The sequence below is a fragment of the Arthrobacter sp. UYEF21 genome, from assembly GCF_040546085.1.
In the GTDB taxonomy this organism is placed as follows: domain Bacteria; phylum Actinomycetota; class Actinomycetes; order Actinomycetales; family Micrococcaceae; genus Arthrobacter.
In genome coordinates this window covers 1-49,212 of the sequence record NZ_JBEPNF010000021.1, presented here as the reverse complement: position 1 = coordinate 49,212, position 49,212 = coordinate 1, and the positions used below count along the sequence as shown (strand labels likewise).

The following is a 49,212-nucleotide window of genomic DNA, read 5'->3' as shown; positions in this document are numbered from 1 at the left end:
TCTCGGCAAGCTCATCCGGTTTCATGCCTCGAAAATTAACAGGATCGGTCAGGGATTAAAAGCCGCCACGCCGACCTAACTAAGTACTACTAGGCCGTTGGCGGAGCGGAAGGCGAGAGCCGAGCGGTACAGCTCCAGGGTGGAACCGGCGACGCCGTCCTGCCGGTCCGCAGCAAGGTCCCTGAAGGACTCTGGCTGGGGCAGCCACGGCGCGGCCGGACCGACGGCGTCACGCCCGCCTTCACGAGTGAAAGCCCCCGCGAACCCATAACCGATTTCCTCTGAGTTCCAGGGAAGAGGAACCCGGCAGCCGTCGCGGCCGACTTCCACGCCGTTGGTACGGAAGAAAAGTGGGATCCTGCCGGGCTTCGTCGGGCAGCGAGGTGTGCTCAGGGAGGCCCAGCTCCTCGCCTTAGTAGATGTAGGCGGAACCCGGCAACGCAAGGGAAACCAGCGTAGCCGCGCGGGCGCGTGCCAGTCCTAAGACCGCGTCCGGCTGCTCATCCGCGGCGGCAATGCCCTTCGGGAAGGTGGTGGGATCCTTCAGGCCGAACCGGGTGCTGTGGCGGACGGTGTCGTGGTTACTCAGCACCCAGGTGGAGGGCGCTCCGACAGAGGCGTCGGCACGGAGGGAATCTTCGATTGCTTCGGCCATGCGTTCCGCGTCCCACCCGGCGAGGAGGAAATCGAAGTTGAAGGCCTGCTGCATTTTGTCCTTGCGGACATACCGGGCCAACCGTTCCGCCGGTTCCACCCATGCCTCGGCAACCATCATCCGATCGCCGTCATAGGCGGCCAGTACACGGTTCCAGTCGCGGTATATGTCATGCACCCCGTCCTGGTCGAAGAACGGTGAGGGAGGGTACTGCGGCGACACGGCGCGGTGGGGTTCCTGAGCTTCTGTATGCCCGCCCGGGGCGTCGCCCGGCGGCATATGTCGCTTGTCTGAGGCCTCCCCGGCGCCTTCCACCATGGCGGCTATGCCGTCCCAGTCCGGTAATCCAGCGTCCTTAACCAGTCCATGGGCAACATCCACACGGAAGCTGGCCACACCACGATCCAGCCAGAAACGCAGCACAGAACGCATCTCTTCCTTGACCTCGGTGTTGTCCCAATTCAGATCCGGTTGCCTGGTATCAAAAAGGTGCAGGTACCATTCGCCCGGGCCGCCGTTGGCTTCGGTAATCCTGGTCCATGCGGGTCCGCCAAAGATTGATCTCCAGTTGTTCGGGGCCAGGTTTCCGTCGCCGGCGCCCAGGACTTCATCGCGACCCTTCCGAAACATGTACCGGTCCCGCTCGTCGGATCCGGGAGGTGCGGCGAGTGCTTCGCGGAACCACTCGTGTTCGTCGGACGTGTGATTGGGCACCAGGTCAACGATGACTTTCAAGTCCAAGTTGGCTGCTGCCCGGAGCATTGCGTCGAAGTCGGCCAGCGTCCCGAAGAGCGGGTCCACCTGGCGGTAGTCCGCGACGTCGTAGCCGGCATCCGCTTGGGGAGACTTGTAGAACGGTGACAGCCAGATGGCATCTACACCGAGCCGTTGGAGATACGGCAGTCGAGTCGTCACCCCCCTGAGGTCACCCATTCCATCGCCGTTCGCGTCGGCGAAAGAGCGGGGGTAAATCTGGTAGATGACGGCGCTCGTCCACCAAGTCATAGGGGACGAGCCTGCATGGGAGGCGGAACTATTTGCCAAGATATCCTTTCCGTAAACATTGTGTGTAAACGCTTGCATTTCTCACAGTAACCTTACTAGTGTGATGCACACCACTTCAATTGCACCACCGATTTGCTCGAAACTCAGCGAGGAGTCTCCTACATGAAATCCCCTAAGTTCCTTCTGCCCGCCGCAGCGGCCGGCATCCTGGCATTAACCCTCTCCGCCTGTGGCGGGGGCGGTGGCACCGGCGGTGGAGGCGGCGGCGGCGCCGCCGAGCAGGGCCTCGACGGCCGCGGCCCCATCACCTACGTACAAGGCAAGGACAACAGCAACGTGGTCCGCCCCTTGGTCGAAAAGTGGAACGCCGCGCACCCGAACGAGAAGGTCACCTTCAAAGAGCAGACCGACCAGGCCGACCAGCAGCATGACGACATCGTGCAGCACTTCCAGGCGAAAGACGCTGGCTATGACGTCGTCGATGTCGACGTGGTCTGGACAGCCGAGTTCGCTGCCAAGGGGTGGCTGCAGCCCCTCAAGGACAAGATGGCGATCGACACCAGTGCCATGCTCAAACCGACAGTCGAGAGCGCGACCTATAAGGGAACGCTGTATGCGGCCCCACAGACCTCCGACGGAGCCATTCTCTACTACCGCAAGGATCTGGTTCCCACCCCACCGAAAACCTGGGACGAAATGATGGGCATGTGCTCCATCGCCAAGGCAAACAACATTGGCTGCTTTGCGGGCCAGTTCAGCAAGTACGAGGGTCTGACAGTCAACGCTTCGGAAGCCATCAACTCCTCGGGTGGCTCCGTGCTGGACAAGGACGGCAAACCCAGCCTGAACACCAGTGAAGCCAAGACGGGGTTGGAAAACCTTGCTAAGGCATATGCCGACGGCAACATACCGAAGGAAGCCATCACCTACAAGGAAGAGGAGAGCCGGCAGGCATTCCAGGACGGCAAGCTCCTGTTCCTGCGCAACTGGCCCTACGTCTACAACCTGGCCGTCACCGAAGGATCCTCCAAGGTGAAGGACGTCCTGGGCATGGCTGCTCTCCCGGGCAAGAACGGTCCGGGTGCCTCGTCGCTCGGCGGCCACAACATGGCTGTCAGCGTCTACTCGAAGAACAAGGCCACCGCCCTCGACTTCCTGAAGTTCATGACCTCCGAAGAAACTGAAAAGTTCTACGCCACCCAGGGCTCGCTGGCCCCCGTTCTGGGTTCGCTGTACGACGACCAGGCCCTCGTCGCCAAGCTTCCGTACCTTCCAGTATTGAAGACTTCCATCGAGAATGCCGTGCCGCGTCCGGTGACGCCTTTCTACCCGGCGGTCACCAAGGCCATCCAGGAAAATGCCTACTCTGCCATCAAGGGGGAGAAATCCGTGGAAACTGCTTTGTCAGACATGCAAAAGTCCATCGAATCCGCTAGCGCGGGACAGTAGTCAGTCATGGCAACCGAATTGGGCCCGACGCCGGTAAAGTCACCGGCGTCGGGCGGTACCCCCGTCCATCGCGGACCTAAAGGGGTTGGGGAGGACAACAAGATCCTGAGCCAGGGAAAGTGGGCTACCTGGCTTCTTGCTCCGACCATCATCGCCTTGGCCGTCGTGATTGTTTACCCGATCATCAGCGCAATTGTGATGTCCTTCCAAAACGATGCCGGGCTCGATCCGGTTACTGGACTGTTCACCGCCGGCGGCCCGGCAGGTTTCCAAAACTACGTCAACTGGCTTGCCCAGCAGTGCGCGGCTCCCGGTGGCGGAACAGTTGCATGCCCGCCTGGAACCCTCGGTGGCCAGTTCTGGTCGGCCACGGCCACAACGTTCTTCTTCACGATTGTGACCGTAACGCTTGAGACGATACTCGGTTTCTGGATGGCTCTCATCATGGCGAGGACATTCCGTGGCCGCAGCCTGGTCCGGGCAGCAGTCCTGGTTCCTTGGGCGATTCCCACTGCGGTTACTGCCAAGCTGTGGCTGTTCATCTTTGCTTTCGAAGGCATCGCCAACAAGCTGTTCAACACCACCATCCTTTGGACAGGCAGTGAATGGCCAGCCAAATGGGCTGTAGTCATCGCAGACGTCTGGAAGACCACGCCCTTCATGGCGCTGCTCATCCTTGCCGGCCTGCAAATGATTCCCGCCGATGTTTATGAAGCCGCCAAGGTTGATGGTGCCACCACCTGGCAGAGGTTCCGGATGATCACTCTTCCGCTGGTAAAACCGGCGCTCATGGTTGCTGTCCTCTTCCGCACACTGGATGCTTTGCGGATGTTCGACCTTCCGTACATCCTTACGGGAGGAGCCAACAACACCACCACGCTGTCCATCCTGGTCATTAACCAGATCAGGCAAGGGTTCAACGCGGCGGCAGCATTGTCCACGATCACCTTCATCATCATTTTCCTGGTTGCGTTCATCTTTGTGCGCTTCCTGGGGGCGAACGTCGTGGAACAAAGCGGCGCCACGGGTAAGGGGAAGAAATGAGCGCCGCGACAGCCGCGACCGACCTCCGGGCGCAGCAGGACAGAGGCCGGAAGGCTGCCCAGAACAAGGAAAAGTGGGCACAGGGCCGCACATACATCAGCGCCGTCGTCGTCCTGATCTGGTGCCTGGCGCCGGCATATTGGATGGTGGTCACGGCCTTCCGCGACGTGGGCTTCACCTACGACACCTCGATCCTGCCGACCCATGTCACGCTGGACAACTTCAACACCGCTTTCGACACGTCCTTCGGCAACCACTTCGGGCAGGCACTGCTCAACAGCGTCTTCATTGGCGGCGTGGTCACGGTGGTGTCCCTGCTGATCGGTGTATTCGCCGCCTACGCATTGGCCCGCCTGAACTTCCGGTTCAAGTTCCTGGTGCTCGGCTTTATCCTGGGTGCGTCCATGTTCCCGGGCGTCGCCCTCATCACCCCGCTGTTCCAGCTCTTCACCAACATCGGCTGGATGGGCACCTACCAGGCGCTGATCATCCCGAACATTTCCTTCGTTCTGCCTCTGACCGTCTACACCATGACCTCCTTCTTCCGCGAAATGCCGTGGGAGCTCGAGGAGTCCGCACGAGTGGACGGCTGCACCCAGGGCCAGGCGTTCCGGAAGGTGATCCTGCCCTTGGCCGCGCCGGCTATCTTCACCACGGCAATCCTGGCGTTCATTTCCTCCTGGAATGAATTCCTGATCGCCAGCCAGTTGTCCAGTGATGCCACCCAGCCGGTAACGGTTGCCATCGCAAGCTTCGCTGGCGCCCAACCGAACCAGATCCCTTACACGGCCATCATGGCCGCGGGAACGATCGTTACTATTCCGTTGGTGATTCTGGTGCTGGTCTTTCAGCGCAAGATCGTTGCCGGCCTCACCGCGGGTGCCGTCAAATGAAAGGTGCGGCTGCGGACGGCGAGCAGAATCACGGGCTTGTTCGCAGCGAACACCGGCGGGCCCGTTCCGGAGAGGATTTCGACATCATTATCGGATTCCTGGGCTTCTGGGCGGTGGTCTTGCTGGTGGTAACCGTCTGGATGGAGGTCACCGCCCAGCCGGCCCTCGGCTGGGCGTTGGGCCTGCTGGCTTTGCTGGTGGCACTTTATGGAATGGTCCGGCTCCGCCGACGCCTGCCCTCGAGAACCGCCACGCGTAAGAAATAAGGGCTGATCGAGGGCTCAGGGCTGGACAGAATAAACTGTCTTGCTGCAGGCGTAACAGCAGGCAGCAAGGATCTGGCAACGCTGGCGAGGGGGGTACCGTGGCACGCATTACGGAGAGGGCGCAACGTGGCGGCCACAGCGGCGTTAGCATCGAGGACGTAGCAGCAGCCGCCGGGGTATCCACGGCCACAGTGTCCCGGGCCGTGCGCGGGCTGCCAAGGGTCTCGCCCGCCACCCGGGAAAAGATCCTCGACGTGGCGGAGGCCCTGGGCTACGTGGCGTCCTCGTCGGCGTCCGGATTGGCCACCGGCCGCACTAGGACCATGGGCGTCCTGGCTCCTTTTGTGAGCCGGTGGTTCTTTTCCAAAGCCATTGAAGGTGCGGACCGCGAACTTCACGCCAGGCAGTACAACCTGTCGCTCTTCAACCTGGGCGGGCACGGCAGCAACCGAGAGCGTCTTTTCAGCAAGACCATGGTCTACAAACAGATCGACGCCCTGCTGGTCCTCTGTATGGCCCTCACGCCCGATGAGTTGGACCACCTGCAGAAAATCGACATCCCGCTGATTGTGGTGGGCGGCCACGTGGAGGAGTGCGCGTATATAGGGATCGACGACTATGCTGCGTCGTCCACGGCCGTGCGGCACCTGATCGACCTCGGCCACCGGGACATTGCGTTGCTGCACGGTGACGACGAAACGGATCTCAACTTCGACGCACCCCGTGTGCGGATCCTGGCCTTCAAGGAAGTGATGGCCGCCGCGGGGCTCCCCGTCCGGCCCGAGTGGGATGAGTGGGGAGACTTCACACTCCGCAGCGGCCAGGAGGCATTCCGGCGCCTGTGGACCCGGCCCGGCCCCAAACCCACCGCCATCTTCTGCGCCTCCGACGAGATGGCCATGGGCGTCATCTTTGAAGCCGCCCGCGCAGGAGTCCGGGTGCCCGAGGACCTTTCGGTGGTGGGAATCGATGATCACGATTTCGCCGAGGCGATGGGCCTGACCACCGTGGGGCAGCGGCCCGACGAACAGGCCGAGCTGGCCACTAAAATGCTCCTCGACGAACTGAACGGTACGCCCGGCGCGGTACGCTCCGCCGTCGCACCCCACAAGCTCATCGTCAGGCGCACGACGGCGCCGCCCCCTTCCTGAGGAAGCTCACCCCGGCCGCGTTGAGGAAAGTTGTGGTCAGGAGGCGCGGGCGAGTTGCCGGATGGGAATCCAGCGGGAAGCCAGCCGCCGGTAAGCTGCGGCGGCACCGGTCATGTCGCCCTCGGCGAGGCATTCGATGCCCAGCCGGATGTCCATCGGTGACTCGTCCGGGTAGACCTTGTCCGCGACGGCGCCGTAGTCGAGTTCAACCATGGAATTGACGTGGAACAACTCGAGCCACTCGGTCAGTTGGGCGAGATCGTCCAGCATGTCCAGGTCAGGTGCGGCCAGGGCCAGGTTGGCCACAGCGTAGCGTGCCCGCTCCATGGCATCCGTGATGGAGGCCCACACCCTGACGGTGAGAATACGGCCCCCGGATTCCACCACATCCTTATGGTCACCCTCGGCGAAAAGCGAGAACCAGCTGAACGGAATGCCCCATGTGGAGGCGCGGCTATGGACCCGGACACTGCCGTCGCGGGCCTTGACCTGGTCGATCCGTTCCTGGTGTTTGTCCCGCTGCTCCTCAGGAATCAGCATTTCAGCCAGGGGCCCGTGGATGCCCTCCATCAGCGCGTTGGCGGCGAGTCCGGCGCGCAGGACCAGCTGGCTGGGGCAGTAGAGCAAAACACGCCCCGGGCCAGCACCTGCGCCGGCGGCGGCAGCACCGGCGTCGGACGCTCCAGCCTGCGCGGCGCCGCGGGGCGGGATGCCGGGAGCGCTGGTGACGCGGACCAGGTCAGTCCGCCCGGTCGGAAACGGGTCCCCGCCCGCGCGGGTGATCCGCCCAAGCGAAGCCAGCAGCTCGGCGTTTTCGACGGCGGCCCGTGAGGAAGGGCGCGCGCCGGCCGCCCGGATGGCCTCCCGATGTCCCTCGGGGAAGGCAGTCAGTGGCTCGTAGACCCGGAGCGTGGAGGAAAATGGCAGGCCGGCCTGGCCCCGGTAGAGGTTTCCCGTCATGACAGTCTCCCTTCCGGGGCCCCGGCGGCGGCCATCAGTCAGCCAGCTCCACCAAAACGGGCGCGTGGTCCGAAGCGCCCTTCCCCTTGCGCTCCTCACGGTCGATGGAGGCTCCGGTGACCCGGGCGGCCAGGGCGGGGGAGCCCAGCACGAAGTCGATGCGCATGCCCTCCTTCTTGGGGAACCGCAGCTGCGTGTAGTCCCAGTACGTGTAGACGCCAGGCCCGGGCGTGTACTGGCGCGCCAAGTCCGTAAACCCGGCGTCGGCGAACGCGTGGAAGGCCTCGCGCTCCGGCGGGCTGACGTGGGTGTAGCCCTGGGAGAGGAACAGGTCGATGTCCCACACGTCCTCATCCAGCGGGGCGATGTTCCAGTCGCCCATCAGGGCAACCTGCGCATTCGGGTCTGCTGAAACCACGCCCTGGGCATGGGTTTTCAGGGATTCAAGCCACTTGAGCTTGTAGGGCATGTGTTCGTCGTCCAACGAACGGCCATTGGGCACGTAGAGGCTCCAGACGCGGACGCCGCCGCACGTGGCAGCCATCGCGCGGGCCTCCTGCACGGGGTCCTTGCCTGCCTTGCCGAACGCGGGTTGGTCCAGGAATGTGCGCTCCACGTCCGCCAGGCCAACCCGGGACGCGATGGCTACGCCGTTCCACTGGCTGACGCCGAAATGGGCCACCTCGTAGCCCATGCGTTCGAACAGCTCCCACGGAAAGTTCTCGTCCTTGCATTTGGTTTCCTGGATGGCCAGGACGTCGCAGTCGCTGCGTTGCAGCCAGGCCTCGACACGGTCGGCGCGGGCACGGAGGGAGTTCACATTCCAGGTAGCAATCTTCACAGTCCCTAACTTACCTTGGCTCTGCCGGTGCGGGGAAAGCCCAGGTGCACGGTCCGCGCGGCCGAACGTCAGTCCTTCAGTCCGGGGAAATCAGCCTCGGAATACTCGATTCCGAAGCCGGTGGCAGGCTTTCCTGCAGCCGCCTTGACGCCGGTGCCGTGCCTGGCTTCCTCGCGGTGCCGCAGTTCCACGCGGCGGATCTTGCCCGAGATGGTCTTGGGCAGCGCCGCGAACTCCAGTCTGCGGATGCGCTTGAACGGTGCCAGGTGTTCACGGCAGTACCGCAGGATGTCCTCGGCCAGCTCCGGCCCCGGCTCAAGCCCGGCCACCAGGACCACATAGGCCTTCGGTAGGGAGAGTTTGAGCGCGTCCGGTGAGGGTACTACGGCCGCCTCGGCCACCGCCGGGTGCTCCAGGAGCACGCTCTCCAGCTCGAACGGTGAGAGCCGGTAGTCCGAGGATTTGAAGACGTCATCGTCCCGGCCCACGTAGGTGATGATTCCCCGCTTGTCCCGGCTGGCCATGTCACCCGTGTGGTAGTAGCCGCCACGGAACGCTTCGGCGGTCCTCTTTGCGTCCCCGTAGTAGGACTTCATTAGCCCCACGGGCCGGTGGTCCAGGCGCAGGCACAGCTCGCCGTCGTCCGCTTCCTCCCCGGTATTCGGATCCACCAGCACCACGTCGTAGCCGGGAAGCGGCTGCCCCATGGCGCCGATGGTGACGGGCTGGCCCGGCGTGTTGGCCACCTGGACAGTGCTTTCGGTCTGCCCGAAGCCGTCACGGATGGTCTGGCCCCAGGCGCGCTTCACCTGGTCGATCACCTCGGCGTTCAGCGGCTCACCGGCCGAGACCACTTTGGTAGGCGGGGTCTTCAGCAGCTTCAGGTCCGCCTGGATCAGCATCCGCCAAACCGTGGGCGGGGCGCAGAAGCTGGTGACGGCCTCGCGGTCCATCTGCTCCATCAGGGCGCGGGCGTCGAACCGTTCATAGTTGTAGACAAAGACGCACGCCTCCGCGATCCAGGGGGCAAAGAAGTTGGACCACGCGTGTTTGCCCCAGCCTGGCGAGGCGACATTCAGGTGCACGTCGCCGGGTTCCAGCCCAATCCAGTACATCGTGGACAGGTGCCCCACCGGGTAGGACGTGTGCGTGTGCTCCACGAGTTTGGCCTTGGACGTGGTCCCGGACGTGAAGTACAGCAGGAGGGTCTCGTCCGCCCTGGTGGGGGCGCCGGGCGTGAAGGTCACCGGCGCCGTTGTCGAATCCGCGTACTGGAGGGCTACAGTGCTACGGCTTGGTGCGGCGGCGGCGCGACCGCCGCCGATTTCAATCAGGCGGTAGGCGCCGGGTACGTCGGCAAACTTCCCGATGTTGGAATGCCCGACGGCGGCCCAGCCCGCCTCGCCGCGCTCCACCCGTTCGGCCAGGTCTGCGGGCCCCATCAGGGTGGTGGTGGGGATTAGGACGATGCCGAGCTTGATGCCGGCAAGCATCAGTTCCCAGAGTTCCACCTGATTGCCCAGCATGACGATCATGCGGTCGCCGCGGCGCACGCCCTGGCTCTGCAGCCAGTTGGCAACCTGGTTGGAACGCGAGGCGAGGTCGGCGAAACTCCTGCGGGTGTCCGAGCCGTCCTGCTCCACGATCAGCAGCGCCGGGTTGTTGGCTTTCGAGGGGTCGGCGGCGATCTGGTCAAACCAGTCGAGGGCGAAGTTGAACTCCGTGAATCGCGGCCACTGGAATTCGCGGCGGGCCCGGTGGTAGTCGGAGCGGAGGGCGAGCAGGTGGTCCCGCGCCGCCCGGAAATCATCGGTCACTGACATGAGGGACACCTTTCACCGCGTGATGCACATCACTGATAGCCAGCCATGTGCAATATACTAGGACATCCAAGGGTTTGGAAGACTGAAGGGACGCAGACTGTGCAGTCGCAAGGACGTGAGCATGACGTGACAGGCCCCCCGCCATTTCCCGATGCCGATCTGATGTACATCGTGGACCTCCTTCCGGCCGTCGAACGCGAGCGGTACCTGGACATCCGGTCGTTCCTGCAGTCTATGGTGCGGCCGGCGTCCATCGACTACTGGAACCGCGAGGAATTCCCTTTTGGGCTGCTGGCGGAGATGGGCAAGCGTGGGCTCGGGATTTTGCAGACCGATGGCACGTCGAAGCTCTTCAAGGGCTTGATGTATGTCGAAGTGGCCAGAGCCGATGTATCGCTGTCCGCCCTCGTGGGAATCCACAATGAACTGATTGTGGGCATGATTGACGCCCTGGGCTCTGAGGAACAGAAGCAGCGGTGGCTGCCCGGCCTGGCCGCGTTCAACCAATTGGGCGCCTTTGCCCTGACGGAACCGGAGCACGGCTCGGACATCGCCGGCGGGCTTGAAACCTCCGCGCGGCTGGACGGCGGCGAGTGGGTGATCAACGGCGCCAAACGCTGGATCGGTGCCGGCACCATCGCGGACTTTGCGCTGGTGTGGGCCCGCGACCAGGCGGACGGGCAGATCAAGGGCTTCATTGTGGAGACTGAGCGGCCCGGTTACCGGGCCACCAAGATTGCCAATAAGATCGGCCTGCGGATCATGCAGAACGCCGACATTGTGCTGGACAACGTCAGGATTCCGGCGTCCAACATGCTGCCGGGCGCCACGGACTTCGCTAAAGCCAACGACCTCCTGCGGGATTCCCGCGCCTGGGTGGGATGGCAAGGTGCTGGTATCCAGCTGGCCGCGTTCGACATCGCCCGTGCCTACTCACTGGAACGCCGGCAATTCGGCAAGGAGCTGGCGCGCTTCCAGCTGGTCCAGCAGCAGTTGGCGGAAATCCTGGGCAACGCGTCCGCTTCACTGGCACTGATGGCGCAGCTCGCCCGGATCCAAACGGACGGAAAGCTGGAAATGGTGCAGGCTGCCATGGCGAAATCCACCTGCACCCGACTGGCTCGTTCCTCGGTGGCCATGGGCAGGTCGCTGCTGGGCGGCAACGGGATCAGCGCGGATTACGAAATGGGCAAGCTGTTTGGCGACGCGGAAATACTTTATACCTATGAGGGCAGCTACGAAATCAATTCGCTGATTGTGGGCCGGGCAGTAACCGGGAAATCGGCATTCGTCTGACGGCCGCTTCCGATCTCATCAAAGTGATGGAAAGTCGCTTAACAAAAAACTGCCCTGACCGTGCTTCGCAGCACGGTCAGGGCAGTTAATCAGAACCTTAAAGCGGGCGGATGTTCTCTGCCTGCGGGCCCTTGGGACCTTGGGTCACATCGAATTCGACCTTCTGGTTCTCATCCAGCGAGCGGTAGCCGCTGCTGGCGATTGCGGAATAGTGCGCGAAAACATCGGCGGACCCGTCGTCCGGAGCGATGAAGCCAAAGCCCTTTTCAGCGTTGAACCATTTAACTGTGCCTGTTGCCATTGCTAACTTCCTTTGTAACCCTTTTCTGGTCCTGCTCGGACGGCAGGCAGACGCGGAGCCTGTGGTCCGCTCTCTCAAACCTAGGGGGTGAGAGGTGGGCGTGCAATAGCTGCGGTCACTAACTATTCCGGCTGTAACGTGCGGAAACGCAACTGACGGCCGTGAAAGCAGCTTGACGGCGGGGCGTTGGTCCATCTTTTTGGCGCGCATATCTGGTCTTCAAGGCATGGTTGACCGGCACTTTGACTGCAACGCGGGGTCAGATACGGCCCATTAATCCGTCCGGAAACGGCCTTATCTGACCCCGCGTTGCTTTTTAGACGGTCTCGAGGACGCTGACGTAGTTGGCGATGCCGACGCCGCCCATGTTTTGCACTGCGGCGCGGCGGGGGTTGGCGAGTTGCATGTCGCCTGCGGTGCCGGTGAGCTGCATGGCGGCGATGACGTGCTGGGAGACTCCGGTGGCGCCTACGGGGTGGCCTTTGGCTTTGAGTCCGCCGGAGACATTGATGGGCAGCTTGCCGTCCTTGAACACCCAGCCCTCGGTCACGGCATTTGCGCCCTGGCCGGGTTTGGTCAGGCCCATCGCCTCATACATCAGCAGCTCGGCGATGGTGAAGCAGTCGTGGACTTCGGCGAAATCGAGGTCTTCGAGCCCGACGCCGGCCATCGCCAGTGCGCGCTGCCAGGACGCGCGGGTGGCCGCGAAAGCCGTGGGGTCCCGGCGTTCGGCAGGAAAAAAGTCATTCGCGTGGCCGAAGCCGGCGAGCCGGACCGGCGCTGTGGCCCCGCCGGTTGGTGAGCTGGAGAGCACGACGGCGGCGGCGCCGTCGGACACGGGGGAGCAGTCGGTGCGGCGCAGGGGATCGGCGACCATGGGGTTCTTGTCCGAGACGGTGCGGCAGAATTCCTCGCCGAGGTCCTTGCGGAGCTGGGCGTAGGGGTTGTCCACGCCGTTGCGGTGGTTCTTTGCCGCGATGGTGCCGAGGACGTCGGAGACTGATCCGTAGCGCTTTTCGTAGTGCCTGGCGACGTCGGCGAACAGGCCCGTGAAACCGGTGGTGGATCTCTGGCCGGCCATGTCGTAGTCGGCACCCAGCAGGGCAGCGCCCACCACGTCGGCGCCGGCATGGGTCATCTTCTCTGCCCCGATCACCAGGACCGTCTTGGCCGTACCGGCGAGGAGGGATTTGGTGCCCTGCTGGAACGCGGCGGATCCGGAGGCGCACGCGTTTTCCACCCGGGTGGCCGGGACGTTGGCCAGGTCCGGGCAGACCTGCAGGGCCAGGGAGGACGGGAACGCCAGGGGCATCATGCCGGAGTTGAACTGCCCCAGGTAGATCTCGTCGATCTGGCCCGCCTCGATCCCGGCGTTGCTGATGGCTTCGGTGGCCACCAGGACGATCAGGGACTCGAGGGTCTCGTCCGTGAGTTTGCCGAACCGGCTGTGGCCCCAGCCGGTGAGCAGGACATCCTTGCCGAACTGCTCCTGCAGGCTCATGCCGTGGCTCCTTCGAGGGCAGTTTCTTCGATGCCGGGTTCGTCCAGGGCCACCGTAAAGGCTGCCTCCGTCTTTTCCCGGATCTCTGCCACGGTGACTCCCGGGGCGACGCGGGTGAGTCTAAGCTGCCGCCCAGCGCCGGATGCCCCGCCGCCTGCTTCGGGTTCGTGCTTCACCAGGTCAAACACAGCGAGGTCGCTGATGATCCGGTCCACGCAGTTCAGCCCGGTGAGCGGCAGCGTGCACTCGGTGACGATCTTGGCGGTGCCGTCCTTGGCGTTGTGTTCGGTCAGCACCACCACGCGCGGGGTACCGGCGACGAGGTCCATGGCGCCACCCATGCCCTTGACTATCTTGCCGGGGATGGTCCAGTTGGCGAGGTCGCCGTTGCCGGAGACCTGCATGGCGCCGAGGATGGCCACCTTGACGTGGCCGCCGCGGATCATCCCGAAGGACGTGGCGGAGTCGAAGATGCTGCCGCCATCGAGCACGGTGACGGTCTGCTTGCCGGCGTTGATGAGGTCGGCGTCTTCCTCGCCCTCATACGGGAAAGGACCCATGCCGAGCAGGCCGTTTTCGCTTTGCAGGACTACGCGGACGCCGTCGGGCAGGTTGTTGGCCACCAGTGTGGGGATGCCGATGCCCAGGTTCACGTAGTCGCCGTCGTTCAGTTCCTCGGCCGCGATCGCAGCCATTTCATCCCTGGTCCAGGCCATGGGTTTCTCCTTGGGGTTTCAAAGTGTGCGTGCTTGGTGTGGTTCGCGGAGGCGCAGAAAGCGCGGTTCAGCGCCAGGGGTTCAGACGGGGGCTGCTGCCGCGGCGCGGGAGCGGACGGTGCGCTGTTCGATGTCCTTGACCCGGTCGCTCGCCTGGACCAAGTGCTGGACGTAGACGCCCGGGGTGACGATGTGGTTGGGTTCGAGTTCGCCCGGCGCCAGGATGACTTCCGCCTCCGCGATGGTCACGGCGCCGGCGGTGGCCACCACGGGGTTGAAGTTGCGGGCCGTGTAGCGGTAGATCAGGTTCCCGTCCGTATCCGCGGTGTGCGCGTGGACCAGTGCGACGTCGGCGCGGATGGCGCGCTCCTGGACGTACGTTTCGCCGTCGAACTCCGCCAGCGGCTTGCCTTCAGCCACAAGGGTGCCCACACCGGTTTTGGTGTAGAACGCGGGGATGCCAGCGCCGCCGGCGCGGAGGCGCTCGGCGAGGGTGCCCTGTGGGGTGAACTCCACCTTGAGTTTCCCGGCGAGGTACTGCTCGGCGAAGAGTTTGTTCTCACCGACGTAGGAAGCAATGACCTTGCGGACCTGGCCGGCCTCGATCAGGATGCCTAGGCCTTTGCCGTCCACGCCCATATTGTTGGATACGACCGTCAGGTCCTTAACGCCGGAATCGCGGACGGCCTCGATGAGGTCCGCAGGGATACCGCTCAGGCCGAAGCCGCCGACGGCGAGGGTCATGCCGTCCCGAAGCAGATCCTGCAGGGCAGCGGCGGCATTGGATTTCAGCTTGGACATTCCATCTCCTCGTCATCGAGCGGTCAGAGCCGGTGAGTTATCCACTTTGTGGACAGCGGGCCTGATGAAGGAGCCTAAGGGGCTCTCAGCGTAGGGTCAATGGTCCGCTCATCGGGGCCACGCATATGTTTCACAGCGTGGACGCTAGGCTTTAGGGTGTCCACATTGTGGAGGATTTCTTCTCTGGAGGCCAAAATGACAAATCCAGTCCAAGGGGCGCAGGTGGTGGGCCGGGTGGCATCGCTGCTGCGGCTTGTCGGCCGGAAGCCGGAGGGCAGTTCCATTGCCGGGCTGGTTCGGGAGTCCGGGCTGACCAGGCCCACCGTTCACCGGCTGCTGGCATCCCTTGCCGCAGAGGGCCTCCTTGACCACGATGCCCGGACCGGCAATTGGATCCTCGGCCCGGAGATTTTCCTTTTGGGATCGGTGGCAGCGGCAAGGTTCCCGTTTGAGGACATCGCCCGGCCCAGCCTGCGCCGCTTGGCTGAGGAGACCGGGGAGAGTGCCTTCTATTCCATCCGCCGCGGCCAGGAAACGGTCTGCGTGATGCGGGAAGAAGGCAGCTTCCCGGTGCGCTCTTTCGTCCTGCACGAAGGAGTCCGCTTCCCGCTCGGCGTGGCCTCGGCCGGGACCGCGATTATGTCGTTCCTGCCGGAGGAGGAACAGGAGGCCATCCTTTCCAGCTGGGATCAGCACGCCGGAACGTTCGCAACAGGACACCGCGAGGACGTGGTCCGCAGCAACCTTGGGCGGACCAGGCTGCATGGCTTTGCCGTGAACCCGGGTCTGGTCCTGGAGGGCAGCTGGGGAATGGGGGCCGCCGTGTTCGATCAACTGGGCCGGCCGGTGGGAGCCCTGTCGCTCACCGGAATCGAGCCGAGGTTCCGTCCGGAACGGCAGGAACTCCTGGGCAAACTGCTCATGGAGGAAGCCCACCGGATGAGCGCCAGGCTGCCGGCCGAGCGGGCAACCTCGCCCGTTTGATGCCGGGAACATCGGCAAGGACGCCCCTAGAAATTAGTAGGAAGTCCGAGTAGATTCGGGTTCAGGGATGACCACAGGCAAAGGAGCATTCGATGGTGCACGAGCTTTCACACTACGTCGGCGGCCAGCGGGTTGATGGCACGTCCGGGCGGTTCAGCGATGTCTTCGACCCCTGCACGGGCAAGGTGCAGGCCAGGCTGCCGCTGGCCAGCAAGGAAGAGGTGGCCAACGCCGTCGCGAATGCCGAGAAAGGCCAGCTTGAGTGGGCGGCCATGAACCCGCAGCGCCGGGGCCGGATCCTGCTCAAGTTTGTGGACCTCGTCAATGAGAACATGGACGAACTGGCCACGCTGCTTTCCTCGGAGCATGGCAAGACCTTCCCGGATGCCAAGGGTGATATCCAGCGTGGCGTCGAAGTGGTGGAGTTTTCGGCCAACGCCCCGCACCTCCTCAAAGGCGAGTTTTCGGACAGCGCCGGGCAGGGCATCGACGTCCATTCGCTGCGCCAGCCACTGGGCGTGGTGGCCGGCATCACACCGTTCAACTTCCCGGCCATGATCCCGCTGTGGAAGTCCGGCCCGGCGCTCGCCGCCGGCAACGCCTTTATCCTCAAACCGTCGGAGCGCGACCCTTCGGTGCCGCTCCGGCTCGCCGAACTGTACAGCGAAGCCGGCCTTCCCGACGGCGTCTTCAACGTGGTCAACGGGGACAAGGAAGCCGTTGATGCACTGCTCGAGGACCCCAGGGTGAAGGCCATCGGCTTTGTGGGCTCCACCCCGATAGCCCAGTACATCTATGCCACTGCGGCGGCGCACGGGAAGCGCGCCCAATGTTTCGGCGGCGCGAAGAACCACATGGTGATCATGCCCGACGCCGACCTCGAGATGGCGGCCGATGCCCTGATCGGTGCCGGGTACGGCTCCGCCGGCGAACGCTGCATGGCCATCTCCGTCGCAGTGCCGGTCGGCCAGGAGACGGCGGACGCCCTGGTGGCCAAGCTGACGGAGCGCGTCAAGGGCCTGAGGGTAGGCCACAGCCTGGACAAGGATTCAGACTTCGGGCCCGTGGTGGCCGCATCCGCCAAGGACAGGATCGAAGGCTACATCCAGTCCGGCGTGGACGAAGGCGCAACGCTCGTGGCTGATGGACGCGGCCTCGCCGTGGACGGCTACGATGGCGGCTTCTGGATTGGCCCGACGCTCTTCGACAACGTCACGAAGGACATGAAGATCTACCGGGAGGAGATCTTCGGACCGGTGTTGAGCGTGCTCCGCGCCGAAGACTACGACGAGGCCCTGAGTCTCTGTTCCGAGCACGAATTCGGCAACGGCGTGGCGATCTTCACCCGCGACGGAGATGCCGCCCGTGACTTCGCCAGCCGCGTGGAAGTGGGCATGGTGGGCATCAACGTCCCCATCCCGGTGCCGATCGCGTATTACACGTTTGGCGGCTGGAAAGCCTCCGGCTTCGGGGACCTCAACCAGCACGGCGCGGACGCGTTCCGCTTCTACACCAAGACCAAAACGGTCACCACCCGCTGGCCCTCGGGCATCCGTTCCGGCAGCAGCTTCATCATGCCGGAAGGAAGCTGATGGCGGCGCAGGGGATACCGGAGAACACCGAGTCCGCCACAGAGGTCCTGTTCGAGCGCCGCGGGCACCTTGGGATCGTCATCCTGAACCGGCCCAAGGCTGTCAACGCGCTCACGGCGGGCATGGCCTCCGCCATGCTGGACCAGCTCACGCAGTGGGCCGACGACGACGCCGTCGCCGCGGTGCTGGTCCGCGGCGCGGGCGAGCGTGGCCTGTGCGCCGGCGGCGACATCGTTGCCATCTACCGGGACATGCTCGACGGAGGCCAGGCCACGGCCGAGTTCTGGGCGGAGGAGTACCGGCTGAACCTGCTGATCTCCGAGTACCCGAAGCCATATGTTGCGTTTATGGACGGACTGGTCCTCGGCGGCGGCGTGGGGATTTCCGCGCACGGTTCGGTCCGGGTCGTCACCGAACGTACCCGGATGGGCATGCCCGAAACCACCATCGGTTTTGTGCCCGACGTCGGCGGCACCCTCCTGCTGTCCCGGTCACCGGGGGAGTCGGGCACGCACGCGGCCCTCACCGGCGCCCACCTGAGCGGCGCTGACGCCCTGTTCCTGGGGCTCGCGGACCGCTTTGTGCCGTCCGAAAACCTCCCCGCGCTGGCGGAAGCGCTGGAAAGCTCGACGGCGGATGCCGCCGTCGGGCGCTTTGTGCAGGAGCCGCCGGCCTCGACGCTGGAGGCGCAGCGCGGGTGGATTGATGCCGCCTATGCCGCCGACGACGCGGAAGAGATTCTCCGCCGCCTCCGGTCCGCCGACGGGGAAGCGGCGGACGCTGCCGCCACCATCGAGGCAAAGTCGCCAACCGCCGTAAAGCTCACGCTCGCATCGCTGCGGCGCGTGCGCGGACATTCGCTTGAGGAAGCGCTGGCGCAGGAGTACCGGGTGGGGCTGCGCTCCCTGGCAGGGGCGGACTTCCGCGAAGGCATCCGCGCCCAGGTGGTGGACAAGGACCGCAACCCGCAGTGGAAGCCCGCTTCCCTCGCGGAAGTGACCGCGGCCGACGTCGAGCGCTACTTCGAGCCGCTGGGCGACCGTGAACTCCACCTTCCCTCAAAGGAGTCAGACCATGTCTGAGAACGCAGCCGCCGGTGCCATCGCCTTCCTGGGGCTGGGCCACATGGGCGGTCCCATGGCGGCCAACCTGATCAAGGCCGGGCATGGTGTGGTGGGGTTTGATCCCGTGCCGGCGGCCGTTGAGGCGGCCAAAGCACAGGGCGTTCCCATGGCCGGTTCCGCGGCGGAAGCGCTGGCTGGCGCCGCAGTGGTACTCACCATGCTGCCGAGCGGACAGCACGTCCTGGACGCCTACCGCGGTGTGGACGGCAAGCCCGGACTGTTGTCGGTGGCGGCACCCGACACCCTGTTCCTGGACTGCTCCACCATCAACGTGGAGGAGGCCCGCGAGGCCGCCGCGATCGCGGTCGAGGCCGGGCACCGCTCTGTGGATGCGCCCGTTTCGGGCGGAGTGGTGGGCGCCGAGGCCGGCACACTGACGTTTATGGTGGGCGCCTTGCCCGAAGACTTCGAAGCCGTGAAACCCCTCCTCGAGCTGATGGGAAAGCGCGTGGTTCACTGCGGGGACCACGGCGCAGGCCAGGCTGCCAAGGTCTGCAACAACATGATCCTGGGCGTCTCCATGATCGCTGTTAGCGAGGCGTTTGTGCTGGGCGAGAAGCTCGGCCTGACGCACCAGGCGCTGTTCGACGTGGCCGCCAACGCCTCTGGCCAGTGCTGGGCGCTGACCACCAACTGTCCCGTTCCCGGGCCCGTGCCCACCAGCCCAGCCAACCGCAATTACCAGCCGGGCTTCGCGGGCGCGCTGATGGCCAAGGACCTGCGGCTCGCCCTCAACGCGCTGGAAGGCACCGGCGTCGCGGCCCAGCTGGGGCCGCTGGCGTCGAAGATTTACGACGAATTCGCCGCGGGCGGCGGCGCGGGACGGGATTTCTCGGGCATCATCACTGACATCCGGGACAAATCGGTAACGTAGCGTTGGCACTTCTACCCACTTCACCTACACATAAAAGGGGCACGGCTTGGCGCAGCAGTACGAAAATATTCTGGTGGAACATCGTGGCCGGGTTGGTCTGGTGACCCTCAACCGGCCGCAGGCACTCAATGCCCTGAACAAGGCCACCATGGAGGAGGTTGTGGCAGCCACCACCGCCATGGACGCCGACCCCGCGGTGGGCGCCGTGGTGATCACGGGCTCGGAGAAGGCCTTCGCCGCCGGAGCGGACATCAAGGAAATGTCCTCCAAGGGCTACATGGATATGTACGCGGAGGACTGGTTCCGCGGCTGGGAAAACCTCACGCGGCTGCGGATCCCGGTGGTGGCCGCGGTGTCCGGCTTCGCCCTGGGCGGTGGCTGCGAGCTGGCCATGATGTGCGATGTCATCATCGCCGGGGACAATGCGAAGTTCGGCCAGCCGGAGATCAACCTCGGCGTCATCCCGGGCATGGGCGGTTCGCAGCGGCTAACCCGCGCCGTTGGCAAGGCCAAGGCCATGGACATGGTGCTCACCGGGCGGATGATGGATGCTGCCGAGGCGGAGCGGGCGGGACTCGTCTCACGCGTGGTGCCCGCAGCCTCCGTGGTGGAGGAGGCCCTGAAAGTCGCCGAGGTGATCGCTGCCAAGTCGAAGCCGGCCGCCATGATGGCCAAGGAAGCCGTAAACGCCGCCTTTGAGCTGGGCCTGGCGCAGGGCGTCCAGTTAGAACGCCGGCTGTTCCACTCCTTGTTCGCCACGGAGGACCAGAAGGAAGGCATGGCCGCGTTCACCGAGAAGCGCCAGCCGGACTTCAAGCACCGCTGACCACCGTTTAGTCGGTGAAGTCGCCGGCGGCCTTGCGGAAATCGCCCAGGACCCGGAGCAGGTGCTCCACGTCGTCGTCCGCGAAACCGGACTTGCCGAACACCTCGGCGTTAAGCGCCGCCGTTGCGCGTTTCGCCAGGGTGCGGCCCTCAGCGGTGAGCTCGATCAGGGTGGTCCGTCCGTCCGTGGGGTGCGGGGACCGGGCCACGAGCCCGGCATGCTCCAGGCGGTCTACGGCGTTTGTCACCGAGGTGGGGTGCACCTGCAGCAGCGCGCTGGCCTTGTTCATGGGCAGCGCGCCGCTGCGGGCGAAGCTCAGCAGCGCCAGCAGCTCGTAGCGTGCGAACGTCAGGCCGAGTGGCTTGAGGACTGTTTCAATCCTCGCCAGCAGGATCTGCTGGGTCCGCATGATCGCCGTGATGGCGGCCATGGGAGCAGCGACGTCGCCCCAGCCGTGGCGTTCCCAGTTGTGCCGTGCCTCGGCGATCGGGTCGCGAGGAAGCGGGCTGCCCACGGTGCCTCCTGACATTGCTGAGGCCAACAACGGCCCTATGATCTGTCCCACCCTGCAATATACTAGGACTTCCAAGGGTACGGAAGGTCGGGCCAGACGTGGGTGTCAGGATGGGCTACCCCCGTCGAGGGCTCACGTCGCAGGAGGCGTCCGCCTAGCCCTCGCACTCGATGCAATATGAGTTGCCGCTGCTCTCTCGCGCGAGTTGGGACCGGTGCCGTACCAAGAAACAGGAATAGCAGGTGAACTCGTCCGCGGCCTGGGGAATGACCTGAACGATGAGCTCCTCAGTGACAATTTCTCCCCCCGGGGTCAGGCCCTCATCAAGGGCGTCGGCCGCATCCAGCTCGCTGACCACGCTGCGGGCATCCGGCGCGTTCGCAGACTGCAATGCCTCCAAGGAACGGTCCTGGGATTCCTTAACGTCGGAACGGACTTCGTCGTAGTCGGTTGCCACTTTGGTGATTCTCATTTCTGTTTTTTGATGTTCGTAGCTGACGAGATTGCAACGTACACCAGTGCGCCGTTGTTCCCGTATCCGGGAACCGGAATGATGTCCTTCGGCGCTTTCGGGACTGGTTTATAAGGGCGTCAAAGTCTGGCACCAGGGGACGGGCATCTGCGACCAGCCCAGCATCAACCGGTGGCTTGAGGACGATTCGCGCACCTGGACAGGCTGCATCTTTGACCGCGGCCTCACCAACACCCTCGAAGTGCGCGTCTCCACCGCGGACGTTTCCTAGGCAGGAACCGACGAGGACGTGTCGATCACGCTCGCCGGCCGCGTCTGGAACCTGGCTAACGCCTGGCACGACGACTTTGAGCGGGGCCATATGGACGTAGACCGGTTCGCTCTGAACCTCAGCGAAAAGGGTGCCGGCCGACGGCAGGGATTCGGCGCGTTGGGAGTTCTGCCTACTTCCACCACGTGTCGAAGATGGTCACCGGGACGGTGCGCTTGTGGCGGGTGCGGACGTACTTCTGCTCGATCAGCGCGGCCGAGGCTTCGGGGATGTCCCTGCCTTCGAGGTAGTCGTCGATCTGGTCATAGCTCAGGCCGAGTTCGTCCTCGTCGGTGCGTCCCGGCTTGCCATCCAGGAGGTCCGCGGTGGGCACCTTCTCCCAGACACGGGCGGGGGCACCCAGCTCGGCCAGGAGCTCCCGGTTTTGCCGCTTGTTCAGGCCGAACAGCGGCAGGATGTCCGCGCCGCCGTCGCCGAACTTGGTGAAGAACCCCGTGACGGACTCTGCGCCGTGGTCCGTGCCGATCACCAGGTAATTGTGTTCACCGGCCAGGGCGTACTGGGCGATCATCCTCGTGCGGGCTTTGGTGTTTCCCTTATGGAAATCGGAGATTTCGGCGCCCACGGTCTTCTCGAACTCGTCCTCGAAGCCATCTACGGCGGCGGAAATGTTGAACGTCCACTCGGTCTTGGCCTGGATGAAGTCCATTGCAGCCTGCGCGTCGTCTTCGTCATGCTGGACGCCGTACGGAAGGCGGACGGCAACAAAATTTGCGTCCATGCCCTCGGCCTCGAGTTCCTCCACGGCCAGTTGTGCCAGCCGTCCGGCGAGGGAGGAGTCCAGTCCGCCCGAGATACCCAGGACATAGCCCTTGGTCTGGGTTGCCCGGAGGTAATCCTTAAGGAAATCCACGCGTTTGCGCACCTCCCCTAGGGGGTCGATCCGGGGCTGCACGCCCATTTCTTCGATGATGGTGGCCTGGAGTTCGCGCATGTGATCCAGCCTAGCCAGCGGTGTCAACAACGCTCAACTGTGTCCCTCCGGAGACGGCGCGTGTCTGCCGGGCGATGACGCACAGAGCTTTCGGCCCGCAGAGCGATAGGACTCACTAAGCGCCTCGCCTCACGAAGCGGTAGGTGCCGGTCCGGTGGACCCGCGGACCGTGAGGTGCGTGGGCATCAGGGAGCGGCTGCGGCTGCCGCCGCCGGCCAGCGGGTTGAGCTGGGCCAGCAGCATGGACACGGCCACGCGGCCGGCCTGCTCGATCGGGGACGCCATGGTAGTCAGCGGAGGGTTGCAGAAGTCCGCACCAAAGATGTCGTCGCACCCCACCACGCTCATGTCCTCCGGGACCCGGATGCTGCGCTCGCGCAGCCGCTGGAGCATGCCGATGGCGATCAGGTCGTTGAAGGCAATGCAGGCGGTCACGCCGGAGTGCACGGCCGCGTCAGCTGCGGCGGCACCGGATTGCTTCTTGGGGGCGAACGGGCCCAGCCTGCGCACCTCCACGCCCCGGTCCTCGGCCGCCGCCGCCAGCGCATTCCAGCGCAGGGTACTCGACTGTGAAGTGAGGGGCCCGGCCATGTAAGCGATGTGCGTATGGCCTAGCGAAATCAGGTGGTCCAGCGCCTGGCTGGTGGCCGACGGAGTGTCGATCACCACGGCGGGCACACCGGCGACGTCGCGGTTGATGGTGACAATCGGAATCTTCGCAGCTGCTGCGAGCAACGCCTCGTCGCTGAGCCTGGACGCCGTGACGATGATGCCGTCAGCGCTCTTGCGCAGCTGCTCCATGCTGCTGGCCTCAACCTCGTCCGATTCTTCCGTGTCTACGAGCAACTGGGTGTAGCCGGCTGCCTTCAGCTGAAGCTGTGTTCCCCTGATCAGGTCAAAGTAGAACGGGTTGGTAATGTCAGGAACGAGGACGCCCACGGCACCGGTGCGGCCCGAACTCAGGGCCTTGGCCTGGCTGTTCGGGGTGTAATTCAGCTCGGCGGCCGCTGCTTCGATGCGTGCACGGGTGCGGATGTTGACCCGGTCCGGAGTGGACAGCGCACGGGAAACGGTGGACGCGGCCACCCCGCACATGGCGGCGATGTCATGGATTGTGGCAGGACGCTCTGTTCCGGCTGCTTGCATCGCCATAGCGTTCCTCTCTGAACGGGACAATACGGGCACTGTGCGGATAGCCACAGCCCTGATGCTCCTAGGTTGCCACAAGATGTCAACATTTGGCAATCGGTTGTCATCGTTTCTGCGGACATCTAGACTTAGTGCAGAACTTTGTGAAGTACGTCACCCGCGCGCCGGAGCGGCACCAAGGCTGTCCCGTCGCGGGCAAACCCTAAGGAGATCCCCGTGACCGAAACGGCTACTGACGCAACGAAAACCGTCTGGCAACTTTCAGGCTTCGGCGACGAAGTGGATCCGGACCCGGCAGTGCAGGCCGCCGTCATGCTGGCACTGGGCGCGAGCTACATCGAGGTCCGCAGTGCGTGGGGCGTGAACGTCTCTGAGCTGACCCCGGATCAGGTGTCCGAACTCAAGGGAATCCTCGATGCGAAGGGCCTGAGTGTCTCGGCCGTGGCAAGCCCCATCGGCAAGGTGGACATCACTCTGCCACTGGAGCACGAGGTGGAGCGCCTCCGTCAGATCATCTCCGTGGCCAAGGGCCTGGATACCAAGTACATCCGAATCTTCTCCTTCTACCGGAGTGAAGCGCAGACCCCGGAAGATATCCGCGACGACGTTATTACCCGCATGCGGGCACTGGCCGCCGAAGCCGAAAGCGCCGGCGTCGTACTGCTGCACGAAAACGAAAAGGATATCTACGGCGATACTCCGCAGCGCGTCCTGGACATCATGGAGTCCGTTGATTCCCCGGCCCTGCGCGCCGCGTGGGACAACGCCAACTTCGTTCAGGTGGGCGTCCGGCCCTATACCGAGGGCTACGCCATGCTCCGCCCCTACCTCGAATACCTGCAGGTCAAGGACGCCATCATGGCCACGGGCGAGGTTGTGCCCTCCGGCGAAGGTGACGGCGAACTGGATGCCACCATCGCCGCGCTGAAGGCTGACGGCTATGCAGGCTTCGCTTCCCTCGAACCGCACCTGGCCAGCCACCACGAACTCGGCGGCTTCTCCGGCCCGGTTGCCTTCGGCACCGCCGCCCGTGCCTTTGCGTCGCTTGCGGCCAAGAACGGAATTGAACTCTCGTGACGGGACTCAAGGCCGCGGTCATTGGCTGCGGCGACGTCTCGGCTGTCCACTTCGAGGCCATCGGAAAGCTCGACGGCGCCCGGCTGGCCGGGGTCTGTGACACGGACCCCGGCCGCCTGGCAGCCGCCGTGGCCGCCTTTGGTGTTCCGGGGTTCGCGGACCACGCCAGCCTCATCGAAGCCATCGGTCCGGACGTAGTCCACATCACCACGCCACACAACACGCATGCTTCGATTGCGGCGGACTGCCTTGAGCGTGGCGTGAACGTCATTGTGGAAAAGCCGCTGGCGCACACCTTGGAGGAGGGTCGCCGGTTGGTGGAAGCTGCAAAAGCCTCCACTGCGAAGATCGCCGTCTGCTTTCAGAACCGCTACAACTCCACCGCCCAGGCCATGCACGCACTGCTGTCCTCCCGTGAGCTGGGCGCGGTAATGGGGGCTTCGGCCACTGTGGTGTGGCACCGCGATGCTGACTACTACCGCAGCCGGCCCTGGCGTGGCACCTGGGCGGGCGGTGGCGGCGGGCTCATGATGAACCAGGCCATCCACACCGTTGACCTGCTGCAATGGCTGGTGGGGGACGTCGTGTCGTTGTCCGGCAACGCGGCCACCAGGTTCCTGGGCGAAACCATTGAGGTGGAAGACACTGCGGAATTCGTGGCGGAGCACGCCAACGGGGTTCGCAGCGCTTTTTACGCCACCCTGGCCAATGCAGTGAACGCGCCGGTGACCCTGGACATCATCACGGAGAAAGCCGCGCTCAGCCTGCGGGGCGACTTGACCGTCACGTATGCGGATGGCCGCGTGGAAGTGGTGCCCGAGCGTGTGGTGGAGTCCGGCGGGCGAGCCTACTGGGGCGTCTCGCATGAGCTGCTCATCGGCGACTTCTATGCCCGGCTTGGCGATTCCGGAGCCTTCTGGATAGACGCCGCCGAGGCGGAGAAATCGTTGCGGATCGTCAAGGAAATCTACCGGCAGAGCTACCAGAGTGCCGTGGAATCGGTTTCTTAAACAAACAGGGCAACCGGTTGTAGGCGTTTGAACGGTTCATTCATGAACGTCTGAATCTAATGTTGCAAAGATTTTGACAATCGGTTGCCAAAGTTGGCAATCATGCGTACTCTGATTCTCGCAATGTCGGTGTGGCGCACGCCACACCGGTCGGATTCGTATTTCTCACGTTCCACAGATTCAGGAGCCAACAATGAAGTTAGGTCCCAAGGCGGCAGCAGCCGCCCTTATCCTCAGCGCTTCGCTCGCGCTGACTGCTTGCGGTGGCGGCACTACCGCTGGCAGCACCGGCGGGGCTGCTTCCGGCCCCACCAGCCTCACCCTGGGCAGCGTCGCTGACTTGAAGTCGTTCGACCCCATCGATGCCCACATTGGCCACACGATGCCGTTCTACCAGTCGGCCTATGACACGCTGATTCAGCGGGCACCGGACGGAAAGCTCTCCCCGATGCTGGCCACCAAGTGGGAATACAACGCGGACAACACCGTGCTGACCCTGGGCCTGCGCACGGACGTCACCTTTAGTGATGGCACCAAGTTCGACGCCGCAGCGGCCAAAGCCAACCTGGATCACTTCAAGGACGCCAAGGGCCAGGATGCCTACCAGGCCGCCTCGCTGAAGAGCGTTGCCGTGGTGGATCCGGCCACGGTGGCCATCACGCTCACCGCACCTGACCCGGCATTCACCTATTACCTGACACAGGCCGCTGGTCTGGTAGCCAGCCCGAAGGCGATCGGCACGGACGGCATCAAGACCGGCCCCGTAGGGTCCGGACCCTACGTGCTGGACACGAAGAACACTGTCAAGGGTTCCCAGTACGTGTTCACGAAGCGTGAGGGTTACTGGAACAAAGACCTGCAGAAGTTCGACAAGATCACCATCAAATATCTTGTGGACCTGACGGCCCGCACCAACGCGCTTGTCTCCGGCCAGATCGACGGCGCACTTTTGGATCCCAAGACGGGCAAGCAGGCCGAGGGTTCAGGGATGGTGCTGAACAAGAGCCAGGTTGACTGGGAGGGCATCCTGCTTCTCGACCGCGACGGCAGCATCAACCCGGAGCTGGCCAACGTCAAGGTCCGCCAGGCCATCAACTACGCCTTTGACCGCAAAACCGTCCTGGAGCAGCAGCTCCTGGGCCAGGGCACCGTGACCAACCAGGTCTTTGGCCCGGAAAGCGGCGCCTATGTGCCGGCTCTGGACAATATGTACCCCTACGACCCGGCCAAGGCCAAGTCCCTACTGGCCGAGGCCGGCTTCGCAAATGGCTTCACCCTGAAGATTCCGTCCGTCGCCGCCTTTGAGGGGATCAACGCAGTCTTTAAGCAGCAGCTGGCCGACATCGGCATCACCCTGGTGCCCGAAACAGTTCCGCCGGCCAACTTCGTGTCCGATATCGCCAGCGGTAAGTACGCCGGAACCACGTTCCAGCTCTACCAGGGCGAGCCGTGGGTTGCCATCAACCAGATGATCTCCACCACCGCGCTGTACAACCCGTTCAAGTCCCAAACCCCTGAACTGTCCGCGATGATCAAGGACGTCCAGAACGGTGGCGCCAACAGCACCGAGCTGGCCAAGAAGGTCAACCAGTACGTTACCGAAAATGCCTGGTTCGTCCCGATGTTCCGCCTCAACCAGATGTACTACACCAACAAGAAGATCACCGTGACGCCTCAGCTGCAGCAGGCCATACCGTCCATCTACAACTACGCACCGGCGAAGTAGCCACGCGATCCGCCGGGGAGCGGGCCTCCTGCTCCCCGGCTGTCCCACTTTTCTGACGTACTCCCACTGGAGCGAGTAATGGTTACGTTCATTCTTCGAAAAATTGCCGCAGGCATTGTTGTGCTGGCCGCCATTTCCTTCCTCACATACTTCCTGCTCTACTTTTCGTCTGCGAACATAGCCCGCAACATTCTGGGCGAATTCGCCAGCCAGGAGCAGGTGCAGGCCAAAGAGATCGAGCTGGGCCTCGACCAGCCGCTCTTGCCGCGCTTCTTCGCCTGGGCTTCCCATGCCATCGCCGGCGACCTCGGCACCTCGTGGTTTACGTCGGAGGGCGTGGGCCAGGCCATTTCGACGCGACTTCCTCTCACCCTGACCCTGATGATGGTGGCCATTGTGCTGATCGCCGTCTTCGCCACCGTCCTGGGTATGGCGGCCGCCGTCAAGCGCGGTTGGATTGACCGCGTGGTCCAAACGGCCGCCGTCGTTGGCGATGCCATCCCCGGCTTCGTACTGGCCATCATCCTGGTCACCATCTTTGCCATCCAGCTCAAACTGTTCCCTGCCACCAGCTCCATCGCACCGGATGCCGGCTCCTCGGCTTGGGTCGCATCCCTGACACTGCCGGTGATCGCGCTGCTGATCAATGGCGTGACGGGAGGCGCACAACAGATCCGCAGCGCCGTGATCAAGCAGCTGGAAAAGGATTATGTGCGTACCTTGCGCAGCCGCGGCATCAGCGAACGCGAAATCCTCTTTAGACACGTGCTGCGCAGCGCTGCCCCCGCTGGCCTGACTGTGCTGAGCCTGCAGTTCATCGGCATGCTCGGCGGTGTGGTCATCATCGAGCAGATCTTCGCCCTGCCCGGCATGGGTGCCCTGGCCGTCCAATCGACCACCACCGGAGATATTCCGCTGGTCATGGGTGTTGTCCTCTACACCGTCGTTATCGTCGTCATCGTCAATCTGCTGGTGGACCTCATCAACGGTTGGCTCAATCCCAAGGTGCGTGTCTCATGAGCGAGCCAATCCAACTGACGCCGGCTTTGACCGGGCAGACCGGCACGGTGGTCCGTTCCCACCCCATCAAGCGCGTGCTCAAGAACCCGATGGGCATCGTGGCAGTTGCCGTCTTGGCTGTCGTGGTCCTGTTGGCGGTGCTGGCCAATGTGCTGGCTCCCTTCGAACAGAATCTTGCCAACATCGGCAAGACCCTGGCCCAGCCCGACGCCGTCAACCTCCTGGGTACCGACAGTGTGGGCCGTGATGTGTGGAGCAGGCTCGTCTTTGGCGCCCGCACCACACTGCTCTCCGCACTCCTCTGCGCCGCCGTCGCGGTGGGCATTGGCCTCCCCGCCGGATTGATTGCCGGTTACTACGGCGGCAAGTTCGACTCCACGGCGAACTGGGTGGTCAACATTTTGATGAGCCTTCCCGGCATCATCGTCCTGCTCACGGTCCGGGCCGCCTTCGGCCCGTCGGTCTGGATCTCCATGATTTCCTTCGGCATCCTGATCAGCCCCGGCTACTACCGCCTGACCCGGACCTCAGTCCACGCGGTCCGCAACGAGCTCTATGTTGACGCTGCACGGGTTGCAGGCCTCAGCGACGCTGCCATCATCTCCCGCCACATTTTCTCGGTAATCCGTGCGCCGATCATCATTCAGACGTCCATGGTGTGCGGTGTTGCCATTGCCATCCAATCGGGCCTGGAATTCTTGGGCTTGGGCGATCCTTCGGTAGCCACCTGGGGCGTAATGCTCAATGAAGGCTTCAAAAACGTCTACCTTAATCCCATGCTTTTGCTCTGGCCCGCGCTGGCTATCGGCCTGACCATTGGTGCGTTGGTCCTGCTGGGCAACGCGGTCCGGGACGCATTGGAAGATGCTGCCAAGGTCAAGGCCCCCAGGAAGCTGCCGGCGGCAGCTGGCACAGCAACGGACCGCACGACGGCGGTGCCCGCCACCCGCGCCAACCGCAAGTCAGTCGCTGCTGTGGAATTGGGCACCGAACATCATCTGGTCAAGGTTTCGCACCTGGGCGTTGGCTACCCGCAGGCCGACGGTTCCATCAAGAAGGTCGTGGACGACGTCTCCTTCCACGTGGACCGGGGCGAAGTCCTGGGCATCGTGGGCGAATCCGGCTCGGGCAAGTCCCAGACGGCCTTCTCCATCCTTGGCCTGCTGCCGGGCAACGCCCGCATTGTGGGCGGCAGCATCCAGTTCGACGGCAACTACACCGTGGCTCCCGGCGATGAGCGGGTCAACCAGGGCAGGCTGTCGCCGCTGCGCGGGAAGCGCATCTCCTACATTCCGCAAGAGCCGATGTCCAACCTGGATCCGGCCTTCACCATAGGCTCCCAGTTGGTAACCCCGATGGTGCGCGTGCTGGGCATCTCCAAGGCAGAGGCCACCAAGCGGGCCATGAAGCTGCTCGCCGACGTTGGAATTCTGAACCCGGACCGGACGTTCAAGGCCTACCCGCACGAAGTCTCCGGTGGCATGGCCCAGCGCGTCCTCATTGCCGGCGCCATCAGCTGTGAGCCTGACCTGATCATTGCGGACGAGCCCACCACGGCCCTGGACGTCACTGTCCAGGCGGATGTCCTGGACCTCATCCGCGATCTGCAGCGCAGGCTTAACGTTGGCGTCATCCTGGTGACGCACAACTTCGGTGTTGTCTCGGACCTCTGCGACCGCGTGGTGGTCATGCAGAACGGCCGCCTGGTCGAAGAGGGAACGGTGCGCGATATCCTGCGCAATCCGTCCGACCCCTACACACAGAAACTCCTGGGCTCCATGCTGGAGGGCAAGGAACCCCTGACTATGCTCGTCAAATCGGGCACGGAGGCAGCACAGTGAGCACAGCCCAGAACCGCCGGGGAGCGGCAAAGCCGGCGCAGAACACCGACGGCAACCTGCTGACAGTGGACTCACTTGTGGTTGAGTACCCGAGCAAGAAGTTCCGGGCCAAGCCTTTCCGTGCCCTGACGGACATCAACATTTCCATCAAGCCCGGGGAGACCCTGGGACTGGTGGGGGAGTCCGGCTCGGGCAAGACGACGCTGGGCCGGGCCGTGCTGGGGCTTGCTCCGGTTACCGAAGGCGTCATCACCTTTGATGGCAAGGACATCAGCCACGCCAACCGCAAGGAACGCCGGGCACTCAGCCGTGATCTGCAGGTTGTCTTCCAGGACCCCTACACCTCCCTGAACCCTTCCCTGGAGATCGGCGATATCCTCGCTGAACCCCTGGGGGTCCAGGGCATGGAGCAGGCAGCGGCAAAGAAGCGTGTTAAGGAACTGCTCGACCAGGTGGGCCTGCCTGCAGACGCCATCACCCGTCTGCCGCGCGAGTTCAGCGGTGGCCAGCGCCAACGCGTGGCCATTGCCCGGGCCCTGGCCCTCTCACCGAAGCTGATTGTCTGCGATGAGCCGGTCAGTGCGCTGGACCTCTCCACCCAGGCCGTGGTGCTGGATCTCTTCCTGCAGATCCAGAAGGACACCGGCGTCTCCTACTTGTTTGTCTCCCACGACCTGGACGTGGTCCGTCACATCAGCCACCGTGTGGCCGTGATGTACCGTGGAGAAATCGTGGAGCAGGGGCCGGCTGAGGTTGTCACCCGCAGCCCCGAACACCCCTACACCCAGCGGCTGCTCCTTGCTTCACCGGTCCCGGACCCGGACCGCCAGGAGAAGCGCCGCGCCGACCGCCACCGCCTGCTCGAAGAGCAGCGGCAGATGGCTGAACAGGCCGGCGTTCCCGCCTAGGGCCCGCGCCTGGACTAATTCAACAGCAAAAACAACGGAGGAATTATCGTGGCCAAAATTGGCGTACAGGCAATGATGCTGAGGGACAGTTTCGCCGAAATCGGGGCGTTCGAAACGCTCCGTAAGGTCAGCAGCATCGGCTACAATGCTGTCGAGATCTCCCAGATCCCGATGACGCCGGAAAACGTCGCTGAACTGGACCGGTCCCGCAGCGAACTGGGCATGGACATTGCGGCTTTGTCCGTGGCCATGGAGACCCCCAAGGGCCGGCCCGGCGATTCGCTGGCGGAACACTTCGACAAGATCGTGGACGACGCCAAGAAGCTGGACTCGAAGCTGCTGCGCATCGGGATGCTGCCCTTTCCTGCCATGAAGTCGATTGGCGCCGTCATTGACTTCGCCAAGCAGGCAAACGAATACGCCGAACGGCTGCAGGAGCAGGGCCTGAGCCTGTATTACCACAACCACCACATCGAGTTCGCGAAGTTCGACGGCGAGTACATGCTGGACATTATCGCTGAGAACTCCCCGGCCATGGGCATGGAAATCGATGTGCACTGGGTACAGCGCGGCGGCCTGGACCCGGTCCGCACCCTGGAAAAGTACGCCGGCCGCACGGCCATGGTCCACCTGAAGGACTACCGGATCGGGACAATGCCGGAAGAGGCATTCGGTCTGCTGGACAGTGGGGACTTCGTGGGCTTCATGCGGGAATTCAAGGACGTGGTCCAGTTCGCTGAAGTGGGCGAAGGCAACCTGGACTTCGCGTCCATCATCCCGGCAGCGCAGGCTGCGGGGGCCGGGTACCTCCTGGTGGAGCAGGACGAGCTCTACGGCCGGACGGTCTGGGAAGCGCTGCAGACCTCCTACGACAACCTGGTTGCCCTGGGCCAGTCCGAGCTCTTTTAGAAACTTCCAAGACTCAGCACAGAATACGGAGATTCATTCATGAGCAAGAAAGTACGCCTCGGCATTATCGGCCTGGGCCAGCAGGGCGGCGCCTACGCAAAGTTCATCACGGACGGGCAGGTTCCCAACATGGAAATCGGCGCCATCTGCGACATCGATCCGGCCAAGAAGGAAGTTGCCTCGGCCACATACCCGGACGTCCCCTTCTATGACGAGTACATCGCCATGCTGGAAAGCGGCGACGTCGACGCCGTAGTGACCTGTGTACCGCACTTCCTGCACCCTGAAATGGGCATCGAAACCCTCAAGCGCAACATCCACGCCCTGGTGGAGAAGCCGGCAGGCGTCTACACCAAGCAGGTTAAGGAACTGAACGAGTTTGCTGCCAGCAAGCCGGAGCTTTCCTTTGGCATCATGTTCAACCAGCGCAACAACCCGCTGTATAAGAAGCTCAAAGAGGTCGTCGAAAATGGCGAGATCGGCAAGATCCGCCGCAGCAACTGGATCATCACCAACTGGTGGCGTCCGCAGGGCTACTACAACTCCAGCGAATGGCGCGCAACCTGGGGCGGCGAGGGCGGCGGCGTCCTGGTTAATCAGGCACCACACCAGCTGGACCTGTGGCAGTGGATCTGCGGCGTGCCGAAGTCCGTCTACTCCAAGGTTGCCTTCGGCTTCCGCCGCGACATCGCCGTTGAAGACGAAGTGACTGCTGTGGTGGACTACGGCGACGGTGTCACCGGCGTCTTCGTCACCGCCACCCACGATCTGATCGGGACCGATCGCTTCGAAATCCTGGGCGACCAGGGCAAGATCGTCGTCGAAGGCAGCAAGACCGCCACGGTCACCCGTCTGCACAAGCCCGAGCGCGAGCTCAGCGACGGCATGGACATGGACGATGTCCGCAAGCTCTTTATGGGCGAGCTCAACCCGGAGGAGTACTACACCACCGAGGTCATTGAGTTCGAGTCCGCCTGGGGTGCCCAGCACTCCGGCGTGCTGGAGAACTTCGCCGCCAACATCCTGGATGGCACCCCGCTGCTCGCTCCGGGCTCGGACGGCATCAATGGCGTGCGCCTGGCCAACGCCATCCACCTTTCCGCCTGGACCGGCAAGGAAGTTGGGCTGGACTTCGATGAGGACGAGTTCCTCGCGGAGCTGAACAAGCGCATCTCCGAAGAGGGCAAGTTCCCGCAGCGCGCCTAACCTCCTGAATAAGTAGCCGTACTGCGTCGCAGCTGTGGCCGTTTTGGACCTCAAAACGGCCACAGCTGCACGCGTGGTTAAGCGCTTTCATCGCTAAGATGGGCCAGTGACTGAACCCAAAACGCCGGATGCTGCCCCGCCTGCCGGTCCGTCCAAGAAACATGGCCGGGATGGAAAATCCAGCGCCACCATCTACGACGTCGCCAGGGTTGCAGGCGTCAACGCGTCCACGGTTTCCCGGGCGCTCAGCAAGCCCGGCCGGGTCAGCCCCAAAACCCAGAAGCTCATCGAGGATGCCGCCGCTGAGCTGAACTACCAGGTGAATCCGTTCGCCCGGGCGCTGCCCACCGGCAAGACCAACACCTTCGGCCTGATCGTCGCGGACATCACCAACCCGACCTTCTTCGACATCATCCGCGGTGCCCAGACCACCGCGACTGACCGCGATTACACCCTGGTGCTCGCCGAATCGGCGGAGTCCCCGGCAACCGAACTGATTGCGGCCCGCCGGCTGATGGCCACAGTGGACGGACTCATTCTGGCCAGCCCCCGCATGGACGACGACAACATCCGCGCCCTCGCCCGGGACAAACCCGTGGTGGTCATCAACCGGGAAGTTGAGGGCGTGCCGTGCGTTGTTCCGGACGTCCACAAGGGGATCAGCGAGGCGGTCCGCAGCCTGGCCGCCAACGGGCACCAGAAGGTTGCGTACGTGGCCGGCCCGCCGGAATCGTGGATGTCGGAACGCCGCTGGGAGGGTGTGCAGGCAGCCTGCGACTGGGCCCGGCTCGAGTCCGTGCGGCTCGAATCGAGCAAGCCAACGGTCGACGGCGGCCGCCAGACGGCGCGTGAAGTCCGCGCCAGCGGTGCCACCGCGGTGCTGACCTATAACGACCTCCTTGCCATTGGACTGATGCGGGAGCTCCAGGCAGCCGGCATTGCGGTGCCTGACCAGATCAGCATCGTTGGCTTTGATGACATCTTCGGTGCGGACTTCACGACGCCGCCGCTCACCACGGTGCGTTCACCGCTGGGGGAGTGCGGCGCGGGGGCCGCAACACGCCTCCTGGACCTCCTGCACGGGCGGGGCGAACCGGCCGGCACGCTGAGCGTGGAGACCGAGCTGGTGCTGCGCGGTTCCAGCGGCCGGACTGTGCCCGTGCGGTAGGTCCGGGGCGGCCAATCCGGGAACTTGGCAATTTATGGCAACCGGTTGACAAAACTAGGGGCCAAGCCGGATTATTGACCTATGTCACAGTCGATTGCTGCCAACCCAGACAGGCTCCTGCCCGCCGATCCAGGAACGCGCAGCATTGCGCGCGACCTCCTGCAGCGTGTTCAGGACCTCCCCATCATCTCTCCCCACGGGCACGTTGACGCTGCTGTCATCGAGCACAACACGCCTTTTCCTGATCCGGCAGCGTTGCTGGTCAGCCCGGACCACTACGTCACCCGCCTGATCCATGCCAATGGCGTGACGCTGGACAAGCTGCGCGCTGGCGGCGCCACCACGCCCGAGTCGCGTGACATCTGGCGAACTTTCGTGGAGGCATGGCCCCTCTTCGAGGGCACCGCATCCGGCTACTGGCTGCGCACCCAGTTCGACAACGTCTTCAAGCTCGGCGCAGACCTCGGTGAGATGTCCGCGGACACCAGCTACGACGCCATTGCGGCCAAGCTCGTTGAACCAGGCTTCCGTCCGCGCCAGCTCTTCAAGGACTTCAACATCGAGGTCCTGGCCACCACGGACGATCCCCTGGACAACCTCGCCAGCCACAAGGCAATCGCCGAGGATCCCACCTTTGGCGGCCGGGTCCTGCCGACCTTCCGACCGGACCAGTACCTGAACATTGCGCACCCCACCTGGAGCGCCAACGTGGACCGGCTGATCGGCGCCGCCGGTGACGGTGCCACCGGCTACGCCGCCTACATCACTGCACTGGAGAACCGCCGCCGCTACTTCGTGGAGCACGGCGCAGTCTCGGCAGACCACGGCGTGGCCACGCCGGCGACGCTGAAACTTGACCGCGCCGAAGCGGAGAGGCTCTTCGAACTCGCCCGCGCAGGCAAGGCAACGGCCGAGGACCGCAACACCTTCGAAGCGCACATGATGTACCAGATGGGCCGTATGTCGGTGGAGGACGGGCTGGTCATGACCATCCACCCGGGCTCGTTCCGCAACCACCACACACCCACGTTCGAGGCCTTCGGCGCCGACACCGGCCACGACATTCCGTTCGCCGTGAGTTACACCGAGGGTGTCCGCGCCCTGCTGCAGGACTTCGGCACGGCCAAGGACTTCCACCTGGTGCTCTTCACTATGGACGAAACCGTGTTCTCCCGCGAACTGGCACCGCTGGCCGGCTTCTACCCGTCGGTCTACCTTGGTGCGCCCTGGTGGTTCCTGGACGCCCCGGATGCGATGCTGCGGTTCCGTTCCGCCGTCACAGAGACCACCGGGTTCTCCCGCTCCTCGGGCTTCATCGACGACACCCGCGCCTTCTGCTCCATCCCTGCCCGCCACGACGCCTCCCGCCGGATCGAGGCCTCCTTCCTGGCCCGCATGGTGGCCGAGCACCGTGTCAGTGAAGAACGCGCCCATGAACTCATCGTGGATATCGTCGATTCGTCCCCACGAAGGGTTTTCAAACTGTGACCACCGAAAAGACAAGCGCCGTACAGACCGACTCAGGCTCTGCTTCCGAAGCGCTTCCGCAGCTCAACCGAACCCTGCACGCGGCCGCCAAGCCGCCGGTCCGGATCGTCCACCTCGGACTCGGCGCCTTCCACCGTTCACACCAGGCCTGGTTCACCAGCCACGCCAGTGACGCTGCGGAGTGGGGCATTGCGGCTTTCACCGGACGCCGCCCGGACGCAGCCCTGGCGCTTGCCGAGCAGGACGGACTCTTCACCGTCGTGGAACGCGCTGACGGCGGCGACTCGTTCGCCGTCGTCGGAAGCATTGTTGAAGCAGTGGACGGCGCGGACGTGCAGCGGCTCGCGGAGCTCGTGGCAGCGCCCGCTACCGCCATCGTCACGCTGACGGTCACCGAAGCTGCGTACCGGCTCGGTGCCGACGGGCAGCTGGATACGAACGCGTCCGACGTCGCCGCGGACCTCGCGCTGCTGGCTTCCGGCAGCGGCAACCCGTCCACGCCGCTGGGCCGGCTGGTTTTTGCCCTCGCCGCCCGGCGGGCTGCTGGGGCCGGACCGATCGCCGTGGTCTGCTGCGACAACCTCGCCAACAACGGCACTGTGGCACGCAACGCCGTGACCGGGCTGGCCGCTGCCTGGGATGCGGACCTCGCAGCCTGGGTTGAGGCCAATGCCAGCTTTGTCAGCACCTCCGTGGACCGCATCACGCCGCGCACCACGGAAGCGGACATTGCCGCCGTGGAGGCTGCCTGCGGCTACCGGGACAACTCGCCGGTAGTAGCCGAACCATTCACCAACTGGGTGCTCAGCGGCGACTTCCCCGCGGGACGTCCGCGCTGGGAAGATGCCGGCGCTGTGTTCGTGGACCACATCGAGCCTTTCGAGAACCGCAAGCTGTGGCTCCTGAACGGCGCGCACTCCCTGCTGGCCTACGCCGGCCAGCTCCGCGGACGCACAACGGTGGCGGAAGCCCTCGCGGACTCGGAATGCCGCACAGCCGTGGAAAGCTTTTGGGACGAGGCGGAAGCCAACCTGACCGGTGCGGCTGCCAGCGGCGCTGACCTTCAGATCCCGGCATACCGTGAAGCCTTGCTGGCCCGTTTCAGCAACGCACGCATCGCCCACCACCTGGCCCAGATCGCCATGGACGGCAGCACCAAACTGCGCATGCGCGCCGTACCGGTCCTGCTCGCCGAACGAGCCCAGGGCAGGTCCGGGGTTGCTGCTGCGCGGATGATCGCCGCCTGGATTAATTTCAGTGCGTCCGCCGAGACGTTCCATGATCCGCTCGCAGCCGAGGTGTCCGAAGCCAACAAGCTCGAAGGCACAGAGCGGGTGCGGACAGTGCTGGCCCTGGTTGATCCGGCCGTTGCAGCCGACGACGCAGTGGTGGACCTGGTGGCCGGGCTGCTGGGAACTTCCACGACAGGCGCCTAGGCTCACCCTGGGCGCGACGTTCAGAACGGCACTTGTCTCAGTAGCACTGCCCGGTCCAGCCTTGGACTGGGCAGTGCTATTTGCATGAGCTGCAGATTCATGGACTTCAACAGAAATCATGGCAACCGCTTGCCATTTTATTGCCAAGTGACTAGGATTACAGGCAACGAGTTACACCCTGGGGTACGCCCGCCAGACGCGGATTTCGCCGGTTTCGGGCCTAGCCAAAGATTCGCCGCTGCATAGCATTTCAATATTTCGCCGGCCTCCAAGGCGGCAAGGGTGAAGGAGCCCAATCATGAAAAAGCTAAACAAGCTCAGCATCATCGGCTATGGCGCTGGCGATGCCGCCAACAATCTCGCTTTCACTACCGCCACGATGTTCCTGCTGGTGTATTACACGGACGTCGCCGGCATCTCCGCGGCGGCCGCCGGAACCCTGTTGCTCGTGGTCAGGTTGTTCGACGCCTTCGCCGACGTTTTCGCCGGACGCATGGTGGACCGCGCGTACAGCAAGCGCTTCGGTAAGTTTCGTCCCTTCATCATGTTCGGCTCCATTCCCCTGCTCCTGCTGAGCGTGGCCGTGTTCTCCGTTCCGCAGCTCGGCGAATCCGGGATGCTGCTGTACGCCTATGTCACCTACGCCGCCCTTGGCCTGGCCTACAGCCTCGTGAACATACCGTACGGCTCGCTGGCCGGCGCCATGACGCAGGACCCGGGCGAGCGTGCCAAGCTTGGCTCGGCCCGCCTTGTGGGCGCCCTGACTGTGAGCTCCGCCTTGGGTATTTTCGTCGCCCCGCTGATCAAACCCGGTGCGGACCTCCAGCAGACGTTCACTACCATCACCCTGATCTTTGTGGTTATCGGAACGGCCCTCTACTTCTTCACGGCACTGACGGCCAAGGAACGCGTGCACCGCGCAGTCCCCAAAGTGACGATGAAGCAGAGCCTTGAAACACTTAAGACCAACAAGCCCCTGATGATGCTGTGCCTGAGTTCCTTCTTTTTCCTCACCGGCTATCTGGCCCTGACCTCGGTGCAGCTGTACTACCTGCGTGATGTCCTCGGCCGCTTGGACCTCTACCCGGTACTCTCCATCATCCAGCTCGCTTTGACGTTTGTGCTCGCGGCTTTTATGTCCCGCCTGGTCCGCACCGTAGGCAAGAAGAACGTCTACATCTACTCCTCGCTGGGGACAGTCATCGGCGGCGTAATAATTTTCTTCACCCCGGCCAGCCAGGTGTGGATCGGTTTTTCCGGCCTCGTCATCAGCCTGATCGGCGTCCTCGCCGTCAACATCGGGGTGTGGGCACTGGAAGCGGACACCGTGGAGTACGGCGAATGGAAAACCGGTGTCCGCACCGAGGGCATCACCTACGCGCTGTTCTCCTTCACGCGTAAATCAGGCCAGGCAGTGGGCGGCGCGCTTGCCGCCTACGCCCTCGCTCTTGGCGGCTACAAGTCGGGCGGCGGTGCCCAGACTCCTGACGCCATTTTCGGCATCCAGGTGGCAGCCGGCGCACTCCCCGCCGTCATGGTGATTATTCCGGTATTGGTCATGTCCAAGTACAAGTTGACTGATGCCACGCACGCGGAGATCCTCAAGGAAATCCAGGCCCGCCGGACCAAGACGGCCTACGCAGGCCCGGTAGAGGCCAACACCGCCGACGGCACCACCTCCACTGACGGCACTACCCTCGCTGCCAGCGCCAGCACCTCCGCTGGCCTCAGCGCGCCTGCTGAAGCCCGCAACCCCGCAGGCCAATAATTCAAAGCACCACTACCTGACCTGAAGTCCCCCGAAAGGATCTGCCGTGAAAATCATTGCCGCTGAAGTGTTCGTGACGAGCCCGTCCCGTAACTTCGTGACCCTGCGCATCACAACGGACGATGGGGTCACCGGCATCGGTGACGCCACGCTTAATGGCCGCGAACTGGCTGTCGCCGCATACCTCAAAGAGCATGTTGCACAGCTTCTGATCGGCAAGGATCCGCACAAGATCGAGGACACCTGGCAGTTCCTGTACCGCAGCTCATACTGGCGTCGCGGCCCGGTCACCATGGCGGCCATCGCCGCCGTCGACATGGCACTGTGGGACATCAAGGGCAAGATGGCCGGCATGCCGGTCTACCAGCTTCTGGGCGGTGCTTCACGCAACGGCCTGCGCGCCTACGGCCACGCTTCCGGCGCGGACATCGAGTCGCTGTTCGATTCCGTCCGCGAGCACCTGGAACTGGGCTACAAGTCAGTCCGCATTCAGACAGCTGTTCCGGGCATCAAGGCCGTTTACGGCGTGGCTGCCCAGGCCCAGGCCTCGGGCGAGCGTTACGACTACGAACCCGCCGGCCGCGGCGCGTTCCCTGTGGAGGAGGACTGGGATACCCGCGCCTACCTGCGCCACCTGCCCACCGTCTTCGAAGCCGTGCGCAACGAGTTCGGTCCCGAACTGCCGCTGCTGCACGACGGCCACCACCGCATGACCCCCATCCAGGCGGCCAAGCTCGGCAAGGCGCTGGAACCGTACGACCTCTTCTGGCTTGAGGACTGCACCCCGGCCGAAAACCAGGAAGCCCTGCGTCTGGTCCGCCAGCACACCACCACCCCGCTGGCCATCGGTGAAATCTTCAACACTGTGTACGACTACCAGACCATCATCAAGGAACAGCTGATCGACTACGTGCGCGCAGCCTCCACCCACTTCGGCGGCATCTCCCCGCTGAAGAAGGTCATGGACTTCGCCGCCCAGTACCAGATCAAGTCCGGCTTCCACGGCCCCACCGACATCTCCCCGGTGGGCTTCGCGGCCCAGCTGCACGTGGGCCTGGCCATCCACAACTATGGCATCCAGGAATACATGCAGCACTCCGACAAGACCAACGAGGTCTTCGAGCAGTCCATGACGTTCGTAGACGGCTACCTGCACCCGGGCGACAAGCCTGGCATCGGCGTCGAGTTCAACGAAGAAGCCGCGGCTGCCTACCCGTACCAGCAGGCTTACCTGCCGTACAACCGCCTTGTTGATGGAACGGTGCACGACTGGTGATCACCAACCAAACAGACTCCTCCACCAAGGGCCGGCCCGGGCCGCGCGTCATGGTCATGGGCGTCTCGGGCTGCGGCAAGACCACCATCGGTGACCTTGTGGCCCGCGAACTTGGCGTGCCGTTCCTCGACGGCGACTCCCTGCACCCGGTGGAGAACGTCGCCAAAATGGCCGCCGGCCTGCCGCTGACCGACGAGGACCGCTGGCCGTGGCTCGCCACGGTTGGTTCGGAACTTGCTGCCGCCGGCAACGGCGGCCTGGTCCTTGCCTGCTCGGCGCTTCGCCGCAGCTACCGGGACGCCATCCGAGCCAAGGCGCCGGACACCGTGTTCCTGCACCTGCACGGCAGCAAGGAAGTACTCGGATCGCGGCTGGAAGGCCGTTCGGGGCACTTCATGCCGGCAGCCCTGCTCGAATCGCAGCTGGCCACCCTCGAACCGCTGGAAGCGGATGAGACAGGCATTGTGGTGGACATCGCTGGCCCAGTGGCCCAGGTGATGATCGACGCGTTGGCGGGAATTTCCGCTGCCGCCAGGGCCGCCGCCGGAAGCTCCGCCGCCGCGACCGCCGCCGCGACGTCTGCAAGTGACGCCTCCGGTGCCGCCGGCACCCAGGGCCGCCAGTTCGACGTCGACCTCAAGGCCGCGCCGTTCAACCTCGATGACGCAGCGGTTGACTGGGTGAATTCCACCCTGGAATCGATGACGCTTGAGGAAAAGATCGGCCAGCTTTTCATCAACCACAACAACGATTACTCCCCGGAGTATCTCGACGGCGTGCTGGAGACGTACCACGTGGGCGGCATGCGCTACCGGCCGGGCCCCTCGGGCGCCGTCCAGGAGCACATCCGCTACGCGCAGTCGAAGTCCAAGGTGCCGCTGCTGGTGGCGTCCAACCCGGAAATGGGCGGCGCCGGAAGCTGCGACGACGGCACGTTTGTCTCCACGCACCTGCAGGCAGGATCGCACCCCGACAAGTCCATCGCACGCCAGATGGGCCAGGTGGCCGGCATCGAGACTGCAGCCCTGGGCTGTAACTGGGCCTTCGCCCCGATCGTGGACATCCACTACAACTGGCGGAACACGGTCATCTCCACCCGGTCCTTCGGTAACACGCCGGAAATCGTGGTGGAGCGTGCCAAGGAATACTTCGACGGCATCAGCGAGTCACCCACTGCCTGCGCCATGAAGCACTTCCCGGGTGACGGTGTGGACGAGCGCGACCAGCACGTGGTCACGTCCTACAACACCTTCGGCTACGACGAGTGGAACCGGACCTACGGCCACGTGTACCGCGAAATGATCGGGCACGGCGTGCAGTCGATCATGATCGGGCACATCGGCGCCCCGGAGCTTTCCCGGCATTTCCGTCCGGGCCTGGCGGACAAGGACGTCCTTCCCGCCACGCTGGCACCGGAACTGCTGCAGGACCTGCTCCGCGGCGAGCTCGGCTTCAACGGGCTGATCCTCACGGACGCCTCGCAGATGATCGGGCTCACCCAGGCCATGAAGCGCAAGGACCTGGTCCCTGCCACCATCGCGGCCGGCTGCGATATGTTCCTGTTCTTCCGCAACCCGGCCGAGGACTTCGGCTACATGCTGGACGGCTACAAGTCCGGCATCATCACCGCGCAGCGCCTGCACGACGCGCTGCGCCGTATCCTGGCGCTGAAGGCCTCGCTGGGACTGCACCGCAAGGAACGCAGTGAGCTGGTTCCGCCGGCGGAGGACCTGGCCAAGATTGGCAGCGCGGAGCACCGTGCCGTTGCCGCCGAGGTTGCGGACAAGACGGTCACCCTGGTCAAGGACACCGCCAACAACCTGCCCATCAGGCCGGAAACGCACAAGCGGATCCGCCTGTACGGCATCTCCGGCGGCTCGGACTTCACCCGGGCGGACCCGCTCGCCTACCTTGACAAGGTCAAGGACGAGCTGGAAAGGGCCGGCTTCGAGGTGCACGTGTTCAAGACGGCCGCCCAGCGCGAAGCTGCGGGGGAGACTGGCATCAACTTCATGTCCGTCATCTCGGAGGAAGCCACCGGCGACTACGCGGACAAGTACGACGCCGCGTTTGTCTTCGCCAACGTCAAGGGCTTTGCCCAGGAAGCGGCCATCCGGATCAAGTGGTCCACTCCCATGGCGGCGGAAATCCCGTGGTATGTCACCGAGGTTCCCACGGTGCTGGTGTCGCTGAACCAGCCCAACCACCTCATTGACGTGCCGATGGTCAAGACCGCCATCCACACGCACGCCGATTCCGTGGAGGCCATCCGGGCCACCATCGAGAAGATCATGGGCAAGTCGGAGTTCCAGGGGACGTTCAACGACAACGTCTTCTGCGATTCCTTCGACACGAGGCTCTAGCCCGGTACCTAGGACGCGCAAACCGCCTCTGGACGCGCAAACGGCGTGGGGATATCCGAATTCGGGTGTCCCCACGCCGTTTCTGCGTCGCCCGGCCGTTGCCGTGTCCCGGGAGCCAGTTCCGGCGTAGCGTTGGTCCATGGAGCGAACGGGGTGTGCTGTTGCCGGCGGAGGGCCGGCAGGCATGATGCTTGGACTGCTGCTGGCCCGGGCTGGCGTGCAGGTCACCGTCCTCGAAAAACACAGCGACTTCCTGCGGGATTTCCGCGGCGACACCGTGCACGCATCCACCATCCGGCTGCTTGACGAACTGGGACTGGGCGATGGATTCCGCCAGCTTCCGCAGAGCCGGCTGGATACCGTTGCCCTCCCCATCCCGGGCGCCGGCCTGATCACCTTCGGCGATTTCGAGTCCTTGAAGCCCCCGTACAACTACATTGCCATGATGCCGCAGTGGGACTTCCTGAACTTCCTGGCCACCGAGGCCGCGCGCGAACCCACGTTCACGCTCCGCATGGAACATGCGGTCACATCTTTAATGTTCGACGGCGGTCGCGTCGCCGGCGTCCGCTACAGGACGCCTGCCGGCAGTGAAGGCGAACTCCGCGCGGACCTCGTGGTGGCCACCGACGGACGCCATTCCGTGCTGCGCCGGGCCGCCGGACTGCAGCCGAAGGACTACCCGGTCCCGTTCGACACGTGGTGGTTCAGGCTTCCGCGCCATGCTTCCGAAAAGGGGGCGGTGGCGGGCATTGTTCCGGCGTTCCGGGACCGGGAAGCCATGATTGCCCTGTTCCGTGACGACTACTACCAGATGGGGTATCTCGGCCCGAAGGGCGAGGATGCCCGGATCCGGGCTGAGGGAGTGGAACGGTTCAGGGAGCGGGTTGCCGGGCTGCGTCCTGACCTTGCTGACCGCGTGGATTCGATCCGGTCGATCGAGGACCTCCACTGGCTGGATGTGCGGCTGGACCGGCTGCGGCGCTGGTACGTGGACGGTCTGTTATGCCTCGGCGATGCTGCCCACGCCATGTCCCCGGTGGGCGGCGTGGGCATCAACCTGGCCATCCAGGATGCCGTGGCCGCAGCGGCCCGGCTGGCTAGGCCACTTCTCCGGGGGCAGTTGAGCGTGACGGATCTCGCCGCTGTGGAACGGAGGCGCAGGATGCCCACCGTTGTTATCCAGACGGTGCAGCGAATCCTGCACCGGGCAGTATTCGTACCGTTGTTCGCCGGACGGCGGACCGGGGTGCCGCCGGCCCTGCTATTTGTGCTCCGGCATGCCCCTATGGTGCGGCGGCTGATGCCGCGGCTCATCGCGTTCGGGCCCCGGCCGGAACATGCCCCGTCCTTCGCCCGCCGGGTTCCGCCGCGATCCCCTGTGGAAGCAGCGAAGACGCTCAGGCGGGCGCGCCGTCACCAACCCGGGAACCACTAAACTTGAACCCATGACTTCTCCCAGTGACCTTGCAGCCGACGCCGCTGCCGCACGTGCCCGCCTGCTGGAACTGATCAAGGAACTCGCCGTGGTCCGCGGCAAGGTCATCCTTTCCAGCGGTGCCGAGGCCGACTACTACATCGACCTGCGCCGCATCACGCTGCACCATGAGGCTTCCAAGCTGGTGGGCCAGGTCATGCTGGCACTGGCGGACGACGCCGGGATCGACTTTGAGTGCGCCGGTGGCCTGACCATGGGTGCTGATCCCGTGGGCACCGCGTTGATGCACGCTGCGGTGGACGCCGGCCGGCCGGTTGATGCTTTTGTGGTCCGTAAGGCGCAGAAGTCCTACGGCATGGGCCGACAGGTTGAAGGGCCCACTGTTGAGGGCCGCAAGGTGCTGGTGCTGGAGGACACGTCCACCACCGGTGGCTCCGCGCTGACTGCCGTTGAGGGAGTCCGCAAGGCCGGCGGCAAGGTGGTGGCTGTGGCCGTCATTGTGGACCGGGACACCGGCGCCAAGGAAAAGATCGAAGCCGAGACTGGCGTTCCCTACCTGTTCGCTTTCGGCAAGGATGAACTGGGCCTTTACTAGCAGGCCAGGCTTCGGAGCAACGGGCCATATCATATTCACAGGCCTTTTCGCACCAAATGGAGAACGCGCACTATGCCCGCATCGGAATCACCCTTCAACACCACCGAACAGGTCCAGAACCTCATCCTGGACAGTGCGGACTTTGAGCATTTCCTCAACGAGCTGGCCCGCTTTTCGGCGCACCAGATGGCAGACGAAGGTGATGACGCCCTGTGCGGCATCACTCTCCTCCGCGACCGCAAGGCTGCCACCATCGGCTGGAGCAGCGACGATGCGCGCAAAGTGGACGAAATCCAATACTCGCTGTCGCAGGGCCCCTGCCTGACGGCGGCCGAGGAGCAGCGCGAAGTGAATGTGCCAGACCTTTTCGAGGAGGGCCGGTGGGGTCCGGTCTACGCCGATGCCGTGGCGTCCCACGGGCTGCGTTCGGTACTTTCGCTGCCCTTTAACCTTCAGGGTGAGGCCCGGGCTGCCCTGAACCTATATGCGGATGTGCCGAATAAATTCGACGAACGTGCCGTGGCGAAAGCCAGGGGCTTTACCAGGGAGATCTCCCAGGCCCTGCGGTTGGCTGTCAGGTCCGCCCTCCACAGCGACAACGCCACCAATCTCCGGGCCACCTTGGAGTCCCGCACCACCATCGATATTGCGATTGGAGTTGTGATGGCACAAAACCGGTGCAGCCAGGACGCAGCGGTGCAGATCCTGACTGACGCCTCAAGCAACAGCAACACCAAACTGCGCGATATCGCCACGGCCTTGGTGGACTCCGTTGGCGGGTCCGGTACCCGCACCCACTATCAACAGCCCTGCCAGGCCCAAGCGGGCTGACGCCTGTCCCGCGCGCTTTGGTTGGGCTTGTTTGTGCCGGGCACCTCCGGACGCTAAGCTTGCTGAGGTTGAGCCGTCGGCCATAGAAACCCCCTTATTTGGAGTACCTATGGACCATTCTTTTGACGCCGTCACCAGTTTAGACGCCACCACCAGCCGTGACGATCTTGCAACCACCGTCCGGATTGACGTCCTCGGGAGCCTCAACCAGACGTCGCGCCCTTCCCTGGTCCACATGATTCATGAGCTTCGCAGCACGGGAATCCAGTCCCATGTCAGCGTGGACCTCTCCCGGGCCGCCCTGGTGGAATCGACGGCGCTGGCCGGTCTCCGCAAGGACTTGAACGCCATGGAGGATACGCCCGGAACGGCCGGAGGCGGCGTCTCCTTGATGCTCACCGGGGAAACGGCCGCCCAGCACCCCGGGGACCCCGTCAGCGCCGGGCCACCCGAGATCTCTGACGTGCTTGACGCCGAAGCCGCGGCCACGTTCCAGACAGGCAGCCAAGGGGTCAGCGAGCCGTCTTTCGTGGCGCTGCCCGCCGTGCCCCTGATGGAATACTCCGACGACGAGCTTTTCGCGGCCAGCGACGCAGTCTTTTCGCTTCTTGACGATCCCGGGACGGTTGGCGGCTCGGACCTGCTTGGCCGGTACAACGACATCGGTCAGGAAATTGTCCGGCGGTTCCCGCTCAGTGGGCTTTCTGACTCAGCAAGGGAGCAGCAGGCCACAAGCTGACGCAGCCTGGCTTCGCCCGGCCGCTCCAGCCGAGGGCAGCCAGCAGGGTTGCAGTGGCGGCGTCTCCTATGGCTACGGTAGAGACGTGCCGTACAGGGAGGAAGCAGAACCGCTGGACCAGCCCGGAACCCACCAAGCCCGGCTGCTTGCCGACGCCGCTGCCCTCAAGCGATTCTCCCGCCGCGGGTTCCTGGCCGGCGCGGGTGCCTCCACCGTGTTGGCCGCTGACATGCTCTTCACGCGCCGCGTCCAGGCGGAGCGGCGGGTCAACAGGATCCTGCAGGTTCCGGATGACTTCGCTGACGCCTACTACCCGAATGCCAGCTGGTTCCTCTTCCCGGGCTACAAGACCAGCTGGGAAGAGGCGCAGTGGATCCTGAACGCTCTGCGCGGTGCGCTGAACAAGCGCGGCCAACTCGCCGCCGTCGGGTATTCCAACCAGGGGCTGGACATCGACCAGGTGGTAACCGCCGTCATCGAGCACGTCCGCGCAAAAAAGCTCACCAAGCTCTACTTCTACGGCCACAGCTTCGGCGGCATGGTGGCCACCCAGGTGGCCGCGCGGCTCCGGGAACTCCACGGTGTGGAGGTGGAGTTCATCCTGCTGGACTCCAGCCCCTTCAGCCGGAGCGACGTGCTGGACGAGAGCTGGTTCGACGGCGTGGTGTTCCTCTACGAGCGCGGCTTCCGGGTTCCCTCGGTGCTGCGGGGCAGCTACGAGTTGGGGGAGCGCGTGGTCCACAAGGACGAGCGGACCTGGCGCCAGATCCTCGACCAGACCATGGAGCAGCTGTCACCGATCGCGCCGTCCAGTGTGCTGGTCCAGTCCGAATCCGCCTACATCTACCACTTTGACGGAAACCGTTTTGTCGACCAGCTTGGCAGCACGAGGATGGCGTACATCGGCAACCCCAAAGACCGCACGGTCCAGTACCAGACGGCCCGGGACGCGTGGGCGGCCGCGTTCGCGCCACACATGGTTTCCATGGATCTGCAAACGGACGGTGCCCTGCCGGCGCACGCGAGCCCGGGCTGGAGTCCGCTCGTTTACCGGCCCATCGTGGAGGGCCTGATGGACGACTTTTTCCCGCTGCCCCGCGGTGGATCGAAGGTCAGCGTCTTCTAGATCTGGTTCTTCAGATCCGCCACGGAGTTCAGCACCTGGTTGGGCCGGAACGGGAAGGCGGCTATGTCCTCGCGCTGGGTGATGCCGGTGAGTACCAGGACCGTGTGCAGGCCTGCCTCCATCCCGGCAACGATGTCCGTGTCCATCCGGTCCCCGATCATGGCGGTGGTTTCGGAGTGCGCGTCGATCTGATTCATGGCAGAACGGAACATCATGGGATTCGGTTTGCCTACGATGTACGGTTCCCGGCCGGTGGCTTTCGTGATCAGAGCCGCGATGGCACCCGTGGCGGGCATGGGCCCGTCCTTGGACGGCCCGGTGGCGTCCGGGTTGGTGGCGATGAAGCGGGCCCCGGCCAGGATCAGCCGGATGGCCATGGTGATGGCCTCAAACGAGTAGGTGCGGGTTTCGCCGAGCACCACAAAGTCCGGGTCCTGGTCGGTGAGGATGAAGCCTGCCTCGTGCAGCGCCGTCGTCAGCCCCGCCTCACCGATGGTGTAGGCGCGGTTCCCGGAGCCGGAACCCCGAACCTGGTCCTTGAGGAACTGGGCGGTGGCCAGCGCGGACGTCCAGATGTTCTCCTCGGGGATCTCCAGGCCGGAGGCACGTAGGCGGGCGGCCAGATCCCGCGGGGTAAAAATGGAGTTGTTGGTGAGCACCAGGAAGCGCCGGGACGTGTCCACCCAGCGCTGGATCAGCTCGGCAGCGCCCGGGACGGCGTGGTTTTCGTGGACCAGTACCCCGTCCATGTCCGTCAGCCAGCATTCGATCTCCTGGCCGCTGCGGTATACCGCCGGATTTCCCACTACCTGGTCTGCGTCTGCCACGTTTACCTCCACCGGTGATAAATGCTCCAGTGGTCCAGTCTAGTGTTGAGGGGTGAATCAAACGCCAGGGAAACCCGCCGAAACCGAGCCAGTACCAGCGGAGCAGCCGGCGGAGCCCAAGGCGGAGGTCGGCGTCGGGCCCTGGGACGGCCAGTGGCCGCAAGGCGGCCACTGGGACCACGAACTGCTGGCCGACGGCGACCGGCGCAACGTGGTGGACCAGTACCGGTACTGGAAGCACGACGCGATCGTGGCAGACCTCGATTCCAAGCGGCACAACTTCCACATCGCCATCGAAAACTGGCAACACGATCTCAACATCGGCACCGTGGTGCGCACCGCCAACGCCTTCCTCGCCAAGGAAGTGCACATTATCGGACGACGCCGGTGGAACCGCCGCGGGGCCATGGTCACCGACCGCTACCAGCACGTCCGCCACCACCCCACCGTTGAGGACTTTGTGGTCTGGGCGCGGGGGGAGGGGCTGGCCATCATCGGCATCGATATCTTCCCGGACTCCGTGCCGCTGGAAACCTACGAACTGCCCAAGGACTGCGTGCTGGTGTTCGGCCAGGAGGGCCCTGGTCTGACCCCTGAAGTCCATGATGCCGCGCTGGCTACGCTCTCCATCGAGCAGTTCGGCAGTACCCGCTCTATTAACGCGGCGTCGGCGGCTGCGATCGCCATGCACGCCTGGATCCGCCGGCACGTGTTCAACCAGCACGTGTCTTAGCGCGAAGTGCCATCCCGGCGCGGGGTGTGAACGTAAGTGTTACCCGCCCGCGTGACCGGAAACACTGCCCCTGCAGAGAAATGGCTAGGATGGTGGCTAGTCATAAGAGGTCTACTCCAGGGTCACAACCCATAGACGAAAACTCAGCATAGGAGTCAGCATGCCCATTGCAACCCCAGAGATCTACTCCGAGATGATTGACCGTGCCAAGGCCGGCGGCTATGC

Annotated in this window: 43 protein-coding genes and 1 pseudogene; 31 read left to right on the top strand and 13 right to left on the bottom strand. The window is 64.1% G+C overall.

The genetic code is table 11. The annotated features are described in order from the left end of the window. Positions 1 to 90 precede the first annotated feature (90 nt). Positions 91 to 1,660, bottom strand: a pseudogene (locus ABIB27_RS17525) (glycoside hydrolase family 13 protein); the annotation flags it as partial. A 162-nt stretch (positions 1,661 to 1,822) separates the two neighbouring features. On the opposite strand from ABIB27_RS17525, the gene ABIB27_RS17520 reads away from it, so the two are divergent. The 5 genes from ABIB27_RS17520 to ABIB27_RS17500 all read left to right on the top strand — a co-directional run bounded on the left by ABIB27_RS17520 (position 1,823) and on the right by ABIB27_RS17500 (position 6,463). Beyond that, on the top strand, positions 1,823 to 3,109 hold the full coding sequence (locus ABIB27_RS17520; protein ID WP_354254480.1) for an ABC transporter substrate-binding protein: 1,287 nt from the start codon (positions 1,823 to 1,825) through the stop codon (positions 3,107 to 3,109). 6 nt (positions 3,110 to 3,115) lie between these two features. Continuing rightward, entirely contained in the window at positions 3,116 to 4,153 is a 1,038-nt protein-coding gene (locus ABIB27_RS17515) for a carbohydrate ABC transporter permease (protein ID WP_354254478.1), read from the top strand. Continuing rightward, positions 4,150 to 5,046, top strand: a complete 897-nt coding sequence (locus ABIB27_RS17510) for a carbohydrate ABC transporter permease (protein ID WP_354216760.1) — start codon at positions 4,150 to 4,152, stop codon at positions 5,044 to 5,046. The genes ABIB27_RS17515 and ABIB27_RS17510 overlap by 4 nt, the downstream gene beginning before the upstream one ends. After that, complete coding sequence (locus ABIB27_RS17505; RefSeq protein WP_354254475.1) at positions 5,043 to 5,312, top strand: hypothetical protein; 270 nt, start codon at positions 5,043 to 5,045, stop codon at positions 5,310 to 5,312. The genes ABIB27_RS17510 and ABIB27_RS17505 overlap by 4 nt, the downstream gene beginning before the upstream one ends. A gap of 98 nt (positions 5,313 to 5,410) precedes the next feature. Beyond that, the gene (locus ABIB27_RS17500; protein WP_354254473.1) at positions 5,411 to 6,463 is read left to right on the top strand and encodes a LacI family DNA-binding transcriptional regulator; all 1,053 of its coding nucleotides are present in this window, start codon (positions 5,411 to 5,413) and stop codon (positions 6,461 to 6,463) included. A 36-nt stretch (positions 6,464 to 6,499) separates the two neighbouring features. Here the strand turns inward: ABIB27_RS17500 and ABIB27_RS17495 are convergent, their stop codons facing one another. The 3 genes from ABIB27_RS17495 to ABIB27_RS17485 form a co-directional block, all read right to left on the bottom strand. Further along, positions 6,500 to 7,423 (bottom strand): DUF8083 family protein, encoded by a 924-nt coding sequence (locus tag ABIB27_RS17495; protein ID WP_354216763.1) that lies wholly within the window; start codon positions 7,421 to 7,423, stop codon positions 6,500 to 6,502. 34 nt (positions 7,424 to 7,457) lie between these two features. Beyond that, positions 7,458 to 8,264 carry an exodeoxyribonuclease III gene (locus tag ABIB27_RS17490; RefSeq protein ID WP_354216764.1) on the bottom strand — a complete coding sequence of 269 codons (807 nt, stop codon included), beginning with the start codon at positions 8,262 to 8,264 and terminating at the stop codon, positions 7,458 to 7,460. A 68-nt stretch (positions 8,265 to 8,332) separates the two neighbouring features. After that, positions 8,333 to 10,087, bottom strand: coding sequence for an AMP-binding protein (locus ABIB27_RS17485; protein ID WP_354216765.1), 1,755 nt, complete (start codon positions 10,085 to 10,087; stop codon positions 8,333 to 8,335). A gap of 162 nt (positions 10,088 to 10,249) precedes the next feature. On the opposite strand from ABIB27_RS17485, the gene ABIB27_RS17480 reads away from it, so the two are divergent. Beyond that, positions 10,250 to 11,383: an acyl-CoA dehydrogenase family protein gene (locus ABIB27_RS17480; RefSeq protein ID WP_354216809.1), complete on the top strand. Its 1,134-nt coding sequence runs from the start codon at positions 10,250 to 10,252 to the stop codon at positions 11,381 to 11,383. Between the two features lie 97 nt (positions 11,384 to 11,480). On the opposite strand, the gene ABIB27_RS17475 is transcribed toward ABIB27_RS17480, so the two are convergent. The 4 genes from ABIB27_RS17475 to ABIB27_RS17460 all read right to left on the bottom strand — a co-directional run bounded on the left by ABIB27_RS17475 (position 11,481) and on the right by ABIB27_RS17460 (position 14,702). Further along, positions 11,481 to 11,684, bottom strand: a complete 204-nt coding sequence (locus tag ABIB27_RS17475; protein WP_013599688.1) for a cold-shock protein — start codon at positions 11,682 to 11,684, stop codon at positions 11,481 to 11,483. A gap of 316 nt (positions 11,685 to 12,000) precedes the next feature. Continuing rightward, a complete protein-coding gene (locus tag ABIB27_RS17470; RefSeq protein WP_354216766.1) occupies positions 12,001 to 13,185 on the bottom strand; it encodes an acetyl-CoA acetyltransferase in 1,185 nt (394 codons plus the stop codon). Continuing rightward, on the bottom strand, positions 13,182 to 13,901 hold the full coding sequence (locus tag ABIB27_RS17465; protein WP_354216767.1) for a 3-oxoacid CoA-transferase subunit B: 720 nt from the start codon (positions 13,899 to 13,901) through the stop codon (positions 13,182 to 13,184). Before ABIB27_RS17465 ends, ABIB27_RS17470 begins: the two co-directional genes overlap by 4 nt. 81 nt (positions 13,902 to 13,982) lie before the next feature. Next, positions 13,983 to 14,702, bottom strand: coding sequence for a CoA transferase subunit A (locus tag ABIB27_RS17460; protein ID WP_354216768.1), 720 nt, complete (start codon positions 14,700 to 14,702; stop codon positions 13,983 to 13,985). 195 nt (positions 14,703 to 14,897) lie between these two features. Here ABIB27_RS17460 and ABIB27_RS17455 point away from each other — a divergent pair, with 195 nt between their 5' ends. The 5 genes from ABIB27_RS17455 (at position 14,898) to ABIB27_RS17435 (ending at position 20,102) form a co-directional block, all read left to right on the top strand. After that, positions 14,898 to 15,686 (top strand): IclR family transcriptional regulator, encoded by a 789-nt coding sequence (locus ABIB27_RS17455; RefSeq protein ID WP_354254471.1) that lies wholly within the window; start codon positions 14,898 to 14,900, stop codon positions 15,684 to 15,686. A 92-nt stretch (positions 15,687 to 15,778) separates the two neighbouring features. Further along, entirely contained in the window at positions 15,779 to 17,278 is a 1,500-nt protein-coding gene (locus tag ABIB27_RS17450; RefSeq protein WP_354254469.1) for a CoA-acylating methylmalonate-semialdehyde dehydrogenase, read from the top strand. Then, positions 17,278 to 18,360 (top strand): enoyl-CoA hydratase/isomerase family protein, encoded by a 1,083-nt coding sequence (locus tag ABIB27_RS17445; protein WP_354216771.1) that lies wholly within the window; start codon positions 17,278 to 17,280, stop codon positions 18,358 to 18,360. The genes ABIB27_RS17450 and ABIB27_RS17445 overlap by 1 nt, the downstream gene beginning before the upstream one ends. Continuing rightward, a complete protein-coding gene (gene mmsB, locus ABIB27_RS17440) occupies positions 18,353 to 19,276 on the top strand; it encodes a 3-hydroxyisobutyrate dehydrogenase (RefSeq protein ID WP_354216772.1) in 924 nt (307 codons plus the stop codon). The genes ABIB27_RS17445 and mmsB overlap by 8 nt, the downstream gene beginning before the upstream one ends. A gap of 46 nt (positions 19,277 to 19,322) precedes the next feature. Beyond that, positions 19,323 to 20,102, top strand: a complete 780-nt coding sequence (locus tag ABIB27_RS17435) for an enoyl-CoA hydratase (RefSeq protein WP_354254467.1) — start codon at positions 19,323 to 19,325, stop codon at positions 20,100 to 20,102. Between the two features lie 7 nt (positions 20,103 to 20,109). Here the strand turns inward: ABIB27_RS17435 and ABIB27_RS17430 are convergent, their stop codons facing one another. The 4 genes from ABIB27_RS17430 to ABIB27_RS17415 form a co-directional block, all read right to left on the bottom strand. Then, on the bottom strand, positions 20,110 to 20,616 hold the full coding sequence (locus tag ABIB27_RS17430) for a MarR family winged helix-turn-helix transcriptional regulator (protein WP_354216774.1): 507 nt from the start codon (positions 20,614 to 20,616) through the stop codon (positions 20,110 to 20,112). Between the two features lie 154 nt (positions 20,617 to 20,770). Further along, the gene (locus ABIB27_RS17425) at positions 20,771 to 21,073 is read right to left on the bottom strand and encodes a DUF4193 domain-containing protein (protein ID WP_354216810.1); all 303 of its coding nucleotides are present in this window, start codon (positions 21,071 to 21,073) and stop codon (positions 20,771 to 20,773) included. Positions 21,074 to 21,531: 458 nt separating this feature from the next. Continuing rightward, entirely contained in the window at positions 21,532 to 22,353 is an 822-nt protein-coding gene (gene nadE, locus ABIB27_RS17420) for an NAD(+) synthase (protein WP_354216775.1), read from the bottom strand. A 129-nt stretch (positions 22,354 to 22,482) separates the two neighbouring features. Further along, positions 22,483 to 23,499, bottom strand: coding sequence for a LacI family DNA-binding transcriptional regulator (locus ABIB27_RS17415; RefSeq protein ID WP_354216811.1), 1,017 nt, complete (start codon positions 23,497 to 23,499; stop codon positions 22,483 to 22,485). Positions 23,500 to 23,718: 219 nt separating this feature from the next. Here ABIB27_RS17415 and ABIB27_RS17410 point away from each other — a divergent pair, with 219 nt between their 5' ends. The 19 genes from ABIB27_RS17410 (at position 23,719) to ABIB27_RS17320 (ending at position 47,427) form a co-directional block, all read left to right on the top strand. Beyond that, complete coding sequence (locus ABIB27_RS17410) at positions 23,719 to 24,579, top strand: sugar phosphate isomerase/epimerase family protein (RefSeq protein ID WP_354216776.1); 861 nt, start codon at positions 23,719 to 23,721, stop codon at positions 24,577 to 24,579. Continuing rightward, a complete protein-coding gene (locus ABIB27_RS17405) occupies positions 24,576 to 25,589 on the top strand; it encodes a Gfo/Idh/MocA family protein (protein WP_354216777.1) in 1,014 nt (337 codons plus the stop codon). Before ABIB27_RS17410 ends, ABIB27_RS17405 begins: the two co-directional genes overlap by 4 nt. Before the next feature lie 193 nt (positions 25,590 to 25,782). Then, positions 25,783 to 27,315 carry an ABC transporter substrate-binding protein gene (locus ABIB27_RS17400; RefSeq protein ID WP_354254465.1) on the top strand — a complete coding sequence of 511 codons (1,533 nt, stop codon included), beginning with the start codon at positions 25,783 to 25,785 and terminating at the stop codon, positions 27,313 to 27,315. Between the two features lie 78 nt (positions 27,316 to 27,393). Beyond that, the gene (locus ABIB27_RS17395; RefSeq protein ID WP_354216779.1) at positions 27,394 to 28,335 is read left to right on the top strand and encodes an ABC transporter permease; all 942 of its coding nucleotides are present in this window, start codon (positions 27,394 to 27,396) and stop codon (positions 28,333 to 28,335) included. Beyond that, the gene (locus ABIB27_RS17390) at positions 28,332 to 30,176 is read left to right on the top strand and encodes a dipeptide/oligopeptide/nickel ABC transporter permease/ATP-binding protein (RefSeq protein WP_354216780.1); all 1,845 of its coding nucleotides are present in this window, start codon (positions 28,332 to 28,334) and stop codon (positions 30,174 to 30,176) included. The genes ABIB27_RS17395 and ABIB27_RS17390 overlap by 4 nt, the downstream gene beginning before the upstream one ends. Beyond that, on the top strand, positions 30,173 to 31,084 hold the full coding sequence (locus ABIB27_RS17385; RefSeq protein ID WP_354216781.1) for an ATP-binding cassette domain-containing protein: 912 nt from the start codon (positions 30,173 to 30,175) through the stop codon (positions 31,082 to 31,084). The genes ABIB27_RS17390 and ABIB27_RS17385 overlap by 4 nt, the downstream gene beginning before the upstream one ends. A gap of 48 nt (positions 31,085 to 31,132) precedes the next feature. Then, a complete protein-coding gene (locus ABIB27_RS17380) occupies positions 31,133 to 31,993 on the top strand; it encodes a sugar phosphate isomerase/epimerase family protein (protein ID WP_354254463.1) in 861 nt (286 codons plus the stop codon). 39 nt (positions 31,994 to 32,032) lie between these two features. Beyond that, a complete protein-coding gene (locus ABIB27_RS17375; protein ID WP_354216783.1) occupies positions 32,033 to 33,199 on the top strand; it encodes a Gfo/Idh/MocA family protein in 1,167 nt (388 codons plus the stop codon). Positions 33,200 to 33,305: 106 nt separating this feature from the next. Beyond that, positions 33,306 to 34,367, top strand: a complete 1,062-nt coding sequence (locus tag ABIB27_RS17370; RefSeq protein WP_354216785.1) for a LacI family DNA-binding transcriptional regulator — start codon at positions 33,306 to 33,308, stop codon at positions 34,365 to 34,367. A gap of 81 nt (positions 34,368 to 34,448) precedes the next feature. Continuing rightward, on the top strand, positions 34,449 to 35,855 hold the full coding sequence (gene uxaC / locus ABIB27_RS17365) for a glucuronate isomerase (protein WP_354254461.1): 1,407 nt from the start codon (positions 34,449 to 34,451) through the stop codon (positions 35,853 to 35,855). Next, entirely contained in the window at positions 35,852 to 37,291 is a 1,440-nt protein-coding gene (locus tag ABIB27_RS17360; RefSeq protein ID WP_354254459.1) for a mannitol dehydrogenase family protein, read from the top strand. The genes uxaC and ABIB27_RS17360 overlap by 4 nt, the downstream gene beginning before the upstream one ends. 298 nt (positions 37,292 to 37,589) lie before the next feature. Further along, complete coding sequence (gene uidB, locus ABIB27_RS17355) at positions 37,590 to 39,059, top strand: glucuronide transporter (RefSeq protein WP_354254457.1); 1,470 nt, start codon at positions 37,590 to 37,592, stop codon at positions 39,057 to 39,059. Positions 39,060 to 39,105: 46 nt separating this feature from the next. Beyond that, positions 39,106 to 40,335, top strand: a complete 1,230-nt coding sequence (gene manD, locus ABIB27_RS17350; RefSeq protein ID WP_354216789.1) for a D-mannonate dehydratase ManD — start codon at positions 39,106 to 39,108, stop codon at positions 40,333 to 40,335. 50 nt (positions 40,336 to 40,385) lie between these two features. Further along, a complete protein-coding gene (locus tag ABIB27_RS17345; protein WP_354216812.1) occupies positions 40,386 to 42,698 on the top strand; it encodes a gluconokinase, GntK/IdnK-type in 2,313 nt (770 codons plus the stop codon). A 139-nt stretch (positions 42,699 to 42,837) separates the two neighbouring features. Next, a complete protein-coding gene (locus ABIB27_RS17340) occupies positions 42,838 to 44,136 on the top strand; it encodes an FAD-dependent oxidoreductase (RefSeq protein WP_354216790.1) in 1,299 nt (432 codons plus the stop codon). A gap of 10 nt (positions 44,137 to 44,146) precedes the next feature. Continuing rightward, complete coding sequence (pyrE, locus tag ABIB27_RS17335) at positions 44,147 to 44,731, top strand: orotate phosphoribosyltransferase (protein WP_354216791.1); 585 nt, start codon at positions 44,147 to 44,149, stop codon at positions 44,729 to 44,731. 72 nt (positions 44,732 to 44,803) lie between these two features. Beyond that, on the top strand, positions 44,804 to 45,562 hold the full coding sequence (locus ABIB27_RS17330) for a GAF and ANTAR domain-containing protein (RefSeq protein ID WP_354216792.1): 759 nt from the start codon (positions 44,804 to 44,806) through the stop codon (positions 45,560 to 45,562). Positions 45,563 to 45,671: 109 nt separating this feature from the next. Further along, positions 45,672 to 46,301, top strand: a complete 630-nt coding sequence (locus ABIB27_RS17325; protein WP_354216793.1) for a hypothetical protein — start codon at positions 45,672 to 45,674, stop codon at positions 46,299 to 46,301. Positions 46,302 to 46,386: 85 nt separating this feature from the next. Beyond that, on the top strand, positions 46,387 to 47,427 hold the full coding sequence (locus ABIB27_RS17320) for an alpha/beta fold hydrolase (RefSeq protein WP_354216794.1): 1,041 nt from the start codon (positions 46,387 to 46,389) through the stop codon (positions 47,425 to 47,427). On the opposite strand, the gene ABIB27_RS17315 is transcribed toward ABIB27_RS17320, so the two are convergent. Continuing rightward, on the bottom strand, positions 47,424 to 48,254 hold the full coding sequence (locus ABIB27_RS17315; RefSeq protein ID WP_354216795.1) for an HAD-IIA family hydrolase: 831 nt from the start codon (positions 48,252 to 48,254) through the stop codon (positions 47,424 to 47,426). The two genes, ABIB27_RS17320 and ABIB27_RS17315, sit on opposite strands and share 4 nt — an antisense overlap. Before the next feature lie 52 nt (positions 48,255 to 48,306). On the opposite strand from ABIB27_RS17315, the gene ABIB27_RS17310 reads away from it, so the two are divergent. Continuing rightward, entirely contained in the window at positions 48,307 to 48,987 is a 681-nt protein-coding gene (locus tag ABIB27_RS17310) for a TrmH family RNA methyltransferase (protein WP_354254455.1), read from the top strand. The last annotated feature ends 225 nt before the right edge of the window (positions 48,988 to 49,212 follow it).

Excerpts from the sequence above, each read along its gene's own strand:
- ABIB27_RS17390 (WP_354216780.1), top strand. The coding sequence starts at position 28,332 with ATGAGCGAGCCAATCCAACTGACGCCGGCTTTGACCGGGCAGACCGGC.
- ABIB27_RS17495 (WP_354216763.1), bottom strand. The coding sequence starts at position 7,423 with ATGACGGGAAACCTCTACCGGGGCCAGGCCGGCCTGCCATTTTCCTCC.
- pyrE (WP_354216791.1), top strand. The coding sequence starts at position 44,147 with ATGACTTCTCCCAGTGACCTTGCAGCCGACGCCGCTGCCGCACGTGCC.
- ABIB27_RS17515 (WP_354254478.1), top strand. The coding sequence starts at position 3,116 with ATGGCAACCGAATTGGGCCCGACGCCGGTAAAGTCACCGGCGTCGGGC.
- ABIB27_RS17330 (WP_354216792.1), top strand. The coding sequence starts at position 44,804 with ATGCCCGCATCGGAATCACCCTTCAACACCACCGAACAGGTCCAGAAC.
- ABIB27_RS17485 (WP_354216765.1), bottom strand. The coding sequence starts at position 10,087 with ATGTCAGTGACCGATGATTTCCGGGCGGCGCGGGACCACCTGCTCGCC.
- uidB (WP_354254457.1), top strand. The coding sequence starts at position 37,590 with ATGAAAAAGCTAAACAAGCTCAGCATCATCGGCTATGGCGCTGGCGAT.
- ABIB27_RS17345 (WP_354216812.1), top strand. The coding sequence starts at position 40,386 with ATGGTCATGGGCGTCTCGGGCTGCGGCAAGACCACCATCGGTGACCTT.
- ABIB27_RS17470 (WP_354216766.1), bottom strand. The coding sequence starts at position 13,185 with ATGAGCCTGCAGGAGCAGTTCGGCAAGGATGTCCTGCTCACCGGCTGG.
- ABIB27_RS17395 (WP_354216779.1), top strand. The coding sequence starts at position 27,394 with ATGGTTACGTTCATTCTTCGAAAAATTGCCGCAGGCATTGTTGTGCTG.
- ABIB27_RS17465 (WP_354216767.1), bottom strand. The coding sequence starts at position 13,901 with ATGGCCTGGACCAGGGATGAAATGGCTGCGATCGCGGCCGAGGAACTG.
- ABIB27_RS17520 (WP_354254480.1), top strand. The coding sequence starts at position 1,823 with ATGAAATCCCCTAAGTTCCTTCTGCCCGCCGCAGCGGCCGGCATCCTG.
- ABIB27_RS17455 (WP_354254471.1), top strand. The coding sequence starts at position 14,898 with ATGACAAATCCAGTCCAAGGGGCGCAGGTGGTGGGCCGGGTGGCATCG.
- ABIB27_RS17510 (WP_354216760.1), top strand. The coding sequence starts at position 4,150 with ATGAGCGCCGCGACAGCCGCGACCGACCTCCGGGCGCAGCAGGACAGA.
- ABIB27_RS17475 (WP_013599688.1), bottom strand. The coding sequence starts at position 11,684 with ATGGCAACAGGCACAGTTAAATGGTTCAACGCTGAAAAGGGCTTTGGC.
- mmsB (WP_354216772.1), top strand. The coding sequence starts at position 18,353 with ATGTCTGAGAACGCAGCCGCCGGTGCCATCGCCTTCCTGGGGCTGGGC.
- ABIB27_RS17445 (WP_354216771.1), top strand. The coding sequence starts at position 17,278 with ATGGCGGCGCAGGGGATACCGGAGAACACCGAGTCCGCCACAGAGGTC.
- nadE (WP_354216775.1), bottom strand. The coding sequence starts at position 22,353 with ATGCGCGAACTCCAGGCCACCATCATCGAAGAAATGGGCGTGCAGCCC.
- ABIB27_RS17505 (WP_354254475.1), top strand. The coding sequence starts at position 5,043 with ATGAAAGGTGCGGCTGCGGACGGCGAGCAGAATCACGGGCTTGTTCGC.
- ABIB27_RS17375 (WP_354216783.1), top strand. The coding sequence starts at position 32,033 with ATGAGCAAGAAAGTACGCCTCGGCATTATCGGCCTGGGCCAGCAGGGC.
- ABIB27_RS17460 (WP_354216768.1), bottom strand. The coding sequence starts at position 14,702 with ATGTCCAAGCTGAAATCCAATGCCGCCGCTGCCCTGCAGGATCTGCTT.
- ABIB27_RS17480 (WP_354216809.1), top strand. The coding sequence starts at position 10,250 with ATGTACATCGTGGACCTCCTTCCGGCCGTCGAACGCGAGCGGTACCTG.
- uxaC (WP_354254461.1), top strand. The coding sequence starts at position 34,449 with ATGTCACAGTCGATTGCTGCCAACCCAGACAGGCTCCTGCCCGCCGAT.
- ABIB27_RS17415 (WP_354216811.1), bottom strand. The coding sequence starts at position 23,499 with ATGCAAGCAGCCGGAACAGAGCGTCCTGCCACAATCCATGACATCGCC.
- ABIB27_RS17400 (WP_354254465.1), top strand. The coding sequence starts at position 25,783 with ATGAAGTTAGGTCCCAAGGCGGCAGCAGCCGCCCTTATCCTCAGCGCT.
- ABIB27_RS17450 (WP_354254469.1), top strand. The coding sequence starts at position 15,779 with ATGGTGCACGAGCTTTCACACTACGTCGGCGGCCAGCGGGTTGATGGC.
- ABIB27_RS17340 (WP_354216790.1), top strand. The coding sequence starts at position 42,838 with ATGGAGCGAACGGGGTGTGCTGTTGCCGGCGGAGGGCCGGCAGGCATG.
- ABIB27_RS17325 (WP_354216793.1), top strand. The coding sequence starts at position 45,672 with ATGGACCATTCTTTTGACGCCGTCACCAGTTTAGACGCCACCACCAGC.